This is a genomic window from Lentibacter sp. XHP0401, from assembly GCF_025751535.1.
Taxonomy (GTDB): Bacteria; Pseudomonadota; Alphaproteobacteria; order Rhodobacterales; family Rhodobacteraceae; genus Lentibacter.
Genome location: NZ_JAOWLC010000006.1, coordinates 1 through 55,819, shown reverse-complemented (window position 1 = coordinate 55,819; position 55,819 = coordinate 1). Strand labels below are relative to the sequence as shown.

At 57.7% G+C, this 55,819-nt stretch carries 55 protein-coding genes (1 of these 55 cut by a window edge); 31 read left to right on the top strand and 24 right to left on the bottom strand.

What is annotated here, in order from left to right; translation table 11 throughout:
- A protein-coding gene (locus OE750_RS09370) for a 3'-5' exonuclease (RefSeq protein ID WP_263763852.1) crosses the window boundary here: on the top strand, positions 1 to 178 show its final stretch. 458 nt of this gene lie to the left of the window's left edge; the window shows 178 of its 636 coding nt (coding positions 459-636); its start codon lies off the left edge, out of view; its stop codon occupies positions 176 to 178.
- A gap of 73 nt (positions 179 to 251) precedes the next feature.
- On the opposite strand, the gene parE is transcribed toward OE750_RS09370, so the two are convergent.
- Positions 252 to 2,213 carry a DNA topoisomerase IV subunit B gene (gene parE / locus OE750_RS09365; RefSeq protein ID WP_263763851.1) on the bottom strand — a complete coding sequence of 654 codons (1,962 nt, stop codon included), beginning with the start codon at positions 2,211 to 2,213 and terminating at the stop codon, positions 252 to 254.
- Positions 2,214 to 2,447: 234 nt separating this feature from the next.
- Between parE and OE750_RS09360 the strand changes: the two genes are divergently transcribed.
- From OE750_RS09360 to OE750_RS09300, 13 genes are all read left to right on the top strand, one after another.
- Positions 2,448 to 3,110: a DNA-3-methyladenine glycosylase I gene (locus OE750_RS09360; protein WP_263763849.1), complete on the top strand. Its 663-nt coding sequence runs from the start codon at positions 2,448 to 2,450 to the stop codon at positions 3,108 to 3,110.
- A gap of 60 nt (positions 3,111 to 3,170) precedes the next feature.
- On the top strand, positions 3,171 to 3,656 hold the full coding sequence (gene hpaR, locus OE750_RS09355) for a homoprotocatechuate degradation operon regulator HpaR (protein ID WP_263763847.1): 486 nt from the start codon (positions 3,171 to 3,173) through the stop codon (positions 3,654 to 3,656).
- Between the two features lie 196 nt (positions 3,657 to 3,852).
- Positions 3,853 to 4,491, top strand: a complete 639-nt coding sequence (locus tag OE750_RS09350; protein WP_263763845.1) for an acyl-homoserine-lactone synthase — start codon at positions 3,853 to 3,855, stop codon at positions 4,489 to 4,491.
- A 62-nt stretch (positions 4,492 to 4,553) separates the two neighbouring features.
- A complete protein-coding gene (locus tag OE750_RS09345; RefSeq protein WP_263763843.1) occupies positions 4,554 to 6,533 on the top strand; it encodes a CocE/NonD family hydrolase in 1,980 nt (659 codons plus the stop codon).
- 119 nt (positions 6,534 to 6,652) lie between these two features.
- Positions 6,653 to 8,236, top strand: a complete 1,584-nt coding sequence (locus OE750_RS09340; RefSeq protein WP_263763841.1) for an ABC transporter substrate-binding protein — start codon at positions 6,653 to 6,655, stop codon at positions 8,234 to 8,236.
- 15 nt (positions 8,237 to 8,251) lie between these two features.
- Entirely contained in the window at positions 8,252 to 9,208 is a 957-nt protein-coding gene (locus OE750_RS09335) for an ABC transporter permease (protein ID WP_263763839.1), read from the top strand.
- Complete coding sequence (locus OE750_RS09330) at positions 9,208 to 10,023, top strand: ABC transporter permease (RefSeq protein WP_263764045.1); 816 nt, start codon at positions 9,208 to 9,210, stop codon at positions 10,021 to 10,023. Before OE750_RS09335 ends, OE750_RS09330 begins: the two co-directional genes overlap by 1 nt.
- On the top strand, positions 10,020 to 11,657 hold the full coding sequence (locus OE750_RS09325; protein WP_263763837.1) for an ABC transporter ATP-binding protein: 1,638 nt from the start codon (positions 10,020 to 10,022) through the stop codon (positions 11,655 to 11,657). The genes OE750_RS09330 and OE750_RS09325 overlap by 4 nt, the downstream gene beginning before the upstream one ends.
- Before the next feature lie 136 nt (positions 11,658 to 11,793).
- On the top strand, positions 11,794 to 12,630 hold the full coding sequence (locus tag OE750_RS09320; RefSeq protein WP_263763835.1) for an alkaline phosphatase family protein: 837 nt from the start codon (positions 11,794 to 11,796) through the stop codon (positions 12,628 to 12,630).
- A gap of 258 nt (positions 12,631 to 12,888) precedes the next feature.
- Positions 12,889 to 16,071, top strand: coding sequence for an Ig-like domain-containing protein (locus tag OE750_RS09315; RefSeq protein WP_263763833.1), 3,183 nt, complete (start codon positions 12,889 to 12,891; stop codon positions 16,069 to 16,071).
- 93 nt (positions 16,072 to 16,164) lie between these two features.
- Positions 16,165 to 17,466, top strand: coding sequence for a TolC family protein (locus OE750_RS09310; RefSeq protein ID WP_263763831.1), 1,302 nt, complete (start codon positions 16,165 to 16,167; stop codon positions 17,464 to 17,466).
- Positions 17,467 to 17,702: 236 nt separating this feature from the next.
- Positions 17,703 to 19,889: an ATP-binding cassette domain-containing protein gene (locus OE750_RS09305; RefSeq protein ID WP_263764044.1), complete on the top strand. Its 2,187-nt coding sequence runs from the start codon at positions 17,703 to 17,705 to the stop codon at positions 19,887 to 19,889.
- On the top strand, positions 19,886 to 21,073 hold the full coding sequence (locus OE750_RS09300; RefSeq protein ID WP_263763829.1) for an HlyD family efflux transporter periplasmic adaptor subunit: 1,188 nt from the start codon (positions 19,886 to 19,888) through the stop codon (positions 21,071 to 21,073). The genes OE750_RS09305 and OE750_RS09300 overlap by 4 nt, the downstream gene beginning before the upstream one ends.
- 9 nt (positions 21,074 to 21,082) lie before the next feature.
- On the opposite strand, the gene OE750_RS09295 is transcribed toward OE750_RS09300, so the two are convergent.
- Complete coding sequence (locus OE750_RS09295) at positions 21,083 to 21,838, bottom strand: lysophospholipid acyltransferase family protein (protein WP_263763827.1); 756 nt, start codon at positions 21,836 to 21,838, stop codon at positions 21,083 to 21,085.
- A gap of 196 nt (positions 21,839 to 22,034) precedes the next feature.
- On the opposite strand from OE750_RS09295, the gene OE750_RS09290 reads away from it, so the two are divergent.
- On the top strand, positions 22,035 to 22,832 hold the full coding sequence (locus OE750_RS09290) for a hypothetical protein (protein WP_263763825.1): 798 nt from the start codon (positions 22,035 to 22,037) through the stop codon (positions 22,830 to 22,832).
- A 244-nt stretch (positions 22,833 to 23,076) separates the two neighbouring features.
- Positions 23,077 to 24,423: an MATE family efflux transporter gene (locus OE750_RS09285; RefSeq protein ID WP_263763823.1), complete on the top strand. Its 1,347-nt coding sequence runs from the start codon at positions 23,077 to 23,079 to the stop codon at positions 24,421 to 24,423.
- A 10-nt stretch (positions 24,424 to 24,433) separates the two neighbouring features.
- Here OE750_RS09285 and OE750_RS09280 read toward each other — a convergent pair whose 3' ends face one another.
- Positions 24,434 to 24,835: a hypothetical protein gene (locus tag OE750_RS09280; RefSeq protein ID WP_263763821.1), complete on the bottom strand. Its 402-nt coding sequence runs from the start codon at positions 24,833 to 24,835 to the stop codon at positions 24,434 to 24,436.
- Positions 24,836 to 24,851: 16 nt separating this feature from the next.
- Positions 24,852 to 26,054 carry a pyridoxal phosphate-dependent aminotransferase gene (locus tag OE750_RS09275; RefSeq protein ID WP_263764043.1) on the bottom strand — a complete coding sequence of 401 codons (1,203 nt, stop codon included), beginning with the start codon at positions 26,052 to 26,054 and terminating at the stop codon, positions 24,852 to 24,854.
- A gap of 87 nt (positions 26,055 to 26,141) precedes the next feature.
- Between OE750_RS09275 and OE750_RS09270 the strand changes: the two genes are divergently transcribed.
- The 3 genes from OE750_RS09270 (at position 26,142) to OE750_RS09260 (ending at position 27,410) form a co-directional block, all read left to right on the top strand.
- Positions 26,142 to 26,531, top strand: a complete 390-nt coding sequence (locus OE750_RS09270; RefSeq protein WP_263763819.1) for a helix-turn-helix domain-containing protein — start codon at positions 26,142 to 26,144, stop codon at positions 26,529 to 26,531.
- A gap of 1 nt (position 26,532) precedes the next feature.
- Positions 26,533 to 26,796 (top strand): succinate dehydrogenase assembly factor 2, encoded by a 264-nt coding sequence (locus OE750_RS09265; protein WP_263763817.1) that lies wholly within the window; start codon positions 26,533 to 26,535, stop codon positions 26,794 to 26,796.
- 116 nt (positions 26,797 to 26,912) lie between these two features.
- Positions 26,913 to 27,410 (top strand): MarR family winged helix-turn-helix transcriptional regulator, encoded by a 498-nt coding sequence (locus OE750_RS09260; protein ID WP_263763815.1) that lies wholly within the window; start codon positions 26,913 to 26,915, stop codon positions 27,408 to 27,410.
- A 9-nt stretch (positions 27,411 to 27,419) separates the two neighbouring features.
- Here the strand turns inward: OE750_RS09260 and OE750_RS09255 are convergent, their stop codons facing one another.
- From OE750_RS09255 to OE750_RS09235, 5 genes are all read right to left on the bottom strand, one after another.
- Positions 27,420 to 28,172, bottom strand: coding sequence for a DUF1194 domain-containing protein (locus OE750_RS09255; RefSeq protein ID WP_263763813.1), 753 nt, complete (start codon positions 28,170 to 28,172; stop codon positions 27,420 to 27,422).
- A complete protein-coding gene (locus OE750_RS09250) occupies positions 28,172 to 28,600 on the bottom strand; it encodes a VOC family protein (protein WP_263763811.1) in 429 nt (142 codons plus the stop codon). The genes OE750_RS09255 and OE750_RS09250 overlap by 1 nt, the downstream gene beginning before the upstream one ends.
- A gap of 67 nt (positions 28,601 to 28,667) precedes the next feature.
- The gene (locus tag OE750_RS09245) at positions 28,668 to 29,651 is read right to left on the bottom strand and encodes a hypothetical protein (protein WP_263763809.1); all 984 of its coding nucleotides are present in this window, start codon (positions 29,649 to 29,651) and stop codon (positions 28,668 to 28,670) included.
- A gap of 405 nt (positions 29,652 to 30,056) precedes the next feature.
- Positions 30,057 to 30,452, bottom strand: a complete 396-nt coding sequence (locus OE750_RS09240) for a hypothetical protein (protein WP_263763807.1) — start codon at positions 30,450 to 30,452, stop codon at positions 30,057 to 30,059.
- 171 nt (positions 30,453 to 30,623) lie between these two features.
- Positions 30,624 to 30,992, bottom strand: a complete 369-nt coding sequence (locus tag OE750_RS09235; protein WP_263763805.1) for a hypothetical protein — start codon at positions 30,990 to 30,992, stop codon at positions 30,624 to 30,626.
- 192 nt (positions 30,993 to 31,184) lie between these two features.
- On the opposite strand from OE750_RS09235, the gene thyX reads away from it, so the two are divergent.
- Together thyX and OE750_RS09225 are read left to right on the top strand one after the other, a co-directional pair.
- On the top strand, positions 31,185 to 32,093 hold the full coding sequence (gene thyX / locus OE750_RS09230; protein ID WP_263763803.1) for an FAD-dependent thymidylate synthase: 909 nt from the start codon (positions 31,185 to 31,187) through the stop codon (positions 32,091 to 32,093).
- Between the two features lie 95 nt (positions 32,094 to 32,188).
- On the top strand, positions 32,189 to 32,476 hold the full coding sequence (locus OE750_RS09225) for a hypothetical protein (protein ID WP_263763801.1): 288 nt from the start codon (positions 32,189 to 32,191) through the stop codon (positions 32,474 to 32,476).
- 74 nt (positions 32,477 to 32,550) lie between these two features.
- Here OE750_RS09225 and OE750_RS09220 read toward each other — a convergent pair whose 3' ends face one another.
- Positions 32,551 to 32,757, bottom strand: a complete 207-nt coding sequence (locus OE750_RS09220; protein WP_263763800.1) for a cold-shock protein — start codon at positions 32,755 to 32,757, stop codon at positions 32,551 to 32,553.
- A 184-nt stretch (positions 32,758 to 32,941) separates the two neighbouring features.
- Here OE750_RS09220 and OE750_RS09215 point away from each other — a divergent pair, with 184 nt between their 5' ends.
- Positions 32,942 to 33,256 (top strand): ArsC/Spx/MgsR family protein, encoded by a 315-nt coding sequence (locus OE750_RS09215; RefSeq protein ID WP_263763798.1) that lies wholly within the window; start codon positions 32,942 to 32,944, stop codon positions 33,254 to 33,256.
- Here OE750_RS09215 and OE750_RS09210 read toward each other — a convergent pair.
- The 5 genes from OE750_RS09210 to thrS form a co-directional block, all read right to left on the bottom strand.
- The gene (locus tag OE750_RS09210) at positions 33,235 to 33,750 is read right to left on the bottom strand and encodes a DoxX family protein (RefSeq protein WP_263764042.1); all 516 of its coding nucleotides are present in this window, start codon (positions 33,748 to 33,750) and stop codon (positions 33,235 to 33,237) included. The genes OE750_RS09215 and OE750_RS09210 overlap by 22 nt on opposite strands.
- A gap of 47 nt (positions 33,751 to 33,797) precedes the next feature.
- On the bottom strand, positions 33,798 to 34,541 hold the full coding sequence (locus OE750_RS09205; RefSeq protein ID WP_263763796.1) for a DUF2063 domain-containing protein: 744 nt from the start codon (positions 34,539 to 34,541) through the stop codon (positions 33,798 to 33,800).
- Positions 34,538 to 35,392 carry a DUF692 domain-containing protein gene (locus tag OE750_RS09200; RefSeq protein WP_263763794.1) on the bottom strand — a complete coding sequence of 285 codons (855 nt, stop codon included), beginning with the start codon at positions 35,390 to 35,392 and terminating at the stop codon, positions 34,538 to 34,540. The genes OE750_RS09205 and OE750_RS09200 overlap by 4 nt, the downstream gene beginning before the upstream one ends.
- Positions 35,393 to 35,444: 52 nt before the next feature.
- On the bottom strand, positions 35,445 to 35,747 hold the full coding sequence (locus tag OE750_RS09195) for a DUF2282 domain-containing protein (RefSeq protein WP_263763792.1): 303 nt from the start codon (positions 35,745 to 35,747) through the stop codon (positions 35,445 to 35,447).
- Between the two features lie 200 nt (positions 35,748 to 35,947).
- The gene (thrS, locus tag OE750_RS09190; RefSeq protein ID WP_263763790.1) at positions 35,948 to 37,909 is read right to left on the bottom strand and encodes a threonine--tRNA ligase; all 1,962 of its coding nucleotides are present in this window, start codon (positions 37,907 to 37,909) and stop codon (positions 35,948 to 35,950) included.
- A gap of 123 nt (positions 37,910 to 38,032) precedes the next feature.
- Between thrS and OE750_RS09185 the strand changes: the two genes are divergently transcribed.
- The 3 genes from OE750_RS09185 to OE750_RS09175 all read left to right on the top strand — a co-directional run bounded on the left by OE750_RS09185 (position 38,033) and on the right by OE750_RS09175 (position 41,059).
- A complete protein-coding gene (locus OE750_RS09185; RefSeq protein WP_263763788.1) occupies positions 38,033 to 39,337 on the top strand; it encodes an MFS transporter in 1,305 nt (434 codons plus the stop codon).
- Between the two features lie 62 nt (positions 39,338 to 39,399).
- On the top strand, positions 39,400 to 40,149 hold the full coding sequence (locus tag OE750_RS09180) for an alpha/beta hydrolase (protein ID WP_263763786.1): 750 nt from the start codon (positions 39,400 to 39,402) through the stop codon (positions 40,147 to 40,149).
- A gap of 196 nt (positions 40,150 to 40,345) precedes the next feature.
- Positions 40,346 to 41,059 (top strand): alpha/beta fold hydrolase, encoded by a 714-nt coding sequence (locus tag OE750_RS09175; RefSeq protein WP_263763784.1) that lies wholly within the window; start codon positions 40,346 to 40,348, stop codon positions 41,057 to 41,059.
- Between the two features lie 52 nt (positions 41,060 to 41,111).
- Here OE750_RS09175 and OE750_RS09170 read toward each other — a convergent pair whose 3' ends face one another.
- Positions 41,112 to 41,912, bottom strand: coding sequence for a GNAT family N-acetyltransferase (locus OE750_RS09170; RefSeq protein ID WP_263763783.1), 801 nt, complete (start codon positions 41,910 to 41,912; stop codon positions 41,112 to 41,114).
- 47 nt (positions 41,913 to 41,959) lie between these two features.
- Here OE750_RS09170 and OE750_RS09165 point away from each other — a divergent pair, with 47 nt between their 5' ends.
- Complete coding sequence (locus OE750_RS09165; RefSeq protein ID WP_263763781.1) at positions 41,960 to 42,097, top strand: hypothetical protein; 138 nt, start codon at positions 41,960 to 41,962, stop codon at positions 42,095 to 42,097.
- Here the strand turns inward: OE750_RS09165 and phaZ are convergent.
- Entirely contained in the window at positions 42,094 to 43,383 is a 1,290-nt protein-coding gene (gene phaZ, locus OE750_RS09160; RefSeq protein WP_263763779.1) for a polyhydroxyalkanoate depolymerase, read from the bottom strand. The two genes, OE750_RS09165 and phaZ, sit on opposite strands and share 4 nt — an antisense overlap.
- 112 nt (positions 43,384 to 43,495) lie before the next feature.
- Here phaZ and phaC point away from each other — a divergent pair, with 112 nt between their 5' ends.
- The 4 genes from phaC to OE750_RS09140 all read left to right on the top strand — a co-directional run bounded on the left by phaC (position 43,496) and on the right by OE750_RS09140 (position 47,639).
- A complete protein-coding gene (gene phaC / locus OE750_RS09155; RefSeq protein WP_263763777.1) occupies positions 43,496 to 45,289 on the top strand; it encodes a class I poly(R)-hydroxyalkanoic acid synthase in 1,794 nt (597 codons plus the stop codon).
- A gap of 215 nt (positions 45,290 to 45,504) precedes the next feature.
- The gene (locus tag OE750_RS09150) at positions 45,505 to 45,954 is read left to right on the top strand and encodes a phasin, PhaP (RefSeq protein WP_263763775.1); all 450 of its coding nucleotides are present in this window, start codon (positions 45,505 to 45,507) and stop codon (positions 45,952 to 45,954) included.
- A 143-nt stretch (positions 45,955 to 46,097) separates the two neighbouring features.
- A complete protein-coding gene (phaR, locus tag OE750_RS09145; protein ID WP_263763773.1) occupies positions 46,098 to 46,667 on the top strand; it encodes a polyhydroxyalkanoate synthesis repressor PhaR in 570 nt (189 codons plus the stop codon).
- Positions 46,668 to 46,673: 6 nt separating this feature from the next.
- Positions 46,674 to 47,639, top strand: coding sequence for a LysR family transcriptional regulator (locus OE750_RS09140; protein WP_263763771.1), 966 nt, complete (start codon positions 46,674 to 46,676; stop codon positions 47,637 to 47,639).
- Here the strand turns inward: OE750_RS09140 and OE750_RS09135 are convergent.
- The 4 genes from OE750_RS09135 to OE750_RS09120 form a co-directional block, all read right to left on the bottom strand.
- The gene (locus OE750_RS09135; RefSeq protein ID WP_263763769.1) at positions 47,626 to 48,837 is read right to left on the bottom strand and encodes a DegT/DnrJ/EryC1/StrS family aminotransferase; all 1,212 of its coding nucleotides are present in this window, start codon (positions 48,835 to 48,837) and stop codon (positions 47,626 to 47,628) included. The two genes, OE750_RS09140 and OE750_RS09135, sit on opposite strands and share 14 nt — an antisense overlap.
- Before the next feature lie 166 nt (positions 48,838 to 49,003).
- Complete coding sequence (locus tag OE750_RS09130; protein WP_263763767.1) at positions 49,004 to 49,318, bottom strand: 2Fe-2S iron-sulfur cluster-binding protein; 315 nt, start codon at positions 49,316 to 49,318, stop codon at positions 49,004 to 49,006.
- A 12-nt stretch (positions 49,319 to 49,330) separates the two neighbouring features.
- A complete protein-coding gene (locus tag OE750_RS09125) occupies positions 49,331 to 50,620 on the bottom strand; it encodes a glutamine synthetase family protein (protein ID WP_263763765.1) in 1,290 nt (429 codons plus the stop codon).
- A 21-nt stretch (positions 50,621 to 50,641) separates the two neighbouring features.
- Positions 50,642 to 51,898 carry a cytochrome P450 gene (locus tag OE750_RS09120; protein ID WP_263763763.1) on the bottom strand — a complete coding sequence of 419 codons (1,257 nt, stop codon included), beginning with the start codon at positions 51,896 to 51,898 and terminating at the stop codon, positions 50,642 to 50,644.
- 87 nt (positions 51,899 to 51,985) lie between these two features.
- Here OE750_RS09120 and OE750_RS09115 point away from each other — a divergent pair, with 87 nt between their 5' ends.
- A complete protein-coding gene (locus OE750_RS09115; protein WP_263763761.1) occupies positions 51,986 to 52,666 on the top strand; it encodes a type 1 glutamine amidotransferase in 681 nt (226 codons plus the stop codon).
- Here the strand turns inward: OE750_RS09115 and OE750_RS09110 are convergent.
- The 3 genes from OE750_RS09110 to OE750_RS09100 all read right to left on the bottom strand — a co-directional run bounded on the left by OE750_RS09110 (position 52,658) and on the right by OE750_RS09100 (position 55,655).
- A complete protein-coding gene (locus OE750_RS09110; RefSeq protein ID WP_263763760.1) occupies positions 52,658 to 53,308 on the bottom strand; it encodes a GntR family transcriptional regulator in 651 nt (216 codons plus the stop codon). The genes OE750_RS09115 and OE750_RS09110 overlap by 9 nt on opposite strands.
- A gap of 153 nt (positions 53,309 to 53,461) precedes the next feature.
- Positions 53,462 to 54,235, bottom strand: a complete 774-nt coding sequence (locus tag OE750_RS09105; RefSeq protein WP_263763758.1) for an HpcH/HpaI aldolase family protein — start codon at positions 54,233 to 54,235, stop codon at positions 53,462 to 53,464.
- Positions 54,236 to 54,245: 10 nt separating this feature from the next.
- Positions 54,246 to 55,655 (bottom strand): pyridoxal phosphate-dependent decarboxylase family protein, encoded by a 1,410-nt coding sequence (locus tag OE750_RS09100; RefSeq protein WP_263763756.1) that lies wholly within the window; start codon positions 55,653 to 55,655, stop codon positions 54,246 to 54,248.
- Between the last annotated feature and the right edge of the window lie 164 nt (positions 55,656 to 55,819).

Below are 55,819 nucleotides of genomic sequence, written 5' to 3'. Positions count from 1 at the left end.
GACAGAGGCTGGGGTATATTGCGGTGTTACTCACAGCCAATCTCAAACACATGATGCACTAGAGGATGCAATCGGAGCTCTGACCTTGGTTTTAGGATTGCGCTCCACTGAGATTAAAAACGGAAAGGTTACTACCAAACGCAGGAGGCGAGGACTCATGCGTTGGTTGGGATTGTAAAAATTGCCTTTTGCTCGGTCTGGCTAAGCGCATTTGGTTGGAGCGGAAGTGCCGTCGGACGGGGTCGATTCCCTCAAACATCCAACTCCTCAACAAACCGCGCGTTTTCCTGAATATACTGGAAGCGCAGCTCGGGCTTTTTGCCCATGAGGCGCTCCACGAGGTCGCCTGTTTGGCCCGGTTCGTCCTCGTCAATCGTAACCCTGATCAGCTTGCGTGATTTCGGGTCCATCGTGGTTTCTTTGAGGTCTTTTGCGTCCATTTCGCCCAAGCCCTTGAAGCGCTGCACGTCGATTTTGCCTTTACCGCCAAGGCCTTTTTCCATCATGCGGTCTTTCTCTACATCATCGGCCACATAGAGGCGGCGCGCGCCCTGGGTGAGGCGGTAGAGCGGCGGGCAGGCGAGGTAGAGGTGGCCGTGGTCTATCATCGGGCGCATCTGGGTGAAGAAGAAGGTCATGAGGAGGGCGGCGATATGGGCGCCGTCGACATCCGCATCTGTCATGATGATGACTTTGTCATAGCGCAGGTCATCGACGTTGAACTTGGTTCCGAGGCCCACACCGAGCGCTTGGGTGAGGTCGGAAATTTCCTGATTGGTCCCGATTTTGGAGGAGGCCGAGCCGAGGACGTTGAGGATTTTGCCGCGCAGGGGCAGGAGTGCCTGGTAGTTGCGATTGCGCGCCATTTTGGCGGAGCCGCCCGCAGAGTCGCCTTCCACGATGAACAGCTCGGTGCCTTCGCGCGACTTTGACGAGCAGTCGGTGAGCTTGCCGGGGAGGCGGAGTTTTTGGGTCGCGGTTTTGCGCGAGGTCTCTTTTTCCTGACGGCGGCGCAGGCGCTCTTCGGCTCTGAGCACGAGGAAATCGAGGATCGCGCCTGCGGATTTTGTGTCCGCTGCCAACCAGTTGTCAAAGTGGTCGCGGACCGAGTTTTCGACCATGCGCTGCGCTTCGACGGTTGCGAGGCGGTCTTTGGTCTGGCCGACAAATTCGGGCTCGCGGATGAAGCAGCTCACGAGCGCGCCTGCACCTGTGGTGAGGTCTTCGCGGGTGATGGTTGCGGCCTTTTTGTTGCCGACAAGCTCGCCGTAGGCCTTGATGCCCTTGAGGATCGCGGCCCAGAAGCCGGCCTCGTGCGTGCCGCCCTCGGGGGTGGGCACGGTGTTACAGTAGCTCTGGATGAAGCCGTCGCGGGCGGGTGTCCAGTTGATGGCCCATTCGACCTTGCCGGGGCGTTCGAACTTTTCAAAACTGACAGTGCCTGCGAATGGGTTTTCCGAATAGGTGGTGGCACCTCCCATGACTTCCTTGAGGTAGTCTGCAAGCCCGCCGGGAAAGTGGAACGTGGCTTCTTGTGGCGTGTCGCCATCGGTTTGCGCGGTTTTCCAGCGGATCTCGACACCGGAGAAAAGGTAGGCCTTCGAGCGCGCCATGGCAAAGAGGCGGGAGGCCTTGAGCTTGAGAGAGCCGAAGATCTCAGGGTCGGGGTGGAAGGTCACCGATGTTCCGCGGCGGTTGGGGGCGGCGCCGACTTTGGCGAGCTTGCCTTGCGGCACACCACGGGAGAACTCCATCGCGAAGAGCTCTTTGTTTCGGGCCACTTCGACGCGCAGGTGGTCCGAAAGCGCGTTGACAACAGAAGAGCCGACGCCATGCAAGCCGCCTGATGTTTCGTAGCTGTCCCCCGAGAATTTACCGCCTGCGTTGAGGGTGCAGAAGATGATTTCGAGCGCGGATTTATCGGGGTTTGACGGGTGAGGCCCTGTCGGGATGCCGCGGCCATTGTCGCGCACGGAGACATGGCCGTTTTCGTGCAGCTCCACCTCGATCCATGTGGCATGGCCCGCAACGGCTTCGTCCATCGAGTTGTCGATGATCTCGGCGACCATATGGTGCAAAGCGCGGTCATCCTTGCCGCCGATATACATACCGGGGCGCAGGCGGACGTGCTCCATATCTTCGAGCACCTGAATGGAGGAGGCGTCGTAGCTGTCGGGGCTCGCGCCCGCGCCGGTAAGAAGATCGTCTGACATGTGCCGCTGCTCGTCTTTGTTATGGGTTTTGGCCATTATGACAGAGGACAACGGGGCAGGGAAGTGGGCAAGGCTTATTCCTTTTTCATTGCTATAAATATCCCGGGAGAGCGCGAGAGGGCAGCGCCCTCTCGCCTGGGTCGGATTTTCGCGAAGCGAAAATTCGATACCGAAAAGCTGGCTCTTCCGGATATTTGGCTTCAGAATGTTTGAAAGAGCAAAAAGGATAGCCCCATGCGCCACTTTGACGAGATTTACGAGATTGCCGCCAAGCGCAAGGGCGGAGGGGCAGCGCTTGAGGCGCTGATCGACAAACCCAGGTCAGCAGCAGAGCTTGCAGCCATCCCTGAAGACCGCTGGTTGGCGGAGATTTCCAAATATGTGTTCCGCACCGGGCTGGCATGGCAGGTGATAGACAGCAAGTGGGACGGTTTTGAAGCGGCCTTTTACGGGTTTGATATCGGGCGCTGCGCGATGATGGATGACGAGATGTTTGACCGTCTGATCACCGACACGCGGATTGTCCGATCGGGGCCGAAGATTGCTTCGGTGCGCGACAACGCAGCTTTTTTCCTTGAGTTGCGCACCGAGGGTGGTGTTGGCAAAGTGCTGGGTGAGTGGCCGGATGAAGACTTCGTCGGCTTGCTTGAGATGCTCAAAAAACGCGGTGCGCGGCTTGGTGGGCAGACTGGAGCTTACGGGATGCGTATGCTCGGGCGGAGCAGCTTTATCCTTTCGCCCGATGTGGTGGCGCGGCTGGTGGCCGAAGGGGTCGTGGACAAGGCGCCAAGCTCCAAGGCGGGGCTGCGTGCGGTTCAAGACGCGTTCAACATCTGGCGTGCGCAATCAGGTCGCTCTCTCACCGAGATCAGCCGTGTGCTGGCTATGAGCGTGTAGGCGCTTTGGCCGCATGCTAAAACGCTTGCCCATAAGACAGAGTTGCGCATAAAGAAACGCATGAGTGACGATGATATGAAAGCGGCTGGCTCCGCACCGACAGGTAAGACGGCAAACCTTTTGCCGAGCACACGGCGCTCTTTGCCGATTGCAATGTTGCGCGGCCGCGAGACAGTTATGGGCCCTTACCGCCGGATGCTGGCCAAGATCGGCGTGACGGAGCAGCAGTGGCGGGTGCTGCGGGTGCTTGACGAGCGCGGCATGATGGACCCCAAAGAGATCGCCGAGGCGGCCTGTTTGCTCAATCCTTCGCTCACAAGGATCATGCAACTTCTGGACAAGAAGGGGTTGATCAGCCGCAAGGGCCATCCGGACGACCGCCGCCGCGTGCAGGTGAATATTACGGATGAGGGCCGCAAGTTACTTGTGTCCGCGCAGTCTGAAAGCGTCGAAATTTCCGAGCGTCTGCGCGAGCGTGTGGGGCAGGAAAAGCTGGACGCCTTGCTGGATATGCTCGTTGAGCTTACCGAGACTGACCTGGACTGAAACCGTGCCAGTGAGGCGGGCTTCAACCCTGAGTTAACTTTAATTTTAAGAATGATTAATATTGTATTGCAATGTTTTACCTTGCAATACAACTTTAAGTTGTATTTCTTGGGGGCATTGCCAACACATCTTTAATCAAAGTCTGCCAATCTGATTTAAAGAGTAACCTCACATTTGTAATCTTGGGGGATTGTCTATGTGGAACCGTATTATTGTGACCGACCAAAACAGAGGTGTTTATGGCGCTCTTGTGCATGAGCATCTGCGCAAGCGGCGGATGCTGTTTTATGAAAAGCTGGGGTGGGACATTCCACGCAGCGCTCATATCGAGCAGGACCAGTATGACCGCGCTGAAACTGTTTACATTCTGATCGAGCGTGGCGGGAAGGTTGAGGGCTATGCCCGCTTGATGCCGACCTCGGCGCGCGTGTCTTATGGCTCGGTCGAGTTCAGCTATATGATGCGCGACGCGATGCTGGGGCTGCTGCCGGGTATACCAGCCGATATTCTGGGCAAACGGGCTGCGCCGCAGGCGGATAACATCTGGGAGGTGAGCCGTGTGGAGGCCTCGGGCAAATCCGCTTTGACGGCGCTTTTTCTGACCATCGCGGAATATCCGGAAAAAGTGGGTGCCGAGGAGCTTCTGGCATTCACGCGAAAGAACTTTGATGCGATCGTGCGGGGCATCGGCTTTGACGCTGCCGTGGTGGGAGAGCCTGTTTATTACGGCGGCAAGCCTTACTGCGCGATCAGTATGAAATGGGGCGCTGCTTCTGCAGCGATCTTGCCAGACATGCCCGAGGGCGCAGAAGAGCCATTGCGCCTCGCAAGCTGAGCGGGCCGGTTAAGCGCAAGGACTCTGCTTGACACGCGCGTGGTGCAGGCCAAGATGCCGCTATGAGCGAACATGGTTTAAGAGAGATTGTTGACCGCCCCGATGTGGGGATTGTCATGTCTGACGGGGTGCGCCTTTCGGCGCGGGTGTGGATGCCTGCAGATGCGGGGGATGACCCTGTGCCAGCGGTTCTGGAGCATTTGCCTTATCGCAAGCGCGATGGAACCTGCGGGCGAGACGAGATTTCGCATCCGTGGATGGCGGCGCGCGGATATGCGATGGTGCGCGTGGATATGCGCGGCAATGGCGACAGCTATGGCCACATGGAAGACGAATACACGCAGCAGGAGCTTGATGACGCCGTTGAGGTGATCAACTGGCTGGCTGCGCAGGACTGGTGCAACGGTAATGTCGGGATGCAGGGAATCAGCTGGGGCGGGTTCAACTGCTTGCAAACGGCTTATTTGCAGCCCGAGCCCTTGAAAGCGGTGATTTCGATTTGCTCGACAGTAGACCGTTTTGCCGATGATATTCACCACAAGGGCGGCTGTTTGCTGAACGAGAACCTCGCCTGGTCCTCGACCATGTGGGCTTATTCGTCACGTCCGCCTGACCCTGCTTTGCGCGAGGACTGGCGCGAAATCTGGATGGAACGCCTGAAGAGCGAGCCGTTTCTCATCGCAAACTGGCTGAAGCACCAGCGGCGCGATGCGTTTTGGGAGCATGGCTCGGTTTGCGAGGATTATGCGCGCATCAAGGCCAAGGTGCTGGCGATCGGCGGTTGGGCGGACGGTTACAAGAATGCCGTGCCTGCGCTGGTGGAGAACATCGAGGGTGCGAAGGGGATTACCGGCCCCTGGGTGCATCTTTATCCTCATATTGCCAAGCCCGAGCCGAGGATCGGGTTTTTGCAGGAGGCCAAGCGCTGGTGGGACAAGTGGCTCAAGGGCATCGACACCGGTGTTGAGGGCGACCCTGCGTTTCGCGGTTATGTAATGGAAGGCTATCGGCCCAGCCGTTTTAACGAGCCCAGAGACGGTGTTTGGATTGCCGATGAGGCCACGGGCGGCGAGATGCATGACTATCCTCTCGGGCCTGACGGACAGTTGGGGCGCGAGGGAGAGACGCGGGTGCAGATTGCCTCGCCTGCCCATTGCGGGCTTGGCGGGGGCGAGTATTACGCTATCGGGCGTGGCCCCGAGCTTTGCGATGACCAGCGGATGGATGATTTGTATTCTGCCGTTTGGACAGGGCCTGTGCTTGCGCGTTCGGTTGATATTGTCGGGCGTCCCAAGGTGCGGCTGAGCCTGAGCAGTGATGCGCCGCAGGGGCAGATCTGTGTGCGGCTCAATCATGTGCACCCTGACGGGGCGAGCACACGGGTAAGTTTCGGGGTGTTGAACCTGACGTATCGCAACAGTTCGGCCAGCCCCGAGGCGATGCCTGTGGGGGAGGCGGTCGAGATCGAGCTTGCGCTTGATCATATCGCGTATCGCGTGCCTGAGGGCCATAAGATTGCCGTGGCGATTTCAACCGCTTACTGGCCGTTGATCTGGCCTGCACCCGAAGTGGCACGGGTGACGGTGAGGGGCGGGGTGCTGAGCCTGCCCGAGCGCGCCCTTGCCGAAGCGGACGAGTGGAGCTTTGAGGCGGCCGAGGGCGCCGAAGGGTGGCAAACCGAAGAACTGCGCGCGCCGCGCAATGTGAAACGGCAGGAGATTGACCACGCGACGGGGCTTGTTTCGCTGATTATTGACGATGATTTTGGCAAGGTGCGTGATGTGAGACATGGGCTCGTGAGCGGCGGGGTGAGCCGGGAGACCTGGGTGATTCATCCTGATGATCCGCTTTCTGCACGCGGCATGACACATTGGACCGAAGAAACCGAACGCGAGGGGCTTGCGCTGCGCACGGAGACTTTTGCCAGAATGCACAGTGACCGCGAAGCATTTTATGTGAGCGGGCGGCTTGAGGCCTATGAGAACGATGTTTTGGTCTATGCCCGTGATGTGGAAGAGCGAATTGAACGCGATATGATGTGAGGCGCTTGTGGGCATTTCCTGAGAAATATCTTGCTGTCTCACGCTCAATGCGCTTTCTTTGACTCAACGATTAATAAAAGCCGCGGCGAGGCGGCAGAAAATTCAACCGGGAGTGAATGATGAATAACGAACTCGAATATCTCAAAAAACGCGTAACCGAAGGCAAGCTTTCGCGCCGCGATTTTATGGGCAAAGCCAGCGCTTTGGGTGTAACAGCGGCAGCGGCAAACCTGATGATGGCTGATGCGGTGCAGGCACAGACGCCCAAGAAGGGCGGCGATTTCAAGATCGGCTCTGTTGGTGGAGAGAGCACCAACTCGCTCGATCCGGCAACCTATGCGAGCCAGGTGCCTTTTCACAACGGCAAGCAGTTTGGCGACACGCTCGTGGATGTTGCCGGCGACGGCTCGATCAAGAACCTCTTGGCGGAGAGTGTCGAAAGCTCGGCGGACGCCAAGACCTGGATGTTCAAGATCCGCAAGGACGTAGAGTTTCACAACGGCAAGACCCTGACCGCCGAAGACGTCATGAAAACGATGGAGCGCCATTCCAACGAGGATTCAAAATCGGGCGCGCTGGGCATCATGAACGGCATCGATAGCATGAAAGTGGATGGCGATACCTTCTCGGTCACGCTGAAAGATGCAAACGCCGACTTGCCTTATCTGATGGCGGATTATCACCTGATCATCCAGCCCAACGGTGGCATGGATGCGCCGGATGCAGGCATCGGCACGGGGCCTTACAAGCTTGAAGCCAACGAGCCGGGTGTGCGCCATGCCTATTCCAAATTCGAGAACTACTGGGCGGATGATGCGCATTTTGACTCGGTGGAGATCATCGTGATCAATGATGCCACGGCCCGAACAGCGGCGCTGCAATCAGGGCAGGTGCATATTATCAACCGCGTCGAGCCCAAAGTGGCAGGCTTGCTTGGACGTGCGCCGAACATCGAGGTGACCTCGACGGCAGGCCGCGGACACTATGTGTTCATCATGCACGCCGACACGGCGCCGTTTGACAACAACGAGCTGCGCCTTGCGCTCAAGTATGCCATCAACCGTGAAGAGCTTGTTGAAAAGATCCTGCAGGGCTACGGCTCGGTCGGCAATGACATGCCGGTCAACGCATCCTACCCGCTGTTTGACGAGAGCATCGAGCAACGTGCTTTTGACCTGGCAAAAGCTGCGGAGCATTACAAGAAATCCGGCCATGACGGCAGCCCGATCATCTTGCGGGTTGCGGATGGGGCCTTCCCCGGGGCCGTGGATGCAGCGTCTCTGTTCCAGCAGACGGCGGCGCAGGCGGGCATTCCGCTTGAGATCAAGCGTGAGCCGAATGATGGCTATTGGTCAGAGGTGTGGAATGTGCAGCCGTTCTGCGCGAGCTATTGGGGCGGACGCCCTGTGCAGGACCAGATGTATTCAACCGCCTATCTCTCGACGGCGGACTGGAACGACACGCGCTTCAAGAACCCCGAGTTTGACAAGATGCTGCTTGAGGCACGCGGAGAACTCGACACGGCCAAACGCAAGGAAATCTACTCGAAGATGGGTCGGATGGTGCGTGACGAGGGCGGGCTTATCTGCCCGATGTTCAACGATTTCGTGGAAGCACACAGCACCGCTCTCGGCGGTTGGGGGCAGAATGCCAACCAGGAGCTGATGAACGGCGAGATCACACGCAAGATGTGGTTTGTGTAAGCGGGATCCGGCAGTATGCACCCCATTATAAAACTGGTTGCCCAGCGGCTTGTGCTGGGCATCCTGTTGCTCGTGGCCGCATCGATTCTGATCTTCGGCCTCACCGAGGCCTTGCCGGGCGATGCGGCACAGGCTGTTCTGGGCCAGTCGGCGACAGCCGAGAGCCTTGCCAACCTGCGCGAAGAGATGGGCCTGAACCGCCCCGCAACGACACGATATTTCGAGTGGTTCGGCGGCGTTTTGACCGGCGATCTCGGCGTTTCGCTGACCAACAGGCTCGACATTGCCGAGAGTGTCAGCAAGCGGCTTGGCAACACGTTGTTCCTTGCGTTCTGGGCGGCGCTTGTTTCGGTTCCGCTGGCGATTTTTCTCGGGCTGCTCGCGGTGCGTTACCGCAACCGCTGGCCTGACAAACTGATCTCGGGCATCACGCTCACGACCATCTCTATTCCCGAATTTCTCATCGGCTATGTGCTGGTTTACTTTCTGGCGGTGAAGCTGGGCTTTGGTTCGGCTCTCGCGATGATCAATGACAGTATGACGCTCTGGCAAAAGCTGCAGTCGATCGTGCTGCCTGTCATGGTTCTTACACTTGTTGTGCTGGCACATATGATGCGGATGACGCGTGCGGCGATTTTGAATGTGATGCAGTCGGCCTATATTGAAACTGCCGAGCTGAAGGGGTTGAGCACTTTCAATGTGATTGCCAAACACGCCTTTCCCAATGCGGTCTCCCCGATTGTGAACGTGGTGATGCTCAACCTTGCTTATCTTGTTGTCGGGGTTGTGGTGATCGAGGTTGTGTTTGTTTACCCGGGTATGGGGCAGTTTCTTGTTGATGCAGTCACCAAGCGCGATGTGCCTGTTGTGCTGGCGTGCGGTGTCATCTTCGCGGCGATCTATATCGGCCTGAATATGCTGGCAGATATCATCTCGATCCTGTCGAACCCGAGACTGAGGCACCCGAAATGATCAAGAACATACCTCTTTCGGCCCTCATCGGGCTTTTCATCACCGGCGTTTACTTTTTTGTCGCGATCTTTGCGCATTGGATTGCGCCTTATGGCATGGCCGAAGTTGTGGGCGATGTCTGGGAGCCTGCGAGCTCCGAGCACTTGCTTGGCACAGACAACATCGGGCGCGACCTTCTCACACGGATGATATACGGCGGGCAAACCACCATTTTCATCGCCACGGCGGGTACGATCCTGAGCTTTGTCACCGGCTCGACGCTGGGCTTTCTGGCTGCCGTGCTCGGTGGCTGGGCGGACCAGCTTCTGAGCCGCCTGGTTGATCTTGTGATGGCGATCCCCTCGCTCATTATGGCGCTGGTTATTCTGGCGATGGTGCCTGTGACGGTGCCTGTGCTCATTCTTGTGATGGGTTTGCTTGACTCGACCCGTGTGTTCCGTCTTGCGCGCTCTGTGGCTGTGGACATCAATGTGATGGAATATGTCGAAGCGGCCTCCTTGCGCGGGGAAGGGCGGCTTTGGGTTATTTTCCGCGAGATCCTGCCCAATGCTTTGAGCCCCTTGGTGGCCGAGCTGGGCTTGCGTTTCATTTTCATGGTTCTGTTCATCTCGACGCTCAGCTTCCTTGGTCTTGGCGTGCAGCCGCCGCTGGCGGACTGGGGCGGGATTGTTAAGGAGAACAAAGACGGGATTGTCTATGGCATCGGAGCGGGGCTCTGGCCTGCGATTGCGATTGCGACACTGGCGATTTCTGTAAACCTTGTGGCGGATTGGGTTTTGAACCGAACCACCAGCCTGAAAGGGGGCCGCGGATGAGCGATGCTTTTGTACGCGTGCGTGACCTCAAGATCGGCGCGACCGTTTATCCGCCCGGTGAGAAGCCGCATGATATCGAGATTGTGCATGGGGTTTCGTTTGACCTTGAGAAAGGCAAAGTGCTTGGGCTGATCGGTGAGTCCGGTGCGGGCAAGTCGACCATCGGGCTTGCGACTATGGCCTATGGGCGCGGCGGTGTCGAGTTGACCGGAGGCGAAGTCTGGGTCAATGGCCGCGAGATTTTGAACACCACGCGCGGTGACTTGCGCAGCCTGCGCGGCGGGGAAGTGACCTATGTAAGCCAGTCGGCGGCGGCAAGCTTCAACCCTGCGAAGCAGATATTGGAGCAGGTGACGGAAGCGGCAATCCGCCACGGGAAATTCACCAAATCCGAGGCCGAGGCGCGCGCGATTGCGCTGTTTGAAAAGCTCGGGCTGCCCAACCCCGAGACCATTGGCAAGCGCTATCCGCATCAGGTGTCAGGCGGGCAGTTGCAGCGCTGTATGACCGCGTTGGCGCTGTGCCCCGAGCCTGACCTCGTTGTGTTTGACGAACCGACCACGGCGCTTGATGTGACGACGCAGATTGATGTGTTGATGGCGATCAAGGAAGCCATTCACGATACGGGTGTTGCGGCTCTCTATATCACGCATGATCTGGCTGTTGTGGCGCAGGTGTCGGATGACATTATGGTGCTCAAGATGGGTGATATGGTTGAGTATGGTTCTGTTGACCAGATTATCAACGCGCCGCGTGAGGACTACACCAAGGCGCTTGTTTCGGTGCGCAAGATTGACCACGTTGAAAAGAAGCCGACCAGCGAACCTGTGCTGATCTGCGAGAACATCACAGCGCGCTACAAGGGCACGAATTTCGATGTGCTCAAGAATGTGAATGTGGAAGTGCACCCCGGCCAGACCTTGGCTGTTGTGGGCGAAAGCGGCTCGGGTAAGTCAACGCTTGCGCGGGTGATTACGGGGCTTTTGCCGCAGCGCGAGGGGCGGGTGCATTTCGCGGGACGCGACCTCAACCCGGTGATGCGCACGCGGCCACGGGAAGACTTGCGCGAGTTGCAGATGATTTACCAGATGGCGGATACGGCAATGAACCCGCGCCAGACTGTGGGGACGATCATCGGAAGGCCTCTGGAGTTTTACTTCGGGTTGCGCGGTGCGGAAAAGCAGAAGCGTATTCAGGAGCTTCTGGACGAGATCGAACTGGGCAAGGGCTTTCAGGACCGCTACCCCGCCGAGCTCTCGGGCGGGCAAAAGCAGCGGGTCTGTATTGCGAGGGCGCTGGCGGCCAAGCCCAAGCTCATTATCTGCGACGAGGTGACGAGCGCGCTTGACCCTCTGGTTGCGGATGGCATTCTGAAGCTGTTGCTTGATTTGCAGAAGGTCGAGGATGTGGCCTATTTGTTTATCACCCACGACCTGGCGACGGTGCGGGCAATCGCGGATAGCATTGCCGTGATGTATCAGGGCGAGGTGGTGCGCTATGGCACGAAAACCGATGTGTTGAGCCCGCCGTTTGACAACTACACCGACCTTTTGCTGAGCTCTGTGCCCGAGATGAAGCTGGGCTGGCTGGAAGAGGTGATAGCGAACCGTAAGATGGAAAGCGCGGGGAACTGAGGGGGGATCGGGTTTTCGCAGTGCGAAAGCCCGGCCAGCCGAATTTCACGTTTAACCGGGGGCAGTCCCCCGCCCCCCCTGAGATATATTTATTGGCAATGAAAAGGGCGGCAGGGCCGGCTTTGGAGAGGTGCTTATGAAACGTAAATTACTGCTCATTATTCTGGACGGGGTGCCCCTTCGCAACTTCCGCCGTCTGTTTGGCAACCTTGAGGGCTGGGTGCAGAGCGGGGAAGCCCAGACATGGACAGTGCGCGCGGTGCTGCCGTCTATTTCGGCGAGTTGCTATGCGAGCATTCACACGGGCGTCACGCCGCAGGTGCATGGCTGCACGGGCAACGGGAATGTGTTTCGCCTCAAGGAAGAGGATGTCTTTTCAGCGGTGCGAAAGAGCGGGGGCGTGACAGGAGCTGTGGCGCATTCGTTCTGGAGCGAGTTTTTCAACCGTCATCCTTTCGATTATGTGCGCGACATTGAATATGACGAGCCCGAGAGCGAGACTATTAACCATGGCCGTTTTCATACGATGACAGGCTATGGGCTGATCAACCAGATGACGCCTTCGGATGTGGACCTGTTCGGCACGTTGACGAACCTCTGTGCGCGCTTCGGGCTTGATTATGGCATGTTGCACACCTGCACGCTCGACAGCATGGGCCACCGCTTCTTCCATGACTGTCAGGAGATGGACCATGCCTGTTTTGTGATGGACGAGATGCTGGCGCCGTTTATTCCGCGCTGGCGGGCGATGGGGTATGAGGTGATTGTGACCGCAGATCACGGGCAGGACGAGCGCGGGCATCATGGCGGCAAGAGTGATTTGCAGCAACTTTCGGCAATGTATTACTTCGGTGACGGAGTGGGCCCGACGGCGGGCAGCGAGATTGACCAGTTGCAGATTGCGCCAACTATACTGAGCCGTATGGGGGCGCGTATCCCTGCCGGCATGAAGGGCCATGTCTTTTTGAAGTAACGGGCGCCTGCTGTTTTTTGGCAGTCTTTAAGTCGAGGCGAGTGCATTAAAGAGGCCACACGCGGAGGCGGAGCCGTGCTCGTTTTGTTGCATCACTGCAACGTAAAACACCCTAAATATCAGTAATGACGCAGTATTTTGGGGGTTCCCCCTAAATAGGCACTATTCAAATGCGTTTTTAATGAGTAGGGATTGTGGCAGAAAAACGGCGCAATGAATGACGTCGTGTGTATTTTTATTGAGGCAAATGGTGGTGTCATGAAACCAATTAGTTTCGTTGCCCGTGGTGGCGCGGGTTCGGTCGATCGTGGAAGCGTATCAGCGGACCAAAATCTTACAGTAATTCAAACAAGTGCGGGCGGGGAATACTCCTTCAACCTGCGGCAGAGCGATATTGTCGGTTACAAGCGCTCGGGGCCAAATCTTGAGATCGCACTGGCCGATGGGCGTGTGATCCTTTTGGAAAATTTCTTTGACGGATCGGGCGCGCCAGTGGCGAAGCTCTATGTATCAGCGGACACATATATCAGTGAAGTGACGCTGGTCGACGGTGCGAACGGTGAGCTTTACGGTCAGTATGGTGTGGCCGAGACCTGGGGCAAATACGGCGCAGGCGACGATCTTATCTTTGTGGACGGCACGGAAGTGGCGCATGCGGGTATGGGTCAGGACGACGAAGTTTCGATGCTTGGTGCGGGGCTGCTCAGCGGCCTTGGCGGCGGGCTTGGCACGGCTGCGGCTGTTGCAGGTGGTGCCGGTGTTATTGCCGGTGTCGGCGGTGGCGGCGGGGGCGGCGGCACGCCGGCTTATGTTGCGCCAACGGTTGATGACGGCACAGTTGTTATCGGTGGTGACGATGTCACCGAAGCTGAAGAGACTGTTGTGGTGACAGGCACGGCACAGCCCGGTTCTGATGTCGAGGTTACAATCGGCGACAATGTCGTGACGGTGCAGCCCGATGAGAACGGCGACTGGGAAGCAACTTTTGAAGGTGAAGATTTCCCCGATGATGGTGAATATACCGTTGATGTTGTTGTAACGGAAGAAGATGGCACGGTCACCGAGTTGACCGGACCGGGCGTGACGATTGATCTGACCGGCCCCGAGATTGTTGTGAACGAAGGTGTCAAATCAACTGACGACCTGTTCAATGCCGAGGGCCACTCAGACCCTGACGGTATCGTGTTGAGCGGATCGGGTGAAGCGGGTGCAAGCCTGACCGTGACGATTGACGGTGTGGTCAAGGAAACCGTGGTTGGCGAAGATGGCAGCTGGTCTGTCAGCTATACTTCAGGTGAGGTTAAGGCCGGCGAATACGAGAGCGATGTGACCATCGTTTCGACCGACAGCTACGGCAACTCGACGACAGTGGTTGAGACGATTGTTGTTGATACAGTTGGCGAAGTTGCATTCACAGGCTCGAACGCAGGTTCGGACGGGGTGATCAACTTCAGCGAACACGGTGACGGCGTGACCCTGACGGGAACAAGCCAGCCAGGGTCGACTCTTGTTACGGTGAGCCTTGACGGCATTGTGCACGAAGCCACGGTTGCGGCAGATGGCAGCTGGAGCGTGACATATAGCGCAAGCGAAGTGAAAACCGGTGATTACACCGGCCAGGTGATTGTGAATGCAGTTGATGCGGCGGGCAACGCCTCAAGCACAGCCGGCACTGTCGAATTTGACACGCTGGTTGAAAACTACACAATCAACACCACCACAGGCGGTAGCGATGGTATTGTGAGTGCCACTGAAGCCACAAGCGGTGTGAACTTTGGCGGCACTGTTGAAGCCGGCTCGACTGTTATGGTCAACTTTGCGGGCATTGACCGTGAGGCGACTGTGGTGAACGGCCAGTGGAGCGTGAGCTTCAGCGAGAGCGAATTGCCGCAATCAAACGGTGACAGCTTCACCATGACGGCGACAGCGACTGACCTGGCGATGAACACCTCGGAGCTGACACAGGATGTTGTGATCGACAATATGGCGGGCTCGCTCACTCTGAGCAGCGCACCGATTGAGGGCAACAACATTGTGAACGCCGATGAAGCAAGTGACGGTGTGACCGTGCGCGGCACATCTGATCCGGGCAACATGATTGAAGTGAAGCTCGGTGATGCGACCATGACTGTCAAAACCGATGCCGCGGGCAACTGGAAGGCTGATTTTGCATCAAGCCAGTTGGAAGACGGGCAGTATGATGCGCCGATCATTGCGACGACAACGGATGCGGCAGGCAACGTCCGTGAAGTGACCGGAACTGTCGAGTTTGATACGGTTGTACGCGATCTGGCCATCTCAGGAGTGTCGGTCACGGATGACAATATCATCAACAGCTTCGAGCGTGACGATGGTGTTGGATTCAGCGGCACAACAGAAGCGGGTTCCACTTCGGTTATCGTTTCGATCGGCGGGCAATCTGTGCCGGCAACCGTTGATGCGGCTGGTAACTGGAGCGTTGTTATGCCGACGAGCTCTTTGCCTGAAGGCGAAAGCAGTTTCGATCTGCGCGTTGATGTCATCGACAAGAACGGCAACACGAACTTTGTGACACGTGAAGTGCAGTATGACACGCTGGTTAACAAGCTCGACGGTGGTGCAGAACTTGAAGGCAGCAATGCTGTTTATAACGCAAGCGAAGTGAGCGACGGGATCGTCCTGTCCGGTCAGGTTGAAGCGGGTTCGGAAGTTGCCGTTGAATTCGGCGGCGTAACCTATGACGCGACAGTGGTTGGTGGAAACTGGACACTCGAGCTTCCTGCCGAGGCCTTTGATGCCGAGCGCTATGATGCGGAAATCATTGTGAACGCCAAGGACGAGGCGGGCAACGTGGACAGCATCAAGCAGACGATTTCGATTGATGCGGAACTGCCTAACGCGCCTGAAATTTTCGCGGAAACCAACGTAGACGATGGTTATGGAGCGGTTTGGGTCCGTGACAGCGACGACACGCAAGCTGTGTTCGAGGTTGAGGCCAGCGGCAATGTTAACCAGATCGCTGATGATGGGGATGCAATGCTGGCAGGCGGGAACAACATCTTTGCCTTTGACAGCACGGTTCCCGACGGATCACACCTTGTTGTTACGGCAACGGATGATGCGGGCAACGTTTCGGGCACCTTTATGGCGCTTGATGATCCTGCGGGCTCCAATATCGATATGTCGAGTGTGAACCCGAACCTCGCGGGCCTTGAGATCGAGGCGATTGATCTGACCTTTGCGGAAGATACCAATCTGACGCTCTCGCTTGACCAGATCGAGGCCTTTGCCGAGAACTCCAACACTCTGGCGATTGATGGCGGCGATGACGACACTGTCACCATCACCGGTGCGACGAAGACAACAGGGACTGTCACAGAGAATGGCCAGACCTACGATGTCTACACTATCGGTGAGGATGCCACTGTATTGATCGACGACGATGTTAACGTAGTTATTTAAGACGAAAGGGAGGGGCGCGCGCGTATAGATGTGCAGGCATTGCGCGCCCCGACCACCCAAAACAATAACGCCTAATAAAAAACGGGGCGATCTATGGGGCAGAACCTTTTGGGCCTGAGGGCCAGCAGTGCTTTGATTCTTATTACCTTGATGAGCGGTTGCATGTCGGGTGGCGGTGAAGTGAGCCGCTTCAAATCCGGCTTGTTAGAACCGAATATCGCCGAGAAGCGCGAGGCCGAAGCGGCCAATTCAATTGTTATTTCCTCGCTGCAAGCGCGGCAAAGCATTTTGCCATCGGGCAGCGCGTTTGATCGTGTGGCCACGCCTGTTCTGGCGGCCAACTCGCGCGCCGCCGAAAGCGAACTGCGTTCGGCACGTTTGCGCGCCGAGGCGCAATCCAAGAACTGGCTACCCACTTTGGGGCCGAGCATTTCTCTCACCTCGCTGAGTGATGCGGTGGCAAGTATCGTTCTGGATGCGGTGCTATACTCGGGCGGCAGGAAGAAGGCAGAGCGCGAATTTGCCAAAGCCGATGTTGAAGTCGCCGCTGTGAACCTAGCGATTGATACCAATGAGCGGGTGCACACGGCTTTGATGTTGTATTTGCGCGGGCAGGAAGCGCGTGAAACCGCGACGATGCTCAGCGGTGCTTTGAAAGACATGCAGCATTTCGAGTGGATCATGACCGAGCGTGTCAAAGGTGGCGTTTCGGATATGTCTGATCTTAGCGTAATCCGTTTGAAGCTGGCCAAGATGCAGGCCGATTTCAGTGCCGAGAGCGAAACGGCGAAAGCGGCTGTGGCCGAGCTTAACGCGATGTCTGTCAAGAAACTGGGCGATGTCGAGGGCGTGAGCGCGCTGACGGTAAGCCGTGATGCGGCGCAGCCTTTGGAGGTGTTGCTTTCGGAGGCCGAGAAGGGCCGCGCGGTTGCCAATGCAAAGATTGACCGCGCAGGTTATTTGCCAACGGTCACGGCCTCGGTTGACAGCAGCGGTGGTGGGGTCACGGGCTCTGTTGCACCTACAAACGCTATCGGAATCGGGATGGGTGCAAACCTTGAGGCGATCAAGGCGACAGAAGAGGCGGCCGGCCGCCAGGTTGCGCAATCACAGGAAGAGGCAAACCGCCGGTTGGCCAAGCAAGAGGCCGAAACGGCCGCGCTAAGCCGACAGCTTGCAGAAGCAGCGGCGCTGACGGCAGGGGCCAAGAGCAACCTCGATATGTTTCAAAACCAGTATGACGCGGGCCAGCGGCAGGTGATGGATGTTGTCGGGGTGTATGAGACTTACGCCGCGCAGGCAGAAGCCGAGATCGGCTTGAAGTACGATCTGGCACGCGCGCGGCTTGATATGGCCAAGGAGCTTGGACTTCTGGCAGACGGGGGCGACATTTGACCCAGAAGAAGCCGCTCTCGCTGACAATTCAGGCTGGCGGTAAGGCCAAGCTCAAGCCTTCGGCCAATACGGGTGCGCAGCCTGTTTCGGCAGTGACGGTAAAGCCGCGGATCGAGCGGCGGGTTGTGGACGAAGAGGCGCGTGCCGCCCGTGTGGCGGCTGAACGCGCCGCCGAGCGCGGGCTGAAGCCAGTGGCGGCTGCGAAGCCTGTTCTGGGCCAGATCAAACCTGTTAAAATGCAAGTGCAGGCGGGCAATGCGGTGCCCGAAACACCTGCTGCCAAGATTGAGGCTGTTGCGCCTGCGCCCAAAGGGGCACGCACGAAAACCCGCGCGGAGCTTACCTCAACCTATGCCGGTATATTGGGTGTGCAGACCACCTCACGTGATATTCTGGATGTGATTGCGCTGCGCGAAGGCGAGGCGGATGATGTGCAGCCTGCCGTTCTGGCCAAGGCGCTGGAAGCGCAGGGCTTGCATGCGTCTGTCGAGACGGTGACACATTCGATCAACGCGAGCTGGCCTGCGCTTGCGCTTATGACAAGCGGACAGTTCCTCTTGGTGATGGGCGAAGAAGACGGCGCGCTTGTGATTTACGACAAGACCTGTCCGGACAACCGCGCGCTTGTGCCGCTTGGCGAGTTTGAACCCTATTTCACGGGGATGATTGTGAAGGCCGAGGCCCAGCTGAAGCAGATCAGCCGCGCGCATACGCCCAAGACAAGCGAGCCGCATTGGTTTTGGGGGCATTTCGGGCAGTTCAAAAAGCAGTTTGGCGAAGTGGCGCTCGGTTCGTTTGTGGCCAACTTGCTGGCCGTGGCTGTCGCTTTGTTCAGCTTGCAGGTCTATGACCGCGTGATCCCGCATCAGAGCGTCGCAACCCTTTGGGTGCTGGCAGTGGGTGCGGGTCTTGCTATTCTGATGGAGGCGCTTTTGAAGATGGCGCGCGCACGTCTGATGGACGGGGCGGGGCGGCAGATCGAGCTTGGCGTGCAGAAAATTCTGATGGACCGCGTGCTGGGGATGCGCAGCGAGCGGGCAGGACAGGAGCCGAGCCAGCTTTTCTCATCTATGCGCGAGTTCGGCTCTGTGCGCGAGTTTTTCACGGCGTCTACCGTGGGCGCTTTGGCGGATATTCCGTTTATTTTTGTCTTTCTCCTGCTGGTCTCTTCGATCGCAGGTAACGTCGTCTGGGTGCTCGTCCTTGGCGGTATTCTTATGGTTCTGCCCGGGTTTTTCCTCCAGAAAAAGATGATCCGCCTGACCAAAGAAACGCAAGGGGCGAGCGCCAAGGCAAGCCGGATGTTGCACGAGACCATCTTCGAGCTTGATACGGTGAAAACGCAGCGCTCCGAGGACCGTATCCGCCGTCTTTGGGACGAGCTGACGGCATTGTCGGCGCTCAAATCAAGCCAGCAGCGCCAGTTGGCCTCAACCCTTACGTTCTGGTCGCAGGGCGTGCAGCAGGCGACATATGTTTGCTCGGTGATCATGGGGACCTACCTTGTGTTTGCGGGGGAGTTTACCGTGGGGTCGATTATTGCTGTGGGCCTTTTGACGGGCCGCACGCTTGGCCCGCTGACGCAACTTTCCGGCACGATGGCCCGTTGGGGCAATGTGAAGGCAGCGCTTGACGGGCTTGACGCGATTGCCCATGCGCCACAGGACCGCGCCGAGGACCGCAGCTATTTGCGCCGTGACAGCCTGAAAGGCGACTATGAAATTCACGAGATGCGCTTTCAGTATGATGAAGGCGGCAAGCCGCAGCTTGATGTGGCTGGCTTGCAACTTAAGGCTGGCGAGGCTGTGGCTGTGCTTGGCTCAAACGGGTCGGGCAAATCCACGCTGCTGAAGGTGCTTGCGGGGCTTTATGCGCCCACGCAGGGGCGTGTGCTTCTTGACGGTATGGAAATGGGCCAGATTGATCCGCGCGATATGCGCCGGATGATCGGCTACCTCGGGCAGGAGGTAAAGCTTTTTGCGGGAACGCTGCGCGACAACCTCAACCTCAATATGCTGGAGCGCGATGATGCGCGCTTGCTTGAAGCGCTCGATTTCGCGGGGCTTGGGCAATATGTGAAGGGTCACCCCAAGGGGCTCGACCTGGATATTCGGGATGGTGGCGCGGGGCTGTCTATAGGTCAGCGTCAATCTATTGGCTGGGCGCGGCTTTGGCTGCAAAACCCGCCGATTTGCCTGCTGGACGAGCCGACTGCAGCGCTTGACCAGACGCTCGAAAAGGTGCTGGTGGACCGCTTGCAGACATGGCTCAAAGGGCGGACTGCTGTTATCGCAACGCATCGTGTGCCGATCTTGCAGCTGACAACACGCACGGTGATTTTGCAAAACGGACGCATGGCCGTTGACGGGCCACGCGATCAGGTGCTGGCGCATCTGAGCAAGGGTGCAGGGGGCGCGGCATGAGTGCGGATGCAACAAACCTGTCAAGCCAGCTTGGGGCAAAACTGCGCGGACCGAGCCTGACCATCTGGCTTTGTGCGGCGACTGTTCTTCTCTTTATTGTTTGGGCGGCCTTTGCCTGGGTTGACGAGATTGTGCGCGCGGACGGCGAGATGATTTCGTCGTCACGTCCTCAGATTATCCAGAACCTTGAAGGCGGCATTCTGGCCGAGCTTCTGGTGAAAGAAGGCCAGGTTGTGAACGAAGGCGATGTGCTGGCACAACTGCGCGGCACGCAGTTCCAATCCTCGGTGGATGACTTGCAGGACCAGATTATCGCGCTTGATATTCGCCGCCGCCGTATTGAAGCCGAAATGGAAGGGCGCGTCGAATTTGGTGTGCCGGAAGCGCTTCAACTGCGCAGCCCCGAGATTGTTGCGTCCGAGCGCGCATTGCTTGTGGCGCGCCAGACCGAGTTTAACACCGCCAAGACGGGGGCAAAGCAGGTTCTTGAGCAGGCGGCGCAGGAAAAGCGCTTGATGGAAGACTTGCTCACCAAGAAGATTGTTGCGCTGATCGAGGTCACGAAAACACGCAAGGCATATGCAGATGCGAAGATCAGATATGACGATATTGTCACCAAAACCGAGCTTGAGCGCGCGCAGGATTACTCGGACACATTGAAAGAGATTGCCACGCTGAAACAGGGGCTGAAGGCGGGCCAGGACCAGTTGAACCGCACCACACTGCGCTCGCCTTTGCGCGGGATTGTGAACGGGCTGGCAGTGACAACCATTGGCGGCGTTGTGCGCCCCGGTGAGGAAATTTTGCAGATCATTCCGCTGGATGAAGAGCTGTTTGTCGAGGCGCGTGTGAAGCCCAAGAACATCGCCAACATCCGCCGCGGGCAGGAAGCGACTGTAAAATTGTCGGCTTATGATTATACGATTTATGGCTCGCTCAAGGGCGAGGTGGATGTGATCTCGGCGGATACTTTCAAAGACGAAAATGCCCGCGACCCCGAGGCTTCGGCGCATTACAAGGTGACTGTGAAGGTCGATATGAGCCAGCTGAGCGAACGGCAGAACCGTATCGAGATCCGCCCCGGTATGCAGGCCAATGTGGAACTGCATACGGGTGCCAAGACGGTGCTGACCTATCTGCTCAAGCCGCTTTACAAGTCGCGCGAGGCGTTCCGCGAGCCTTAGGCGCTGCCTTTAGGCTCCTGCGTCGAACACCTCTGCCATTGTCGCGTGAAGGCGGGCGAGGTCTTCTTCCACCGAGACAGACAAATTACACTCAAAGGGTGGCAGAACCTTAAGCGTTACGGTTCCGCTTGAAGGGGCGAATTTGCCGTGCGGCAGGAGTGTGTCGGAATTCAGGATAACGATGGGGCGGATGCTGCGGCCTGTTTCGCGGGCCACGACAACGGCGCCTGCCTTGAAGCTGCCGAGGGAGGCACTTTTGACGCGTGTGCCTTCGGGGAAGAGCACAACGGAGCGGCGGGCAGGCATGGTTTGCACAGCCTGTGTGAGCGTTTCCATAGCGATCTTGCCACTTGAACGGTCAATCTCGACCAGCCCTGCACCTTTGAAACCCGTGCTGAGCAGGGCCGCATCGCAGAGCTCTTTCTTGGCGGCGAAGGTAAACCATTTCGCGTCCGGCACAGCGTCCATCAGCGTGAAGCCGTCAAGGTGGCTGCGGTGGTTGATGACGATGAGGCTGTTTTCATCTTCGGCAAGGGCTTGCTTGTCGGCGGACGATATTTCAACGCGGATGCTGAGCAGCCAGAGGAGCCGTGAGCAGGCCCGTTTGACGGCGCGCCAATACCAGCCACGAAAGCCTTTGCGGCGCGCGCAGAGGAGCGGCACAAAGCCGATATAGAGGAAGTAGAACGGGCCTGTGAGGCAGAGCAGGGCGCGTTTGAGCAGCCTGATCGGGCGCGGATCAATCGGCGTAAGAGCTTTGGACATGAAGGCCTGTCATTGGTTGGGTTGCGTAGCGTCAACGCTACGCCGCCTCTAAAGCGCATACGGGGAGCGAACTCAACCTGTATGGTTCTGCGAGGCCAGCCGTTCTTTACAGAATAGCATTATTGACCTAGGGTAAGCTTCTCGTGCTCTACCATCGAGGCTGCTGCAAGGCTGTTTTGTGAAAGAGAGGGCCATCATGAAAAAACTGGGTGCATTGCTGCTTTGTCTGACAGTGGGCGGCTGTGATCTGGACGGTCTCCGATCACTCACATCTGCGCCTGCGGCGCGCTTCCAGATTGTTCAGCAAATGACAGCAGACCCGGGCACCGATGTCTTTTGTGGAGTTGACGCCACGGGGCTTGGGGACGGGCAATACAACGGGCTGGCGGAGGATGTGCTGATCGTCGGGCATCGGGTGAGCGGGGCCAACAACCGATGCCGCGAGGATGTTTTGCGGCGGATGAACGGATATGCTGGCTTTGATCTGAGCGCTCTAGGAGGGCCTCCTGACGGGGCACGGCGCGAGATCACCAGTGCCCTTCTGGCCTATCGCATCAGCCCTGCGCCAGATGCGGACGGCGGGGTCCTTGGATGCCGCAGGAGCACAACGGGTGTCGGGATGCTCGACAATGTGTTTTGGGTGATTGGCACCCCGTTTTTCCCGCAAAGAACACCTGATCTTTCCAATCCGCCAGCCACGACGATGCTTTCGGGATTGCAGATCGAGGGGCGTGAGGTACGGCTGAACGAGTGGTTTCTGGCGGCCAATCCGGCTGTTGAGTTTGTCGGCAAATCGCGGGGCGCGGCGACTATGCAGCTTGATGCACGGGCGGTGACGGCCCTGCAAGCGATGGTGGATGACAGCAGCTTGGGTTTGCGCCGTTTCGGGTTGTATTTTGTCGGGACGAATAGTGGGACATTGAGCAGCAATCAGGTGTGCACCGATCATGTCGAGAATATTCGGCTCACCGTCTTTTATCGCGACAGGCCTTAGCTCAAAGGCCATAGCACACTGGGGTTAAGGCCCTGTGGCGGCGGCGTTTTCGGGCGTTAACCTTTTTGGAAACGTCGGAAACAGGGGGGTGATATACGTGCACAAGGCGTGCACACCCCGTGCACCGGCTGAATCGGTTTTTGTTAACGGAAATTTACTTAACGCAGCGTGCGCAGCGCGTTTGGGCACGACCCCGAGATCAGAAGGCTTGCCCCGCCTTGCGCCTCGGCGTAAGGCTGTTTTCATGCAGGGAACGACGCGCGATCATATCAAGGCTTATCTGGTGCTTGGCTTGCCCTTGGTGGGCAGCCATGTGGCGCAGATGATGATTACACTCATCGATACTGTCATGCTGGGCTGGTATAGCGTTGACGCTTTGGCGGCACAGGTTTTGGCCGGGACCATTTTCTTTGTCTTTTTCATTTTTGGCTCGGGCTTTGCCTGGGCGGTGATGCCCAAGGTCGCCTCGGCAGAAGGCGCGGGCGATGAGCGTCAGGCCAGACGCGTGACGCGGATGGGGCTTTGGGCCTCGATCATGTTCGGCGTTCTGGTCATGCCTATCTTTATCTTTGCGGAGCCTGTGCTTCTGGCTTTGGGGCAAGAGCCCGGGTTGGCGGCTTTGGGCGCGGACTATCTGATGATTGCGGGCTGGGGGATTTTCCCCGCGCTCATGGTGATGACGCTGAAGAGCTTCTTGGCCGCATTGGAGAAAACGCAGGCTGTGCTCTGGATCACTATAGCGGCTGTTTTTGCCAATGCGTTGGTGAATTACATGCTGATTTTCGGCAACTGGGGCGCGCCTGAACTCGGCATTGAGGGCGCGGCCTGGGCCTCGCTTGTGGTGCAGGTGCTTTCGTTTGTTCTGATCGTGGCTTACGCACAGTGGGCAACGCCCGAGCACCAGCTTTTTGTGCGGTTCTGGCGCGCCGATTGGGAGGCCTTTGGCGAGGTGTTTCGCTTGGGCTGGCCTATCGGGATCACATCATTGGCCGAGGTGGGGCTGTTTGCTGCGAGCTCTGTCATGATGGGCTGGCTCGGCACGCTCCAGCTTGCGGCGCACGGGATTGCGCTTCAGGTGACATCACTGGCGTTTATGGTGCATCTGGGGTTGTCCAACGCGGCCACGGTGCGCGCGGGGCGGGCCTATGGGCGCGGTGACATCGCGGCACTGCGCCACGGCGGATACACTGTCTTCGGGATGTCGATTGTTGTGGCTGTGGTCACTGTGATTGTCTTTCTCACCTTGCCCGAGGTTTTGCTGGGCGCATTCCTTGATCCGACTGACCCTGATACCGCCACGGTTATGCTGATCGGGGTTGGATTGCTGGCCGCGGCGGCGCTGTTCCAGCTTGTGGATGCGGCGCAGGTGATGGCGCTCGGGATTTTGCGCGGCGTGCAGGACACGCGCGTGCCGATGGTGATTGCCGGTGTCGCTTACTGGATCGTCGGCGTGCCTGTGTCTTATCTGCTGGGTATTACATTTGGCCTCGGGGGTGTGGGCATCTGGCTTGGCCTTGCGATCGGGCTGGCTGTGGCGGCTGTGCTGCTGATCTGGCGGTTTTTGCGCTGGCAGCCGAAGGGCATTGCGTAGCGCCAAGAGCCTAGCTGTTTATCAAGCGGTCCGCTTTTTTGCGCACAAGCATGGTGCGCAGGTCGTGCATGGCCAAGAGCAAATCATCTGTCACGGCTTCAAGCTGTTCATCTGTTGCTTTGGATTGCGCCCATTGGGTTGTGATGTTGAGATAGTCCACCGCGCGGTGGATATCATCAATGTCGCGGTAGGCGAGAAGGCGGGTGCGCTCTTCCATCCATTGCTCGATGGCTGCGATATCCTCGCGGGTCAGTTCACGCCCGCCATGAGGCTTGATCTCGCCGTTGCGGATATTGACCACGGCGATCTGGTCCATTTCGATACGGCGCTGCCGGTTTTCGGTATCAACCCGAAACACGAAAGCGCCGTTGTCACGGACGCGGAAATAATATGGCGGGAGTTCGGCGACCATGTGTTACGTTGTTCCTCTAGGTCAGTGACGCACAGAATGCCTGAATACGGGTGCAGGCGTCAACCAGTGCTTCATCGGATGTGGCGTAGCTGATGCGGAAGGCCGGGCTGAGGCCGAAGGCGGCCCCGAAGACCACGGCGACGCCGGTTTCTTCCAATAGTGCGGTGGCGAAGGCTTCATCTGTATCGATAAGAGCGCCTGAGGGGGCGGTCTTGCCGATCAGCCCTGCGATGGAGGGGTAGACATAAAACGCGCCTTCGGGCGTGTGGCAGGTGATGCCTTCACACGCGTTGAGCATTTTGACCACAAGGTTGCGGCGGCGGGTGAAAACGGCGTTGTTTTCGGGGATGAAATCATGTGTGCCGTTCAACGCCTCAAGCGCGGCCCACTGCGATATGGAGCAGGGGTTTGACGTGCTTTGCGACTGGATTTTGCGCATGGCGGCGATGAGCGGCTCGGGGCCTGCTGCATAGCCGATGCGCCAGCCTGTCATGGCATAGGCTTTGGAGACACCATTGCAGGTGAGGGTACGATCAAAGAGCGCGGGCTCGACTTCGGCGGGGGTGCAGAATTTGAAATCATCAAAGGCGAGAAATTCATACATATCATCGGACATGACCCAGACATGGGGGTGACGCAGCAAAACGTCTGTGAGCGCTTTGAGCTCGTCCCATGTATAGCCCGCGCCTGTGGGGTTTGAGGGCGAGTTGAAGATGAACCATTTGGTTTTGGGTGTTATGGCGGCTTCGAGCTCTTCCGGCATGAGCTTGTAGGCGTTCTCGGCTTTGGCGGGGGCGATGACGGGTGTTCCGCCTGCGAGCAGGACCATATCGGGGTAGCTGACCCAATAGGGAGCCGGGATGAGGACTTCGTCGCCCTCATTGAGGGTGGCCATGAGGGCATTGTAGAGGATTTGCTTGCCGCCTGTGCCGACGGAGACCTGCTTGGGCGTATACTCAAGCCCGTTGTCACGCTTGAACTTGTCGCAGACTGCCTGCTTGAGTTCCGGCATCCCGTCAGGCGCTGTGTATTTGGTTTTGCCTGCATTGATCGCTGCGATCGCGGCGGCTTTGATATGGTCGGGCGTGTCAAAATCCGGCTCGCCTGCGGAGAGGCTGATGACGTCCTGCCCCGCAGCCTTCAGCTCGGCTGCTTTTGTGCTGATGGCGATGGTGGGTGACGGTTTGACGCGGGAAAGGGTCTTGGACAGGAAGGACATAAGCATAAACCTAGTTTGCATTGGGTCGCATAAGTCTTAGGTTGCAGAGCAAGGCTGATCAAGAAAGATCGGCGGAATAGGAGAGATATGTCTGAAGAGCAGAGCAAGGATTGGTTTGATCCGGAAACATCCACTTTCGGTGACCGTGTGGCTGGCGCACGTGAGGCGGCAGGTATGGACCAAAAGCAACTGTCCAAGCGTTTGGGTGTGAAGCTTGTCACGCTTCAGAACTGGGAAAACGATATGGCCGAGCCGCGCGCCAACAAGCTGAGCATGTTGGCGGGAATGTTGAATGTTTCGATGATGTGGCTTCTGGAGGGCACAGGCGAGGGGGTTGACCCCGAGCAGGTTATCTCCCGCGAGGAAAAGGACATGAACGAGATTTTGGCTGAAATCGTTGATTTGAAGGCGCGCTCCTTGCGCACGGCCAACAGGCTTGGAGCGCTGGAGAAAAAGCTGCGCACCTGGGTTGATTGAGATGAGTGGCGAGACCCGGGATGTGCGCCTGAAACGGCTCAAAATGCGCTCGATGCGGCGGGGCATCAAAGAGATGGACCTCATTCTGATGCGCTTTTCCGAGGCAAGACTGGCGGATTTGAGCGCGGACAAGCTTGATTTGTACGAAAACCTGCTGGAAGAGAACGACCATGATTTATACCAGTGGGTCAGCGGGCAAATACCAGCTCCACAAGGGTTTTCCGGCCTGATTGACGAAATTGCACAGCATGTTGATGCGCGTTAGGGCGCTGTGAAAACCATCTATGTGTCTTGCATTTTAGCAATTCTACCCTGTGTTTAACCGATTTTTCGGCATTTTGGTTCAGTTTCCTCCTCGAGCAGTTTCGACGGAGACAAAGAATGAGCTTTCAAATGCAAGTAGGAAACGGAGCTGAGGCCAGCTTCATGTCGGGGTATCTGGAGGCGCTCGCACTTGTCGAGCGTCTGCACAGGCTTCTTCTGGATGTGATCAAGGACGAGTTCGAGCGCGTGGGCGTTCTGGAAATCAATGCGGTGCAGGCGCTGTTGCTTTTCAACATTGGCGACAACGAGGTGACCGCAGGGGAACTTAAGACACGCGGATACTATCAGGGCTCCAATGTGAGCTACAACCTCAAGAAGCTGGTGGAGATGGGGTATATGCACCATCAGCGCTGCGAGATTGACCGCCGCTCTGTGCGGGTGAAGCTGACGCCTGAGGGCCGCAAGATTCATTCGGTCGTGGCGGATCTGTTTGCACGACATGCCGATGGGCTGGTGAAGCGACAGGTGCTGAGCCATGCCGGGCTGGAGGATATTACCAGTGCCTTGAAACGGATGGAGCGCTACTGGGGCGACCAGATACGCTATATTTACTGATACACCGTTTTACCGAGGCAGAGGCAGACGGGCAGGGCGCATCGGCAGTGGTGCGTCCGTTTCGTTTGCGGGGGCGATGCCGACGAGCCCCGGCGCGACCTCACGCTCGAGCTTGCGGGCCATGGCGCGCTCGAAATCGCGAAAGCCTTGCGCCACTTCAAGAAAAGCGCCCGCGCCGTGCAACACTTCGGTTTGATAAAAGGAGATGAGATCGGTTTCACCCTCATGATCGGCACCGTTGATGACGAGGCCGTTGACGGTGACTCCCGCGAAATTGAAGGCATTATAGGCACGCTGCGGGCCGAAGCCTTCGTTGTTGATGCCATCGCCCGAGATATCGACGGTTCTGGCGTCACAGGGTGGGGCGCGCTCCAGAAGGGTGGCGGCATGGCCGAGGGCGTAGCCCATGGCTGTTGGAAATTCGGTCTGGCTGCGCTCGAAACGGACGATGCTTTCAGCCACGGCGCGCAGGTGGGCGCGGGAGCGTATCAGAACCCAATCCTGCACGCTGACCTGTTTGTAGCGGCCCGACCACTCGAAGATATTGAGTGCGACAGGGCGGGGCGAGGCCAGAAAGGCGCGGACCACATCGGGGGCGATGAGGGCCGAGGCCAGCCCACCCTTTTGCAGGGCGTATTCTCCCTTATCGACGGAGGAGGAGACATCTATCGCCAGCACGAGAGCGAGGCGGCAGCCTTCGTTTTGGGCCTGCGCCACGAGGGGTGCGAGGCAAAATGCGAGGGCTGCCAGCGTGCGGTGCATTACCAGTGACCGGTGTTTTCCATACTGGCCCAAGGCTCGGCGGGGGCCAGAGGCTCGCCAACTTGCAGGAACTCGATGCTCACATTGTCGGGTGAGCGCACAAAGGCCATGCGGCCATCCCGCGGGGGGCGATTGATGAGCACTCCGTTTTCCATGAGGTGCTGGCACATGTCATAGATGTTCTCGACCTCATAGGCGAGATGGCCGAAATGGCGGCTGTCGGAGGGCAGGCCCTCGTCGCCATCCCAGTTGTGTGTGAGTTCTACGGGGCATTCGTGCTGTCCCGGAGGGGCCATGAAAATGAGCGAGAAGCGGCCTTCCTCGCTGTCCATCTGGCGGGTTTTCTCGAGACCGATCAGCTCGAAAAACCGTATTGATGCATCGAGGTCTTTTACGCGGACCATTGTGTGAAGGTATTTGACTTGCATCCGAAGCTCCTTTTTCGGAGCAGTGTAACGCAGACTGCCACAGCCTCAAGGGGGGCTGTGAGAAAGCTCAGAAGCTGGATGAAAAACCGATCGCTATGGAGGCGCCATCTGTCTCGTAGCGGCTGATATTGGAACTGGTTTTGTTGAGTTGCAGCGAGACTGTCGGCACAAATCCTGCTTTTTCAAAATCGGCAAGGCGCAGGTCCAATGTGCCGAAAAGCGCGGTGTCCTGCCGCCCTCCGGGTGCTTCGAGAAAGCCGATAAAGAAGCGTGGATAGTCTGCATATTTGGCACCGAGCGTGACGCTGACTTCGGCGGGACCGACTTTTTGGCCTAAACCGTAGGTGAGATAAGCGGTGGCGGACGACTGGCTGACATTGCCGCGCTCACTGTCTGTCTGGCCCAGAATGAGGCCAGACTGGAGGGTATCACCCGACGCTAACTTGCGGTGGTAGTCACCGCGCAACTCGATTTGGCTGGCTCTGTTGAGGAAGGCGGTATTGTAGCGAATATGGCGGTAGCTTGCGCCAAGGGTGAGGCTGTCGGCATCGCCGGGGCGGAAAGTGTGGGAGAAGGAGAGCCTTGCGTAATCATTTTGCGCTGAGCGGCCGGAAAAGTTGCGGCCGAGTTCAAGCCCGTAGCGGTTGAAACTGCCGTTTTTACCTATGTGTATTTGTGAAAGGCCAAGCTCGTATGTGGCGCTTGAGAGCTCATCATTGGAAACTCCTGTCGCTTTGGCGGCACTCGAAAGCATGACTTCACGGTGATAGATACGCCCGTTGAGCTGAAGGCGGGATTTTTCGCTTTGGGCAAGACGATAGCTGAACCTGACGTTGGCCCGCGCGACGACTCCCGACAGCGGCCTTGAAGACGCGCTCAAAATGCCGACAGCGGGCAGGCCATCTATGATGAGGTAGGGGTCATCTGTGCCGGAGTTTACATTATCGGAAGGGGCGATGGAGAAATTGCCCGAAAAGGAGACAGGTTTGAGGCCCTTTATCTGGCGAAAGTCGCTGATGGTCTGGTTGCGCAAGCGCTCGTTGGGGGGCATGTGCCAGTGAGCGCCTGAGCCAGTATTGCGAGGCGGTGTATTTTTTGTCCCTCAAGGCGAGTTGGGCGGCGGTTTGGCTGGCGAAGAAGCTGTCGTCGGCTGCTTTTGCGTGCCTGAAAGCCTTTCTTGCGGAGGTGCGCGCGCCTTTTACATCGCCCAGCGATGCTTTTGAGACGGCAACGATGTAGTGCGCCTCTCCGTCTTGCGCGTTTGCAAGCAGGAGTCCTTGACCCAACTTCAGAGCGAGTTCGTATTGCCCGCTTTGAAGCGCAGCCTTGGCTGTTGCCCGTGCCTCTTGAAGGGTAAGCGTTGAGCTTTTCTCGTCTGAGGCGCGTGCCAGAGAAGCGCATGTGAGCAAAATGAGAAACTTGGCAAGCAGGGCTTTTTTGAGAAGCCTCTTAGTCATCAAGGGTTAACATTGGCACAAAGCGGATCAATCGCATCGGGCGTTCCGCATTGATCGAGCACAAAGACGCCTATTTCGAGCTCGTTGTCGAAGCCAAGCGTATCGTTGTCAAACTCTTCGAGGCTTACAACACCTGCAACGCTTTCTGCGTTTGGTCCGCCGAATATCCCGCCATAGTCGCCGATATTGTTGTTCAAGATTCCATCATATTCGACCTGACCAAGGAATGTGCCGTCTGCTGCAATATCTGTCGCAACCAAAACGATCGAGGGCAGGGCTTGTCCTGTGTCGACGATGGAGCGGTCATAAACCGAACCGTTGATGGCGTTGTTGTTCTCGCCGAATGTAACATTCAGAAAAATATTACCTTCGGTTCTTGCGGCCTGTCCCGGCATGAGCTCGACAGGCGTGCCCGGGGTTACGGGAATAAGATCACCGCCGACCTGAAGGTTTGTCAGGCCCGCATATGTGCCTGCATAGCTGACTTGACCTGACGTTGGAGGCGTAAAGTTGCCATCGCGCTCGTAATACCCGCCATAAAAGAAGCGGTTGAATTGACCACCCGTTTACACCGCACCCGCACGAACGCTGCCGCTGTTGCCGGATTGCTGAACCAAGGCGATGGAATGCCGATCCAGCTCATCGTCCTGAGTGGTGTAGGCATGGTATCCTGCGGTATCAAGCGCCGCGTTGCGATCATAGGTGGCTGTTGCCTGGCCAGACGTGAGGGTAATGCCTGTGACAGTGAGTGTGTTGTCAGCTGCATTGTAGTTGATGCCATCAAGATCTTTTGTAAGGCTTGCCGGAATTCCGGATTCGCCACCTGTGCTGCCATCACCTGTATCTGTATCGGTGTTGTCAAACGGGTTGGTTCCGTCGCCGCTGCAAGCCGTAAGCATGCCGATAACGGCCAGAGCCGGGATAAAACGTTTCATGATGACTTGCCCTCGCACACGTATTTTTCTGTGAGATTCGTTCTTCGGGGCTTTTTTGTCAATCAATGCAAAGGGTCTTGAGGCGATGAAACGGTGTCCGTTGCATTTTAGCGCGGTTTCTAGTGTTTCATTGTCGGGCATTCGCAAGATATAGTGTGCAGCGACTCATAGACACATAAGAAGGATGCCAAGATGTCTCTGACACCCGAACAGCAGGCCGAAATCGAGACATTGCGCAGCACCTCCGCGCCTACGCTGCGCGCGGTGAGCGAGGGCATGGAGGCGCATCTTTACAAGGCATACCCTGTGCTTGACCATGGCTTCATCCGCGTGATCGACTATATGGGCGATGACGCTGCGATCTGTCAGGCCGCGCGGGTGAGTTACGGCAAGGGCACGAAGAGTGTGCAGAACGACGAAGGGTTGATCCGTTACCTCATGCGGCATTGGCACAGCACGCCGTTCGAAATGTGCGAAATCAAGCTGCATGTGAAGCTGCCCGTGTTTGTGGCGCGGCAGTGGATCCGCCACCGCACAGCAAATGTGAATGAATACTCTGCGCGCTATTCCATTCTGGACCGTGAGTTTTACATCCCCCAGCCCGAGCAGCTTGCGGCGCAATCGGTCGTTAACAATCAGGGCCGCGGCGAGCCGCTTTCGGCAGAAGCCTCGGCGCGGGTGCTCGAGATTTTGAAAGGTGATGCGGCGCGCTGCTATGACCATTATGAAGAGATGATCGGCAAGGAAGGCGAGCCTGACAACCTTGCGCGCGAGCTTGCGCGGATGAACCTGCCCGCGAATATCTATACGCAGTGGTACTGGAAGGTTGATCTGCACAACCTGCTGCATTTCCTGCGCCTTCGCGCTGACGCCCATGCGCAATACGAGATCAGGGTGTATGCCGATGCGATTTGCAAGGTTGTGGCCGATTGGGTGCCGGCGGCTTACAGCGCGTTTGAGGATTACCGCATGGGTGGGGCCAACCTGAGCGGCAAGGCGCTGGATGTGATCAAGCGGATGCTCAAGGGCGAAGACGTGAGCCAGGAGTCTTCCGGCATGAGCAAGGGCGAGTGGCGCGAATTTCAGGCTCTGTTGGACTGAGAACGCCTTGGGAGACGCTGTTTTCGTTTGACCTTTTGGCCCTGTTTGGTAGCCTGAAGGCAAGAACATACAACATTTTGGGTGAGGGATTTTTTATGAAAACCAAAGTTATTCTTGGAGCTGCCTTTGTTGCGCTGATGGGCGCGCCTGCGATGGCGGGTGATGTTATGCCGACCTATGCTTACGGCGGCGCGAACAACTGCCCGAACGGCCTTTCGCCGATTGTTATGGGCGGGGTGATCTGCTGTGGCACGCCGAACCAGAATGTGAGCTATTCATCAATGATGGCGCATCCTGTGGCTAAGAAGCGCGTCCAGAAAAAACGCGCTGTGCGCTACGTTCCGAGCCACACATGCGTTGAAGGCGAAAAAGGCTGCAGCTAAGCTTTTTGACACATTGAAAACGGCGCGGAAGGGTGAACCTCCGCGCCGTTTTTCCTTTCACTTCAACAGCTTGATTAGGCCAGCTTGATGTTGGTCGCCATTTGGCGGCCATCGCGGCCATCTTCCAGATCAAACGTGACTTTCTGATCATCGGCAAGGCCTGTGAGCCCCGAACGCTCGACAGCCGAGATGTGCACGAAGACATCTTTGCCGCCATCGTCAGGCGCGATAAAGCCGAAGCCTTTTGTTGTGTTGAACCATTTCACGGTGCCATTTGGCATGCCGCTTCTCCTTCTTCCCTTTGGTGAGGCCTTTTTCAGGCAGGCCTCATATACCTGTCGTCACTCACGATCTCGTGGCTCCGTCAGGGTGACTGGGCGGAAGTCAGAAATAGAAAGTCACTGGGTGAAAGCTTACACAATTTTTGTAAAAATCAAATGAATTTAGGGAATCAGGAGAACTGTGATGCAAATATACGGGCTGAAAAATTGCGATACCTGCCGCAAGGCGCTGAAGGCCTTGGCCGGAGCAGAGCTGATAGATGTGCGCGAAGCGGGCCTGCCAGAGGGGCTTCTGGCGCGGGCCGAGGCGGAGTTTGGCGGGGCGATTTTGAACACAAGATCAACGACCTGGCGAGGAATGAGCGAGGCCGAGAGAGCCGGTGCGCCGCTTGATCTGATCGCCGCACACCCTGCCTTGATGAAGCGGCCGTTGATTGAAGCGGATGGCAAGCTTTATCTTGGATGGGGTAAGGACACTCAGGCGGCACTTGGGCTTTGAGCGGGTTTTAGAACGCGATCAAGCGAGAGCCAGCCGCCGCCCTTGAGCACCAGAGTGGCCAGCAAGAACACCCAAAGCGCACGCTGATCGAGGATGAGGCTGTCGGAGGCGCGGTCAAACCATGCGCCAAGCGTGCCTTCGTGATCTATGCCACCGTGACCGTAGAGATCGGTGAGAGATTGGACAATCACAAAGCCGATCATGCCGAGCGCGGCGAGGCGGGTGAAGAGGCCGACAACGATGAGCGCGGGGAGAGCGAACTCCGCGATGGTGCCGCCTGTGACGACAGCCCAGTGAAAGACGGTGAGCTGGGAGATATCGTACGTCACGGCCTCCATGGCTTTGGGGAAGATCTGCGCGTAAGCGCCGGCCGATGGGTTGAGGAAGCCGAAAAGACCCTCGCCAAGCTTTGTGAGGCCAGAGGCGATGAAGTAGTGTAACAGCACCGCAGAGAATGTGAGGCGCGCGAGCAGCGGAAGCACTCCGGGCGCCATGTCCGAGGCTGTTGATGAAATGTAATTATACTTACTTATCAAATTATTCACGGTAATTCCTCATGTTTTACTTGAGATATGCTTTGGGTGCCGAGCAAAAGGCCGAGAGCGGCGCCGAGATCAATTTCGGGCGCGCTTTCGCAAGCGTCTCCGAGTGTTTTTCCGGCCTGAAGACCCGCGATAAAGCGGTCGGCTCCTTGGGGCAAAAGATGAGGCTCGGGATCAAAGCCCGAGCGGGCAACAAGCACGGATTGGGCCATAGCCACCGGCTTGGGCGCACCTTCGCGCTTGTTGTAGAGCCAGAGCGCGTGGACGGGCCAGGGCGAGACGACGAGGCGCAGAGACGGTGCAAGAACGAGGCGGACATCTGCCAGAGCTCCGGGGGCAATCCGGCCCAGAGCCTCAGGGGCGAGCGGCGTGTGGTCGGCGGCATGATAGCTCTCGCGCAGGGCATATTCGAGCCGCGCGATATCGGGGAGATAGGCGTATTTGGCAAGCGGCGGGAAGCGCGCAAGGAAGGCGGCAAACCCCTTGCCATAGAGCATCATCAAGGGGGAGGCGGGCGGCTCGGTGCGCAGGTATTCACGGGCGATATTGCGGAAGTTTTCTGCGCCGATGAGCTTTGCCACAACGGGAAAGCCTGCTTCGAGCGCGTCAATCAGTGAAACGGTGACATTGTTGCGATAGACCGCAAAGCGCTTGCCTGCAGGCGCGCCATGGCCATCGTTCAGGCCGTCCGGCGCGGGCAGATCAGGAGCAAGTAGCGCTTTGGTGAAGCTTTTCTGACTCATGCGGGAACCTTGGTCAGTGCTGCCTCTGCGCGGGCGGCTTCGGCGGCAAGCACGGGCCATTCGGGGACGTCATTGTCCCATTCGACAAGCAAGGGGAGCGGGCCGGCGCGCTCTAATGTATAGTCAAGCAGCGCCCAGACAGGATCAGCTATTTCGTGTCCGTGGCTGTCGATGAGCAGCGGGCGGCCTGCATCGTCTTTGTCTTCATCATGGCCGCCAAGGTGAATTTCACCAACCTTATCAAGGGGGAAGGTGTCGATATAGCTTTGCGGGGAATACCCCAGATTTGTTGCAGAGACGAAGACGTTGTTCACATCAAGCAGCAGGCCACAGCCTGTGCGCGCGGCCAGCTCGGCCAGAAACCCGGTTTCTTCCATATCGGAGGCCTCAAAGGCCAGATAGGAGGAGGGGTTTTCGAGCAGCATCTGACGACCCAGCGTCTCTTGCACCTCGTCTATATGGGCACTCACACGGGCGAGGCTTGCGGCGTTGTAAGGTAGCGGCAGAAGGTCGTTGAGGAAGGCACTGTCGTGCGACGACCAAGCGAGATGCTCGGAGAAGCTGGCGGGGTTGAGCCAATCGCATAGGTGTTTGAGGCGCGCGAGGTGCTCGGGATCAAGCGGGCCTTCTCCGCCTATGGAGAGGCCGACACCATGCACGGAAACGGGGAAACGCTCGGAGAGGGCGCGCAGCTGTGCGAGCGGGCGGCCACCTTGTCCCATGTAGTTTTCGGCGTGAACCTCAAACCAGCGGACAGGGGCGGCATTGTCCATGATTTCGGCGTAATGCTGCGGCTTGTAGCCCAGGCCTGCACGGTTTGGCAGGCGGTTGTTTCGGTTTTGGTCAAACATGGCTGGCTCCGAAGGCTGGACGGGAGGACCGAGGGAGTCCTCCCAAAGAGGTTTATGCGGGCAAATCTCGATCGAGGGCTTCGAGCGAACCTTTGCGCATTTCACCGTCGGCCATGGCAGGCAGTTCGATTTCTGTGCATGTGCCTTCGTCAACAAGTGTCCAGGCGTTGCCTTGGTAATCGACTGTAGATGTGCCTGCGCAAGTTGTGCCCGGGCCTGCGGCGCAATCATTCTTGCCGGCCATGGAAACGCCAAAGCATTTTTCTTTTTCAGCGGCCGAGGCAGTTGTGACTTGTGCGGCAAGGGCCGCAGCAACGGCGCCTGCTACAGCGGCGGATTTGATCAGTTTAGACATTGGGAACTCCCTTTTACATTAACGAGGGCCGCAGTGTTGCGGCTTGCTAAAGGTAGCTGGGAGCGGGGCACTTACGCTATTCACGGGCGCGTGTGTCACGATAACGCGAGGTCACGTGTATTGTTTCGGGCGGTTTCGAGCGATAAATTTCAAAAGCAGGCGTATATTGTTACGCCCGCTTTGATGTTTTGGATCAAATATTACAAAAGGTCGGGCGGAGTCGCGGCTTTTGCGAGTTCGCTCACGATATCATCGAGACTTGTAACATTTGTCTGCTTCTCGCCAAGGCGGCGCACGGTGAGGGTGCGTTCCTCAACTTCGCGGTGACCGACCGCAAGGATGACGGGCACTTTGCCGAGGCTGTGCTCGCGGACCTTGTAATTGATCTTCTCGTTGCGGATATCAAGCTCGGCGCGCACGCCTGCGGCCTTGAGCGCGGTGCAGACCTCGGAGGCGTAGTCATCGGCATCGGACACGATTGTGGCGACAACAACCTGCCGGGGCGCGAGCCAGAAGGGGAGCTTGCCTGCGTGTTCCTCAATGAGAATACCGATGAAACGCTCAAACGAGCCAAGTGTGGCCCGGTGCAGCATATAGGGCAGGTGCTTGTCGCCATCCTTGCCGATATATGCGGCGTCAAGACGCTCTGGCATGTTGCTGTCAACCTGCAGGGTTCCGCACTGCCAGTTGCGGCCGATGGCATCTGTGAGAACAAACTCAAGCTTGGGGCCATAAAATGCGCCTTCGCCTTCTTGGATCTCATAGTCATAACCCGCTGCTTTACAGGCGTTGCCAAGGGCTTTTTCCAACTGGTCCCATGTCTCTTCGGAGCCGATCCGTTTTTCGGGGCGTGTCGAGAGCTTGATTGACCAGTTTGTGAAGCCGAGTTCTGCATAGATCTCTGACAGGAAGCTGATAAAGCGCGCTGTTTCGTCTTCGATCTGCTCTTCGGTGCAGAAAATGTGCCCATCATCCTGTGTAAAGCCACGCACCCGCATGATCCCGTGTAATGCACCCGATGGCTCATAGCGGTTGCAAGAGCCGAACTCGGCCATGCGCAGGGGCAAGTCGCGGTAGGATTTAAGGCCTTGGTTGAAGACCTGAATGTGGCAGGGGCAGTTCATCGGCTTCAATGCGTTGACAGTTTTTTCGCGCGCGTGGTCTTCATCGACCTCGACGATAAACATGTTTTCCTGATAGCTCTCCCAGTGGCCCGAGGCCTCCCAGAGTTTGCGATTCACAACCTGAGGCGTGTTGACCTCGACATATCCACCTGCGCGCTGACGGCGGCGCATGTAGTCTTGCAGGGTGGTGTAGATGGTCCAGCCGTTGGGATGCCAGAAAATCTGCCCCGGGGCTTCTTCCTGCATGTGAAAGAGGTCCATCTCGCGGCCAAGTTTACGGTGATCGCGTTTGGCGGCTTCTTCGAGCATCAGGAGGTAGGCTTTTAGCTTTTCCTTGCCTGTAAAGGCGACACCGTAGATGCGCTGAAGCATCTCGCGGTTGCTATCACCGCGCCAGTAGGCACCTGCAACGCTCATGAGCTTGAAGGCATCGGCGGGAAGCTGGCCTGTGTGCTGCAAATGCGGGCCGCGGCAAAGATCCTGCCAGTCGCCATGCCAATACATGCGCAGGGGCTCGTCGCCGGGGATGGCGTCGATCAGCTCGACTTTGAAGGGCTCGTTTTGATCTTTGTAGTATTGCACGGCTTTGTCGCGCGGCCAGATTTCTGTGCGAACCTTGTCGCGCAGATTGATGATTTCTTTCATCTTTTTCTCGATTGCGCCGAGATCTTCCGGTGTGAAGCTTTCTTTGCGGTCAAAGTCGTAATACCAGCCGTTCTCGATCACCGGACCGATGGTCACTTTGACATCGGGCCAAAGCTCCTGCACGGCGCGGGCCATGACATGCGCAAAATCGTGGCGGATGAGCTCGTTGGCCTGGTCTTCATCTTTGAGCGTGTGAATGGCGATGCTTGCATCGGCCTCGATCGGCCATGCCAAATCCCAGTGCTGGCCATTGACGGTGGCCGAAATTGCCTTTTTGGCGAGGCTTGTAGAGATATCGGCGGCCACTTCGCCAGCGGTGATGCCAGCGGCATACTCACGTGAATTGCCATCAGGAAGGGACAGGTTGATTTTATTTGGGGAAATCTGGCTCATGGCCTAGCTCCTCGTCAGTTTGGCGCCCACAAAAGCGCCCGGTTGCGGGTATGGTTCGGGGGCGGTTTGCGCTTTTGAGGGTGAATTGTCAAGCAGCCGGGGACAGGCATTTCAAGCGGTTCCATGGAACTTTGGCGGCGCTGGTTGGTTATACCTGTGGAGGCCTACATGAAAGCGGTGAATGCAGAGCAGTTGTTTGGGACGGCCACCGGATCGGCCCAGAAGGACTGGAACAAGGACGAGGAGGGCAAGGCGGGGCTTTTACATATCGCCGCGCTGTCTTTTTCCAAGCTGTCGGATGGTTTGCTCAACCCCAAGCTGGTGTTGAGCTGGCTGCTGACCGCGCTTGGCGCGCCAGCCTATATTATCGGGTTTCTGGTTCCCATACGCGAGGCGGGCGCGCTTTTGCCGCAGGCTGTATTGGCACGGTTCATAGAGCGTTTGGAAATGCGCCGCTGGGTGTGGGTTTCGGGCGCGGTGGGGCAGGGTCTTTCGGCACTGCTGATTGCTCTGGCAGCCCTTGCGTTTGAAGGAGTTACGGCGGGCTGGGTGATCTGCGGGCTTCTGGCGTGTCTTGCTGTCAGCCGTGCAGCCTGTTCGGTAAGTTACAAGGATATTCTGGGAAAAACAGTCGGTCAGACGCGGCGTGGCGCTGTGACTGGGCTTGCGGGCTCGCTGGCGGCGGCGGGTGTGTTTTGCTTTGCGCTTCTGATGGTGGGCGGTGTTATGAAAGACGAGCACGCGGTGATCGGGGCTGTGGGGCTGGCCGGTGCTTTGTGGCTTACGAGTGCCGCTACTCTGGCGCAGCTTCCGGAGCAGCCCAGCAGCACGGAAAGCGAGGCGGACACCGAGGGTGTCTGGAGTATTTTGCGCCGTGATAGGAACCTGCGCCGCTTTATTGCTGTGCGCGGGATGCTTGTATCGACGGCCCTTGCCCCGCCATATCTTGTCATTTTGGCAGGGCAGAGCGAGGGCACGGGGCTGGGCCAGCTGGGCGCGTTGCTGGTTGCGTCAAGTGCGGCGAGTTTTCTCAGCTCTTATATCTGGGGTCGTATGGCTGACAGTTCGAGCCGTAGAGTGCTGGCGGTGGTGGGCTTTTTGGGTGCTGTGTCGTTGAGCGCAGCGGTGTTTGCAGGCGTTTCAGGATATGCCGAGGGCAGGTTTGTGATCCCTGTAATCCTCTTTGCGCTGATGCTGGCCTACCATGGTGTCCGGCAGGCTCGCTCGACTTATCTTGTTGATATTGCACCGGAAGAGCAGCGCGCGGCTTATGCGGCGGCGGCGAATGTGGTGATCGGAACGATCTTGCTTCTGGCGGGGGCCATGGGCGGAGCGCTGTCCTGGATCGGGCCTTATGGTGCGCTTGTCGGCTTTGCTGTGATGTCGGCTGCGGGCGGGCTTCTGGCGCTTGGGTTGAAGACGCCATGAGCCATTGCACCTGCGGCGCGCGCACGGCAAAATGAGTGCAAACAAGCGAAGAGAGCGAACGAATGGCACAATTTTACCAAGCCGAGCAAGGGCGCAAACTGGCCTATCACAAGAGTGACGGCGCGGGGCCTTGCATTGTGTTTTGTGGCGGGCTGAAATCGGACATGGAAGGCACGAAGGCTGTGCATCTTGAAGCTTGGGCACAAGCGCGTGGCTATGCGTTTTTACGGTTTGACTATTCGGGTCATGGCGAAAGCTCGGGCCGCTTTGAAGACGGCTCGATCGGGGACTGGCATGAAGATACGCTGGCCATTCTGAACGCCGTCACGGACGGCCCCTTGCTGATTGTCGGCTCCTCTATGGGGGGATGGCAGGCGCTTTTGCTGGCGCGTGCGATGCCGGAGCGGATTATGGGGATGGTTACGATTGCGGCGGCGCCTGATTTTACCGAAGATGGCTATTGGGCGAGCTTTACGGATGCGCAGAAAACAGAGCTTGAGGCCGTGGGCCATGTGTCGCTGCCGTCGGACTATATGGAGCCCTACATCATCACCAAACGGATGATCGAAGACGGGCGCAAGCGGTTGGTTTTGCGTGATAAACTTGAACTGCCTTTCCCCGTGCGGTTCTTGCAGGGAACGGCGGATACGGCGGTGAGTGTGGCGACGGCGGTGCAGCTTCTGGAGCACGCGGAGGGGCCTGACATGCGGCTGACGCTGGTGAAGGATGCGGACCACCGCTTCTCGGACGAGCGCTGTCTGGCACTGATCGAGGCGGCGGTGGCAGATGTAATGTCCTGTGCCAAGACTTGAGAGTTTTTAATCTGCGCCAGAGAGTTGCGCTGTAAAGCTGATGTGTAAAAGCTGTGGATAAACTCTGGCGAGAAAACCTTGAGGGGCGCTTAATGCGGCGGCCCTTATCATTTGTCGCAATTCCCTGTCATGTGATTTGAGCAGTTGACCTTGGCGGCAGGTCTGCCAATCTGCGCGCCAAGAAGGAGCCCTCCGAATGCGCGAGCCGTTGTTGTTTATCCCCGGTATGATGTGTGATGCGCGGCTTTTCTGGCCGCAGGTCGAGCACTTCAGCCGTAGCAGAAATGTGATGGTGGCTTGCACGGCGGAGGGCGAGCGGATCGAGGAGATCGCTTCGTCTATCCTTTTGGAATCACCTCAGAAATTTGCTCTGGCGGGGCTGTCTATGGGCGGAATCGTTGCGATGGAAATTCTGCGGCGTGCGCCCGAGCGGGTGACGAGGCTTTGCCTGATGGACACCAACCCGCTGGCCGAGACGCCGCAGAGCGCCGCGGCTTATGAGCCGATGATTGTCGGAGTCAAATCGGGGCGGATGATTGATGTGTTGCGCGGCTTTTTGAAACCCGAATTTCTTGCGCCGGGGCCGCAGAGAATACAGGTGCTTTCGCAAGTTCAGGCGATGGCAGAGAGCCTTGGGCCTGAAGTATTCTTGCGCCAGATCAAGGCGTTGCAGCGTAGGCGCGATCAGCAGGCGGCGTTGCGCAAGGCCAAGATGCCCGCGCTTGTGATGTGCGGAGAATATGACGGGCTGACGCCGCGCAAGCGGCATGAATTCATGGCCGAGTTGATCCCTTATGCCAAGCTGGCGATTGTGGAAGGGGCAGGGCATTTGCCGACCCTGGAAGCGCCCGAACAGGTGAATGCGCTGCTGACGGACTGGCTGAAGCAGCCTTATGTTTTGCGCTCTTAATCTTGTGGGGCAATCTGTAGGGCCGCGCGTATATATAACAGTATGGACAGCTTCAGGGCCGGAGAACACGCGCCCATGTGCCGCCCAGGCGACGGGTGTTTGCGCCTGAGCCAAGCTTGAAGCGGGCGAGCGGCGCACCGTGTTCGCTATCAATCAGCCCGAGTTCGATACTGGTGATGCGGCGGGCGGGCAGCTCTTGCATGGCTTTCCAGAGGAGCAGCCAGTGCGCCCCGAGGTTGCGGCCTGCGGGGCCGGACCAACCGATGTGATATGTGGCGCGATTGCCGTGATGGGCAAAGAGCATGGCGGCGCAGGGTGTGCCTGCCTGGCTGAGGGTGAAAAGCCGTAGCGCCGTTGGCGAAGTTTCGGACATGGCCAGTGTGAGGGCCGCCGGATAACCACGATAGCGGCGGGTGCGGGCTTGTACCGCTTCAAGCTTGAGCAGCCAGACGTCTTTACCGGGCTCGAAAGCGCGGTGGGTGAGGGTGCAGTTTTGCGGAAGATCAGCCCCAAACCGCGTCAGGTTGCGCCGCCATTTCGGCTGCATCGCGGCGCGCATTGCGGCAGTGTTCGGAGAGAGCGCCAGCTCGGCAATGTGGGGGGCTTGCACGATCTGACGGTAACCATGGGCGCGCAAGGCGGGGCTTTCGCTTTCGGTATTGAGAAGGCGGATGCGGTTTTTGGCGAGAGCCTCATAGGCTGCGGGGCAATCCTGCGGGCGGGTTGCCAACGAGAGGCCAAAGCGACGCAGCACATAGGCGGGGCCGCTTGGCAACAACACCCGCTTAGGTGCGCACCCCAAGCGGGTGAGCGCGCCATTGAACAGATCGGATTGTTGGAGGGCATGATCCATGGCTTTGTTAAGCCAAAAGAAACCTAATTCGTGGTTAACTGGGCCTTATGAAGACAGAAAAAACCGTTTTTGGGCAAAGCCTGCCTGCGCCAAGGCTTACGCCGTTGGGGGCAGCGCTGCTGGCTTTGGCCATAGCGCTGCCTGTCGGTGCGGTTTTAAGCCTTCTGGACTGGCTTCTGCTTTAGGCCGCGTTTGTGTTGGCGGGCTTATTACCGGCTTTTTTGGCAGCTTTCGCAGGTGCTTCGGAGTTTGCATCTATAAAGTCGAGCACAAGCGGGCGGATATTGTTGCGCCAGCTTTTGCCTGCGAAGATGCCGTAGTGGCCAGCGCCCGGCTCAACGTGTGAGGCTTTTTTGCTGTCGGGCAGGCCCGTGCAGAGGGCAAGCGCGGCGATACACTGGCCGGGGGCGGAGATATCGTCTTTTTCGCCTTCGACAGTTTTGACGGCAACTGTTGTGATCTTGCCGATATCGACCTTGTGGCCTGCAACGATAAACTCGTTTTTCGCTATTTCGCGCTCTTTGAAGATGCGGTGCACCGTGGAGAGATAAAACTCTGCGGTCATATCCATAACGGCGAGGTATTCATCGTAGAATTTATTGTGCTTGTCGTGATCTCCTGCCTTTTCTTTGGCGACACGGGAGATTTGATCTGTGAAGGCTTTGGCGTGTTTCTCGGCATTCATCGAGATGAAGGAAGAAAGCTGCAACAGGCCCGGATAGACCTTGCGGCCAGCGCCGGCATATTTGAAGCCGACCCGCTGGATCATGCTTTCTTCAAGCTGGCCCATGGTGACGCGGCGGCCGAAATCGGTGACTTCGGTAGGCGTTGCGTCAGGGTCAACCGGGCCGCCGATGAGCGTGAGCGAACGGGGCTGTGCATCGGGCTCGATCTCGGCGAGATAGGCTGTGGCGGCCAGCGTGAGGGGCACGGGCTGGCACACGGCGATGACATGGGTGTCGGGGCCGAGCTCGCGCATGAAATCAACGAGGTAAAGAGTGTAGTCCTCGATATCGAACTTGCCTTCGGAGACGGGGATATCGCGGGCATTGTGCCAGTCGGTGATATAGACTTCACAGTCACGGATGAGGCTTTTGACGGTGGAGCGCAGAAGCGTTGCGTAGTGGCCCGACATGGGCGCGACGATAAGCACCTTGCGCGGCGCTTTCTCGCGGCCTGTGACATTGAAGTGGATCAGATCTCCAAAGGGGCGCTCAACGACTTTTTCAACTTTGACGAGGTGATCTTTGCCATCTTCGCAGGTGAATGTGTCGATGCCCCAGTCGGGCTTGGCGACCATGCGCTCGAAGCTGCGCTCGGTGACTTCGCCCCAAGCTGCGATCCATTGAAAAGCAGGGTTTGGAGCCAGAGCAAAAGCGGGGTAGGATGCAAAGGACTGGGCGGTTGCGCCGAACCATTGATTGGCATTGCGAAACGATTCCATGAAGTCGTAGCTGGCCATAAAGCGCATTTGGACGTCCTTGTTTTGAGTTGGGTGACCTGAAAGGCTACCTTAGTAATGTTACTGTGCTGGCATAAAGACTATGCTGCGTTGCAGAAAAAGATAGGGGAATTTTGTTAAGATGACAACAAAAGAAGATGTCTCGGGTGAAAATCTTGACAAAATGCAAGCAAATTTGAAACGGGTTGAAGAGCTTACCGAGCGTTTGATGCGGGTAATCGGCGCGCGGAAACCCGTGAACCCGACGCTGAACGGCCCTGGCCCCGAGTTGATGACGCAGGTTGCGGTGAACTATTGGGCCGAGATGATGGAAAACCCCCAACGCATATATGAGAAGCAGTTCGAGTATTGGGGGAAATCTGTGCAGCATTTCATGGAAGCTCAGGAAGCTTTCATGAAAGAGGGGCTCAAGGCGCCCGAAGACCGCACGGAGAGTGACAAGCGCTTTAGCAATCCGCTTTGGCAGAGCCACCCTTATTTCAACTTTGTGAAGCAACAGTATCTGATCAATTCCGATGCCATCCGTGACGCTGTCGCGAATGTGGATGACCTGAGCGAAACAGACAAACGGCGGCTCGGGTATTTTTCTGAGCAGATTATTGCGATGCTTGCGCCCACGAATTTTCTGAGCACGAACCCCGATGCGCTTGAACGGGCGGTGCAGACAGAGGGCGAGAGCCTTGTGCGCGGGCTTGAAAACCTTGTGGCCGATATGGAGGCCAATGACGGCGAGCTTTTGGTGAAGCTGTGTGACGAGACCGCCTTCGAGCTTGGCCGCAATGTCGCGACAAGCGAGGGAAGTGTGGTGTTTCGTAACGAAATGCTGGAACTGATCCAGTATAAGGCGCGCACCGAGGAGGTGCACAAGACACCGCTGATTATCTTTCCTCCGTGGATCAATAAATTCTACATCCTTGACCTTAAGGAACAGAACAGCCTGATCAAATGGATCACCGAGCAGGGCTATACCTTGTTTGTGGTCAGCTGGCGCAATCCGGGCCGCGAGCAGGGCAACTGGGGCATGGCGGACTATATAGAGAACGGCTTTCTTGAAGCGATTGGCGTGGTGAAGGAGATTACCGGGGAAAAGCAGGTGAATACGGTGGGATACTGTATTGCGGGCACAACCCTGCACCTGACGCTCGCATATATGAAGGCCAAGGGCGATAAATCGGTGAAATCCGCGACATTCTTCACAGCGCTGACCGATTTTGGCGAGCAGGGGGAGTTTACGCCCTTCTTACAGGATGATTTTGTCGATGGAATCGAGGAAGAAGTCGGCAACTACGGTGTGCTGCGCTCGGTTATTATGTCGCGCACCATGAGTTTTTTGCGCTCCAATGATCTGGTCTACGGGCCTGCCATCAAATCTTATATGATGGGCGAGACGCCGCCCGCATTTGATTTGCTCTATTGGAACGGCGATGCGACCAATTTGCCTGGGACGATGGTTATGGAGTATCTGCGCGGGCTTTGCCAGAAGAACGCCTTTGTGAGTGATGGCTATGAGCTTTTGGGAGAGCGGCTGCATGTGAGCGATGTCGAGATTCCGCTTTTTGCGGTGACCTGCGAGACCGACCATATCGCTGCATGGCGCGACTGTTACCGTGGCTTCGGTATGACGGGGGCGAAGAACAAGACCTTTGTGGTGAGCCAGTCGGGGCATATTGCGGGGGTGGTCAATCCGCCGAGCAAGAAGAAATACGGCCATTACACCAACGAAGACTTGCCGGAAACGGCGGCCGACTGGTGGGAGGGCGCGCATTTCCATGAGGGGTCATGGTGGCCACGTTGGGAAAGCTGGCTGAGCAAACGCTCGGGTCAGATGATTGCGGCGCGGGATGTGGGCGGGAAGGGTTATGAGCCTTTGTGCGACGCACCCGGGACCTATGTTGTTTTGAAACCCGAGGTCTGAGTCGGGTAAGCTGTTTTCAGTCTTTGGGAGATATGCTGCGATGCAGCATTTCGTTGATGCCCTTTGAAACAAGGGTTCGACCTTAGGTAAGCTTTTTTGCTGCAATGCAGAAAAAGACTTGAAATGCTGCGTTGCGGCATGTATATATCTGTCAGACGCGAAAACAACTTAGGCCTTTCTGCTTGATAGGCCACCCAACTCAAAGGACCTATACAATGGCTAAAGCACAAGATTTCACAGCGACACTCAAAGACATGATGGGCGCATTTCCGGTAGACACAAAAGCTTTCGAAGGCTCTTTCAAAAACCAAGCCGAGCTTGGCGAAAAGTTCTCTTCACTGGCACTTGACGCAGCTGAAAAATCAGCCGCGATCTCGACAAAATGGACTTCTGAGACACTTGCCAAACTTGGCGACATGTCAAAGGCCAAAGCCGAGCCTGCCGATTACGCAAAAGCGATTACAGATTTCGCCTCAGCTCAAGCTGAAGTTGCATCAGAAAACCTCGCAGCCTTCGCAGAAGTCGCGAAAAAAGTTCAACTCGAAACAGTTGAGCTCATGATGGCAGCCGGCAAATCAGCTTCGGAAGAAGCGTCAACAGCCGTGAAAAAAGCGACTGAAGACATGACAGCTGCTGCGAAAAAAGCGACTGCACCAGCGAAGTAAGCTGACACAGATCGAGCGCGACAGTCTCCTCCCATTCTCGTTGCGCTCAACTCTTGAGCGGGTCCATTGCGGCCCGCTCTTTCTTTTTGTTCAGCACTCGCCTAAGCTGCACTGCAGCGCGGCTCATTTGGGAGGATCAAGGCGTGAACGAGGCGAACAAACCCTTACTGATCAAGCGGTATGCAAGCCGCAGACTTTATAACACTGAAACATCCGACTATGTGACGCTTGATGATATTGCAGCGTTTATCCGGGACGGGCGCGAGGTGCAGATTGTCGATCTGAAGTCAGGTGATGACCTGACGCGCCAGTATCTCCTTCAGATCATTGCCGACCACGAGAGCCGTGGCGAGAATATGTTGCCGGTTTCTGTGCTCAATGACATTGTGCGCAGCTACACCAACCAGGCGACACAGATGATGCCCGAATTTTTGCAAGCCAGCTTTGATATGCTCCGCGAGGGGCAGGATAAGATGATGAAGAATATGGGCGGCAGCCTTGGTCCGCTGGGCCAGATGCCCGGGTTTGAGGCAATGAAGGCGCAGCAGGAAGCTTTCCTGAAAGCGATGACAGGCGGAATGTCGGGCGGCTTTGGCAGCACAGGTCCTGTGGCGGAAGAGCCGGAGCAGGAGGATGACAGCGGTGAAGACCTTGATGATATCAAGGCCGAGCTGGCCGCGCTTCAGGCAAAACTTTCAAAGATGGGCAAGTAACACGCTATGGCCGACAGTGCGGGCCGCATTACGCTTTGGGGAGTCGAGGTGTTTATTGCCACGGCCGAGGAGCGCTCGATCACCGCGGCGGCACGCCGTTTGGGGGCGAGCCCTTCGGCTGTGAGCCAGCAACTCACCAACCTTGAGGGCGCGATGGGGGTGACATTGCTTCTGCGCAATGCGCGGCCTGTTTTGCTCACCCCTGCGGGTGAGATTTTTCGGCGCCGCGCGCAGAATATCATGAACGAGGCCGAGCAGGCGCGTGCGGAACTTGCGATGAGCGATCTGCGGGCGCTGACACGGCTGCGGATGGGTATGATCGAAGACTTCGAACTTGATGTGACGCCACAACTTCTTACCCGTATGGCGGACGAGCTTAAGACCTGTCAGTTCTTGCTTGAGACGGGCGCGAGCCATTTTCTTCATGACCAGCTTGATGCACGTGCTTTGGATGTGATCGTTGCCGCTGAGATGGGCGAGGCGCTGAGCGGGATGGAAGTGCATCCGTTGCTCGAGGACGGTTTTGTGGTGGCCGCGCCCAAGGGGGCGGTGGACCGCAAAGGGGATGTGCTGCGCCAGTTAAAGCGGATGCCGCTTATCCAGTATACATCGCGGCATCATATGGGGCGGTTGATTGCCAGTCATTTGTCGCGCCAGAACCTGCGGCTTTCGCACCGCTTCGAGCTGGATAGCTACCATGCCATTCTGGCGCTTGTCGGTCAGGGGGCGGGCTGGACCATCCTCACGCCGCTGGCGCTGATGCGGGCGCGCCGTTTTGCACCCAAGATCGATGTGATGGCGCTGCCGTTCGAGCCGCTCTCGCGGCGTATCAGCCTGACCGCGCGAGAGGGTATTTTGCAGGATATGCCCGCCGGCATGGCCGACAAGCTGCGCCCCATATTGGAGCAGACGGTGATTGCTCCGGCGCTTGAAGCCTTTCCCTATGCCAAAGGGATGGTCAGCCTGCTTTGAGGGCAGGCGCGCCTTTGACTTCATTCACAGCCTCCAGAAGCGCCTCTACCACAACATCAAGTTGCTCACGGGTGAGCCGTGCTGGCAGACGGGCATCACAGGCGCGCATCAGCATAGCGCGGGTTTTTGGTAAAACGGGGGGTTCGCCTTTGATGAACTTCCAGTTCCAGAAGGCGCGGGCGTTGTCGGTGCTCATTCCGAAGACCTGCACTTTGATGCCGCGGGTGGCGGCGGCATCTGCAAAGGCGCGGGTGTCTTCATCGCTCATGTTCACAAGGTTGAACTGGATGCTGTCAGGCGCACGCTCTTCGGGGGCGAGCTTGTCAGGCACAGTGAACCAGGGGCTTTGCTCAAGCTGTGCTGCGACATAATCATGGTTGGCACGGCCTTTGGTGACGCGCTCGGCCACAAGTGGCAGTTGCGGGCGGATCACGGCGGCGGATAGATTTCCCAGACGCAGGTTATAAAGCGGCAGGTGGTTTTGCCAGCGTGCAAAGGCGGCCTCGAGGGCTTCATCAATTGCGCCATGTTTGCGCCAGTTGTGCTCGTAAGCGCCTGACATGATGACAGTTTGAGCGAGCAGATCGGCATCATCAGTGACAAGGATGCCACCTTCACCTGCGTTGACAAGCTTATAGGACTGGAAGGAAAAACAGCCAATACGCCCGATCGTGCCGATGTTGCGGCCATGCCATGTGGTGCCAAGGCTATGCGCTGCATCCTCGATCACGGGGATGTCTCGTGCATCACAAAGCGCCATGATTGCGTCCATATCCGAGGTATGACCACGCATGTGGGAGATGATCACGGCTTGGATATTGTCATCCAGCCGGGCTTCGAAATCGGCCATATCAACGCGGTAATTCTCGCCCACTTCGCAGAGCACAGGCACGCAATCGGCATGGATGACCGAAGAAGGCACGGCGGCAAAGGTAAACGCAGGGATCAGCACGCGTGCATCGCGGGGCAGGTTCAGCGCCTTTAGCGAGAGAAAAAGCGCGGCCGAGCAAGAGGACACAGCCAGTGCATATTTCGCGCCGAGAAGATCGGCGAATTCCCGCTCCAAAAGCGCGACAGGCGCGTCTTCCGGTGCTGTGTATCGGAAGAGATCTCCTGAGCCCAAAAGCTTTTCAATCTCGGCACGGGCTGCAGCGGGGATAGGCTCGGCATCATAGACGGAAGGAGTATAAGTGCTCATGTTCAGGATTCCCGAATGTAGTTTTTCGTTAATCTAAACTAATTTTGTGAATAGCGAAAGCCCCTGCGCAAATGCGATCCCCGCGGGGTTCCTTTTCTTGCTGAAAATATCCCACCGACTCCGCGCAACAAGTGCGCTCTGTCGGTCATCGCACTTGCTTCGAAACCTACGCCTGCGGCACGATCAGCATGAGCCCGTCCAGATCATCTGACGCGACGATCTGGCAGGACAGGCGCGAGTTTGGCTCGCGTTCGGCTTCGGTGGCGTCGAGCATGGCGTCTTCAAAGTCTTCAACAGAGCCTGTTTTTCCGACCCAAGCCTCATCGACATAGACGTGGCAGGTGGCGCAGGCCAAAGAGCCGCCGCATTCGCCGATGACGTTTGGCACATTGTTGGCCACGGCGGCTTCCATCATGTTGGTTCCATCGGCCACATCTGCCGAAATCTCGCTTCCGTCGGGCAGTTTCCAAGTCACGTTCATAGGTTTCTCCCTTTAGATGAAGTGCACATAGAAGTCGCGTAGGGCGTCGCCTTCCAGATCGCGGGTCTTCTTCACTTCCTGTTCTTTCATGTAGATGTGGTTGGCGCAAAGCGCCTCGCCGACGGCCGTGCACAGTGCTGTGTCGGCCTTAAGGTCTGCCGTTGCGCCTTTGAGGTCCATCGCGGTGCTGACCTTAGCATCGGTTTTCTCAAACCCGTCGCCTGTTTCCATTGGCGGTAGGGTATAGCCGTTTTCCAGCCCCAGAAGGCTGGCCTGCAGCACGGCGGCTGTGCTGGTGTAGGGGTTGGAAGAAGCATCGGCCATGCGGTGCTCAAGCCGCGCTTTCACGCCACCTTCCGAGCTGATGCGTGTGGTGACATTACGATGGTCGCCCCCCCAGTTCTTCCAGAAGCCCGAGAGCGACCCCGGCTGGAGCCGCTGGTAGCTGTTGGCGGAGGGCGCGATGAGGCCCGCGAGGCCTTTGTGGTGCTCCAGCAGCCCTGCGAGGCAACCTTTTGCCAGATCATTCATATGTGCGGGGCCGCCTTTTTCGCCCGAAGACAGCGCGTTCTTGCCGCTTTTGTCCGTGAAGGAGAAGTTGATGTGCATACCCGAGCCGCCCGCTTCGGCCAGAGGTTTGGGCATGAAGCTGAGCAACACGCCATGCTCCAGCGCGATTTCGCGCGCCATGAGGCGGAAGAGCACGATATCATCGACGGCTTTCACGGCATCGTCGAAGGTGAGCACATATTCGAACTGCGGGTTGTCAAACTCCGATGTGATCATCTCAAGTCGGAAGCCGAGGCGTTCGGCTTCTTCCCAGATGGCATCGTTAAAGCGCAGGGGGTCGGAAAACGGACCTGTGCCATAGACCACACCGCCGGGGGCATCGTAGGGAATGATGCGGCCCATTTCGTCGGTCTGGAGCGCGAAACATTCCAGCTCTATGCCGACTTTCGGGGTGAGGCCTTTGGCCTCCCAAGTCGCCACAGCGCGTTTGAGTGCGCCACGCGGGCAGAGCGCGAGCGGCTCGCCTTCGTGGTCGTAGAGATCGCCCAGAACGATCTTGGTGTTTTCATCCCAGCTCTCTCGCACCTCTTGCGCTTTCCACTTCAGCTCCATGTCGGGCAGGCCTTGCATCATCATGGCGCCCGGCGCGTTGAGCAGATCCTTGTCGTAATGCACCCCGAAGGTGGAGCGGCAGAAGCGCGTGCTGGCATCGGCGATCTTGCTGCCGGGCAGGTATTTGCCCCGCATGATGGAAAGGTGGTCGCAGAAGAGGGCGCGGAGGCGGTCTTTCATGATGTTTCTCTCTTGTGTCTATCAGGCACGCTTGATGCGAACGGGCAGTGATTTGATCCCGCCGACGAAATTCGAACGCAGGAATTTATGCTCTCCGTCAGCTTCGATATGCGAGATGCGTTTGGCAAGCTTTTGAAACAGAACCCGCACTTCGAGCCGCGCCAGCCACATGCCGAGGCAGACGTGCGGGCCGCCTTGGCCGAAGCTGACGTGGCGGTTGTTCTCACGCGCAAGGTTCACACGCATGGGCGCATCAAAGGCGCGTTCGTCGCGGTTGCCTGAACTCCACCAGAAGAGCACCTTGTCGCCTTCGCGAATGGTTTTGCCGTGCGCCTCATAGTCTTGCGCGGCGGTGCGGCGGAAGTAGAGCGCAGGGGTGGCCCAGCGGATGATTTCGTCGGGCGCTGTGGCCCAGATATCGCCGGTTTGCATCTGGCCAAGCAGCTCGGGCTGGTGGCACATGGCCTGAATGCCTGCGGCGATCGAGTAGCGTGTGGTGTCGTTGCCTGCCGCGACGAGAAGGCAGAAGAAGTTGCGAAACTCTTCCTGCGAGATGGTGTTACCGTCCTTGTCGGGCTGCAGGATCATGTGCAGCACGCCCTCTGTGTCGCCTGCTGCTTCTTTCTGCGCCATGAGGTCTTTGGCATAGAGGTAAAGCTCGGCGCCTGCGGGGGAGTTGAACGGCATCATGCGGAACTCGTCGGTCTGCATTTTGTCGAGCACATGGTCTGTAAAGTCCGGGTCCGTGTTGGCGATGAGAGCGTCGCCCTTTTCGACCAGCCACGGCAGGTCTTTTTCAGGCAGGCCGAGGATGCGCCCGAGCATGCGCATGGGCAGCTCGCGGGCGATTGTCTTGGTGGCGTCAAAGCTGTCTTCGCTGAGAGCTTCATCGAGGATTTCGTCGCAGAGCGTGCCTATCTCTTGTTCGAACTGCGCGATCACAGGCTTGGAAAAGGCCTTGGCCACCTTGATACGGGTTTTCATATGCTCTGGCGCGTCGGTTTCCTGAAAGGTGCGGCGCGCGAGGTATTCCTCATATGATTGGTCTTCCATGCGGATGCCGCGCGCGGAGGAAAAGACAGCTGTATTGCGGTTCATTTCCAGAATGTCGGCCTGGCGGGTGACGGACCAGTAATTTTCACCGCCTTCATACTCGGTCCAGCTCACAGGGTCTTCATCGCGCAGGCGTTTGAAGGTGTTGTGCGGTGCGCCTTGCTCGAATGTGTCGTGGCTTGAAAGGTCGGCGTAGCCGTCATCGGTTGGTGTCCAGACAGTCATAGGGGCAGCCTCACTTCCAGTTTCACTTGTTAAGTATATTATGAGGGCATATAAATATGTAAAGAAGAATCTTTGAGGAGATACCCGATGCACATTGCGGTTCTGGTGACAAACACCGACGAAAGCACCTTTGCGCAGGCTTGGCCAAAGGATGGCGAGAAGTTTCCCTCGATGATGCGGAGAGTGCGGCCCGACTGGTGCTTTACGGCCTATGAGGTGAAGGATGGGGTCTTTCCCGAAAGTCTTGACGGCATTGACGGTGTGATGATTACAGGGTCTCCCTCTTCGGTGAATTCCGATGCGCCTTGGGTGGCGCGGTTATTAGAAGTGATCCGCGAAATATATGCCGCAGATGTGCCGATGATTGGTGCGTGTTTCGGGCATCAGGCGATTGCCAAGGCTCTGGGTGGCGAGGTGAGCCGCAACCCTGACGGCTGGGTGCATGGCCTTGTTGACGTTAATCTGGGCGAGGCGCGCCTGCCACTTTACGCCTCGCATATCGAGCAGGTTTCGCGGCTTCCGGAAGGAGCAGACGTGATCGCAACAGGCCCGGGTTGCCCTGTGGGGGGCTTTCAGATCGGACGGATCATGACCACGCAGTATCACCCCGAGATGGAGCCCGATTTTATGGCGGCACTGGTTGAGGAACTGGCGAGTGAACTGCCGCTTGCCGTTACAGAAGCGGCGCGGGCCTCTATGGTCGGACCTGCGGACATGACCGGTATGGCGGAACGTATGGCCTTGTTTTTAGAGGGAAAGTCAGCTTAACGCTGCGAGAAGATCAAGTGCTGTGACATGGTCAAAGCTCACATGGCGCTCCATGGCGGTTTCGGCTTCGATGGCCTCGCGCGCGAAGATAAGATCGGCGATGACACGGTGTTCTTTGGCAGAAGTCGCGATGACGCCTTTGTAGTGATATCGCGCGCGGTAATAGGCCATGAGCTTGCGTGCGTTGGTTTTGATCATCTCGAGCAAATAGGGATTGCCGGCGGCTTCTGCCACCACGCGGTGAAAGTCCATGTTGAGCTGGTAGTATGCGTCGGGCGCGCCGTCTCCATGTTTTTGTGCATGTGCCTCACAGGCTGTAACCGCCGCCTCCAGAGCCTGCGCATGGGTGTTTGAAAGCCTGCGCGCCGCGAGCCCGGCGGCCTGACCTTCCAGCTTGGCATGCACTTCCAGAATGGCCAGAAACTGCTCCAGTGTCGGGCGGAACACAACCGCTCCCTTGCGCGCGACACGTTCGACAAGCCCCGAGGTTTCGAGCTGGATCAGCGCTTCGCGCACAGGTGTGCGAGACACATCATGTAGTGCCATGATGGCGCCGTCTTCAATGAAATCACCGGGGCGCAAAGCTCCTGTTTCGATGTCGCGCAGAATTGCGCTGATGATGGTTTCAGTTTGGCCAGCCATAGGCCCAAACTGGCGCAAATTCAGATTTTAGTCCAGACAGTAAATATTCAAAGACGCATTAAATATGCTTCTTCTGTTCCAAAATGCCTTGGGGGAGCGCGAGGGGGCTGGCCCCCTCGCTCTTGGTCGGATTGCGCGCAGCGCAATTCGAAATCAGATGCGCGAGCGCCATTGCCCCTCAAGATCGCGGATCGCCTTGGTGAACACACCCACATCAACACCCACGGCAAGGAACTGCGCGCCCCAATCGGCGTAGTCCTGCGTTGCCGCTTCGCTCACGCCGAGGATGCCTGCGGCTTTGTCCGATGCGCCGATGCGGGTGAGCATATCCTTAATTGCGGATTTCACCTCGTCGGCTGCCGAATTGCCCGGATAGCCCATATCGGCAGCCAGATCAGCAGGGCCGATAAAGACACCATCGACGCCTTCAACCTGCAGGATCGCATCGAGGTTTTCCATGCCGAGGCGGGTTTCGACCTGCACCAGCAAACAGACCTGATCGTTGGCTGTTTGGACATAATCTGTGATCGAGCCGAAGTGAGAAGCCCGGGCACCTGCCGCGCCTGCGCCGCGGATGCCGTGCGGCGGGTAGCGCATGGCACGCACGAGTTGCGCCGCTTGTTCGGCCGTGTCGACCATCGGCACAAGGACAGTTTGCGCGCCTGCGTCGAGCACCTGTTTCACAAGCCAGTCGTTGCCTGTCGGGATACGCACAACAGCGTGGGAGTGTTTGCCATCGAGCACTTGCAACTGTGCAGTGATGGTTTGCAGATCGTTCGGGGCGTGTTCGCCGTCGATCACGATCCAGTCAAAGCCCGCTGTCGCGACCATTTCGACGGGGTAGGGGTGTGCAAAGCTCGACCAGCAGCCAAGCTGTTTTTTACCCGCTTTCAGAGCGGCTTTGAAAGGGTTGTGGGGCGCTGGCATAGGTGTCTCCTTAAAGAGTGGCTGCGAGTTCGGTGATCACGTCGTAGGCGGTCATCACATCGTCGCGGGTTGCTTCAAACTGGCCTGCCTGAAAGCGGATGACAAGCGCGCCTTTGGTGCGGGTTTGGGTGATGTAGATGCGGCCATCGTCATTCACTACATCGACAAGGCGCTGGTTGAGCGCGTCAAGATCGCTTGCGCCTTTGGGTGCATAGCGGAAGGTGAAGAGCGAGAGCACCGGTTCTGTGACAATCTCGAAGTCGGGTGTGGTGCGGAAGCGCTCGCAGAGCTCTTCGGACCATGTCACATGGTTGCGCAGCATGGTGCGCAGGCCTTCAAGGCCATAGGTGCGGAAGAGAAACCAGAGTTTCAGTGCACGGAAGCGGCGGCCGAGGGGGACAGACCATTCGGAGTAGTTTATGATCCCGTCTTTTCCGTGTGTTTTCAGATACTCGGGCTGGATTGCCAGGGTGCGGGTGAGGTCTTCCGGCGCGCGCACGAAATGGGCGGAGAGGTCAAACTGTGTGCCCATCCATTTGTGGGGGTTGAGCACTACGCTGTCGGCTTTCTCTACGCCTTTCCAGAGCGTGCGGAACTCTTCGCAGAGCATGGCCGAGCCTGCCCAGGCCGCATCGACATGGGTGTAAAGCCCGTGGGCGGCGGCGACATCGCAGGTGGCGGAAATGTCATCGCAAGCGCCTGTGCCTGTGCCGCCGGTGCAGGCGATGACGCCAGCGGGGAGATACCCTGCGTCGATGTCAGCCTTGATGGCGGCGTCGAGCTTGGCGGGGTCCATGGCGCGCATCGGGCCTTGGGTGGGGATGCGGACAAGGTTATTTTGGCCGATGCCCGAAATCCAGATCGCGCGGTCAACCGAGGTATGGACCTCCTCGGAAGCATAGATGCGCAGGCGGGGTTGGTCTGACAGGCCATCCTGATTGCCGGCCCAGTTGAGGCTGCGTTCGCGCATGGTGAGCACGGCGGCGAGTGTGGCTCCGCTGGCGCTGTCCTGAATGACGCCGTGGAAGGCTTGCGGCAGGCCAAGCGCGTCGCGCAGCCAGTCCATCATGCGGGTTTCCATTTCGGTGGCGGCGGGCGAGGTTTGCCAGAGCATACATTGCGGGGCCATGACCGTTGTGAAGAAATCCGCGAGCACGGCAGCGGGCGAGGCGTTGGAGGGGAAGTAAGCAAAGAAACGCGGGTGTTGCCAGTGGGTGATACCGGGCATGACGATGCGTTCGAAATCCTTGATCACCTCGTCGACAGGCTGGCCTTGTTCGGGGGCCGCGGGGGCCAGTTGGGCTGCGATTTCGCCAGGTTTGGTTTGTGCACGCACGGGGCGCTGGCGCAGGGAGCCGTGATACTCGGCGGCCCAATCGGCCACGTAGCGGCCCCATTTGGGAAAATCAGTCCAGCGCATGTTTGGCTCCTTTGTTTTGTTAACATGGTAATGAAAATTACCCCGCTGACAAGAGGATTCAGCTATTGTGATGCGTTGGGGGGGGGGGGGGGGGGGGGGCCGCCCCCCCCCCCGGGGGGGGTTTGTTGGGGTGGGGTGGGTGGGGGCAGGGGGGGGGGGGGTGT

Coding starts and splice junctions, on each gene's coding strand:
- hpaR (WP_263763847.1), top strand. CDS start 3,171: ATGAGTGACGATGATATGAAAGCGGCTGGCTCCGCACCGACAGGTAAG.
- OE750_RS09305 (WP_263764044.1), top strand. CDS start 17,703: ATGCAAGTGCAGGCGGGCAATGCGGTGCCCGAAACACCTGCTGCCAAG.
- OE750_RS09125 (WP_263763765.1), bottom strand. CDS start 50,620: ATGAAAGACCGCCTCCGCGCCCTCTTCTGCGACCACCTTTCCATCATG.
- OE750_RS09340 (WP_263763841.1), top strand. CDS start 6,653: ATGAATAACGAACTCGAATATCTCAAAAAACGCGTAACCGAAGGCAAG.
- OE750_RS09300 (WP_263763829.1), top strand. CDS start 19,886: ATGAGTGCGGATGCAACAAACCTGTCAAGCCAGCTTGGGGCAAAACTG.
- OE750_RS09170 (WP_263763783.1), bottom strand. CDS start 41,912: ATGGATCATGCCCTCCAACAATCCGATCTGTTCAATGGCGCGCTCACC.
- OE750_RS09100 (WP_263763756.1), bottom strand. CDS start 55,655: ATGCGCTGGACTGATTTTCCCAAATGGGGCCGCTACGTGGCCGATTGG.
- OE750_RS09225 (WP_263763801.1), top strand. CDS start 32,189: ATGAAAACCAAAGTTATTCTTGGAGCTGCCTTTGTTGCGCTGATGGGC.
- OE750_RS09345 (WP_263763843.1), top strand. CDS start 4,554: ATGAGCGAACATGGTTTAAGAGAGATTGTTGACCGCCCCGATGTGGGG.
- parE (WP_263763851.1), bottom strand. CDS start 2,213: ATGTCAGACGATCTTCTTACCGGCGCGGGCGCGAGCCCCGACAGCTAC.
- OE750_RS09165 (WP_263763781.1), top strand. CDS start 41,960: ATGAAGACAGAAAAAACCGTTTTTGGGCAAAGCCTGCCTGCGCCAAGG.
- OE750_RS09180 (WP_263763786.1), top strand. CDS start 39,400: ATGGCACAATTTTACCAAGCCGAGCAAGGGCGCAAACTGGCCTATCAC.
- OE750_RS09130 (WP_263763767.1), bottom strand. CDS start 49,318: ATGAACGTGACTTGGAAACTGCCCGACGGAAGCGAGATTTCGGCAGAT.
- OE750_RS09250 (WP_263763811.1), bottom strand. CDS start 28,600: ATGCAAGTCAAATACCTTCACACAATGGTCCGCGTAAAAGACCTCGAT.
- OE750_RS09150 (WP_263763775.1), top strand. CDS start 45,505: ATGGCTAAAGCACAAGATTTCACAGCGACACTCAAAGACATGATGGGC.
- OE750_RS09210 (WP_263764042.1), bottom strand. CDS start 33,750: ATGGCGCCCGGAGTGCTTCCGCTGCTCGCGCGCCTCACATTCTCTGCG.
- OE750_RS09110 (WP_263763760.1), bottom strand. CDS start 53,308: ATGGCTGGCCAAACTGAAACCATCATCAGCGCAATTCTGCGCGACATC.
- OE750_RS09115 (WP_263763761.1), top strand. CDS start 51,986: ATGCACATTGCGGTTCTGGTGACAAACACCGACGAAAGCACCTTTGCG.
- OE750_RS09350 (WP_263763845.1), top strand. CDS start 3,853: ATGTGGAACCGTATTATTGTGACCGACCAAAACAGAGGTGTTTATGGC.
- OE750_RS09195 (WP_263763792.1), bottom strand. CDS start 35,747: ATGTCTAAACTGATCAAATCCGCCGCTGTAGCAGGCGCCGTTGCTGCG.
- OE750_RS09325 (WP_263763837.1), top strand. CDS start 10,020: ATGAGCGATGCTTTTGTACGCGTGCGTGACCTCAAGATCGGCGCGACC.
- OE750_RS09240 (WP_263763807.1), bottom strand. CDS start 30,452: ATGCCGGGACAGGCCGCAAGAACCGAAGGTAATATTTTTCTGAATGTT.
- OE750_RS09215 (WP_263763798.1), top strand. CDS start 32,942: ATGCAAATATACGGGCTGAAAAATTGCGATACCTGCCGCAAGGCGCTG.
- OE750_RS09295 (WP_263763827.1), bottom strand. CDS start 21,838: ATGTCCAAAGCTCTTACGCCGATTGATCCGCGCCCGATCAGGCTGCTC.
- OE750_RS09185 (WP_263763788.1), top strand. CDS start 38,033: ATGGAACTTTGGCGGCGCTGGTTGGTTATACCTGTGGAGGCCTACATG.
- OE750_RS09205 (WP_263763796.1), bottom strand. CDS start 34,541: ATGAGTCAGAAAAGCTTCACCAAAGCGCTACTTGCTCCTGATCTGCCC.
- OE750_RS09285 (WP_263763823.1), top strand. CDS start 23,077: ATGCAGGGAACGACGCGCGATCATATCAAGGCTTATCTGGTGCTTGGC.
- OE750_RS09315 (WP_263763833.1), top strand. CDS start 12,889: ATGAAACCAATTAGTTTCGTTGCCCGTGGTGGCGCGGGTTCGGTCGAT.
- thrS (WP_263763790.1), bottom strand. CDS start 37,909: ATGAGCCAGATTTCCCCAAATAAAATCAACCTGTCCCTTCCTGATGGC.
- OE750_RS09275 (WP_263764043.1), bottom strand. CDS start 26,054: ATGTCCTTCCTGTCCAAGACCCTTTCCCGCGTCAAACCGTCACCCACC.
- OE750_RS09220 (WP_263763800.1), bottom strand. CDS start 32,757: ATGCCAAATGGCACCGTGAAATGGTTCAACACAACAAAAGGCTTCGGC.
- OE750_RS09245 (WP_263763809.1), bottom strand. CDS start 29,651: ATGCCCCCCAACGAGCGCTTGCGCAACCAGACCATCAGCGACTTTCGC.
- phaZ (WP_263763779.1), bottom strand. CDS start 43,383: ATGCGCTTTATGGCCAGCTACGACTTCATGGAATCGTTTCGCAATGCC.
- OE750_RS09175 (WP_263763784.1), top strand. CDS start 40,346: ATGCGCGAGCCGTTGTTGTTTATCCCCGGTATGATGTGTGATGCGCGG.
- thyX (WP_263763803.1), top strand. CDS start 31,185: ATGTCTCTGACACCCGAACAGCAGGCCGAAATCGAGACATTGCGCAGC.
- OE750_RS09265 (WP_263763817.1), top strand. CDS start 26,533: ATGAGTGGCGAGACCCGGGATGTGCGCCTGAAACGGCTCAAAATGCGC.
- OE750_RS09135 (WP_263763769.1), bottom strand. CDS start 48,837: ATGAGCACTTATACTCCTTCCGTCTATGATGCCGAGCCTATCCCCGCT.
- OE750_RS09120 (WP_263763763.1), bottom strand. CDS start 51,898: ATGACTGTCTGGACACCAACCGATGACGGCTACGCCGACCTTTCAAGC.
- OE750_RS09260 (WP_263763815.1), top strand. CDS start 26,913: ATGAGCTTTCAAATGCAAGTAGGAAACGGAGCTGAGGCCAGCTTCATG.
- OE750_RS09320 (WP_263763835.1), top strand. CDS start 11,794: ATGAAACGTAAATTACTGCTCATTATTCTGGACGGGGTGCCCCTTCGC.
- OE750_RS09290 (WP_263763825.1), top strand. CDS start 22,035: ATGAAAAAACTGGGTGCATTGCTGCTTTGTCTGACAGTGGGCGGCTGT.
- OE750_RS09105 (WP_263763758.1), bottom strand. CDS start 54,235: ATGCCAGCGCCCCACAACCCTTTCAAAGCCGCTCTGAAAGCGGGTAAA.
- OE750_RS09360 (WP_263763849.1), top strand. CDS start 2,448: ATGCGCCACTTTGACGAGATTTACGAGATTGCCGCCAAGCGCAAGGGC.
- OE750_RS09270 (WP_263763819.1), top strand. CDS start 26,142: ATGTCTGAAGAGCAGAGCAAGGATTGGTTTGATCCGGAAACATCCACT.
- OE750_RS09200 (WP_263763794.1), bottom strand. CDS start 35,392: ATGTTTGACCAAAACCGAAACAACCGCCTGCCAAACCGTGCAGGCCTG.
- OE750_RS09235 (WP_263763805.1), bottom strand. CDS start 30,992: ATGAAACGTTTTATCCCGGCTCTGGCCGTTATCGGCATGCTTACGGCT.
- OE750_RS09310 (WP_263763831.1), top strand. CDS start 16,165: ATGGGGCAGAACCTTTTGGGCCTGAGGGCCAGCAGTGCTTTGATTCTT.
- OE750_RS09140 (WP_263763771.1), top strand. CDS start 46,674: ATGGCCGACAGTGCGGGCCGCATTACGCTTTGGGGAGTCGAGGTGTTT.
- OE750_RS09280 (WP_263763821.1), bottom strand. CDS start 24,835: ATGGTCGCCGAACTCCCGCCATATTATTTCCGCGTCCGTGACAACGGC.
- OE750_RS09335 (WP_263763839.1), top strand. CDS start 8,252: ATGCACCCCATTATAAAACTGGTTGCCCAGCGGCTTGTGCTGGGCATC.
- phaC (WP_263763777.1), top strand. CDS start 43,496: ATGACAACAAAAGAAGATGTCTCGGGTGAAAATCTTGACAAAATGCAA.
- OE750_RS09255 (WP_263763813.1), bottom strand. CDS start 28,172: ATGCACCGCACGCTGGCAGCCCTCGCATTTTGCCTCGCACCCCTCGTG.